We start from the raw sequence: 42222 nt of genomic DNA, 5'->3' as shown, positions 1-42222 counted from the left end.
CGCGAAGATGGTACGCACGCAGCTCCTCCAGCCGCTGGCCGCGAAGTTCGGCATGTCCGTGGAACTGCTCACCATCGCCGACGGCAAGATCACCTCGTACGACGGGGTCCTGTCCACCACCGTCGCCGAGACGCTGGACGGCAAGGAGCTGTGGGCCACCGCGCAGTGCCGCCCGCACCCCACCGACCGTCTGGACGACACCGGTCAGGGCGACGCCTTCGTCGGCCTCGCCTTCTGCGCGATCCGGGCGGTGGTGGACGTGGACATCGAGATCGGCGCGGTGCGGGTGGTGGAGATGGCCGTCGCCCAGGACGTCGGCCACGTGCTCAACCCCCGCCAGCTCGCCGCCCGTATCGAGGCCGGTGTCACCCAGGGCGTCGGCATGGCCCTCATGGAGGACCTGCGCGCGCCGCGCGGGGTCGTCAAACACCCCAGCCTCACGGGCTATCCCCTTCCCACGGCCCTGGACGCGCCCGACATCCGGATCGTCCGGCTCGTCGAGGAGCGCGACGTGGTCGCCCCCTTCGGCGCGAAGGCGGTCAGTGCGGTGCCTGTCGTGACCGCCCCCGCGGCGGTCGCCGCGGCCGTCCGCGCGGCGACCGGCCGCCCGGTCAGCCGCTTGCCCATCCGCCCCCAGGCGGCCGTGGTCAAACCCGCGCCCTGACCCTCCGGGCGGCCCGGGGCAGCCGCGCACGGGGCGCCCCGCAGGGACGCGGGGAACCGCGACCGGCCCCCACCGGGCCGCTGCCCGGGAACGAGCGGAATCCGGCTCGGCGGGTCCCGGCGCGCCGCCGTGTGCGGACCCGTTGCGGGGGAGCGTACGGGGCGCCCCCTCGGCCGCGGCCCGCAGGAAGTGCGGTCAGCGCGGCGGCGCTGCGTCGGCGTCGTCCGGGCCGCCGGGCACCCTGGCCGCGCCGAGCCCCGCCAGGATCGCCTCGACCGTTTCCTCGGGGGACTGGAACGTCGTGTCCAGCCACAGTCCCAGACGCGGCGTCTCGTCCCTGAGGACGTGATCGAGGCCGCCCACCGTCCAGGAGCCGTAACCGCTCTTCGCGCGGGCCGCCTCGCGGCGGGCGACGGCCTCCGGGGAAGGGGCGAGGACGACCAGGTAGAGCGGGCGGGTCCGGATCGCGCCGAGATACGGTTCCAGGTGTTCGCCGAGCACCACGTCCTGCACCACCGCGGTCCAGCCGGCGCCCGCGTACAGGTCCGCCGTCGCCGCCGACACCCGGTAGCGCAGCCGCAGCTGCTCGACGGCCTCCTCGTCGCCGCCGGGCACCAGGTCCCGGCGCCCGGACACCACCATCCGCCGGAACACGTCCCCGCGTACGTGCACCGCGCGCGGCAGTCGTTCCGCGAGCAACTGCGCGACCGTCGACTTCCCCGAGGCCATCACCCCGGTGATCACCACGACGGCACGCTCCAGCGACGTCTCACCCATCGGGTGCCCCCTTCCCGGCCTTCTCCCGGCTCGCCGGATCTCTTCCGGCTCCGCGGTGAACGGTCCCGATCGGAATGAGAGCATTCCAGAATTTCTTTGATCAGGTGTGGCCAATGGGGCGCGTCCTGCCTGGAGGCGCGTCATATGTGGAGGCCGTGACCGGAATCGAACCGGCGTAACTCGCTTTGCAGGCGAGTCCCTCAACCACTCGGGCACACGGCCGTGTCGTACTGCGTGCTTCGACCATGACGGTGCGCGGGGCGGGGGTCAATGGGACGGGGCGCCGTGCAACGGGACTGCCATACGGCGTTCATGAACCGGCGGTCGTAGCACCCGCGGCGGAGCCGGAACCGGTCGCAGGGCAGGGGCTCGGGGACGGTTCGCCTCTTACTCTGGGCGGGTGACTGTGCCGAGGGCTCGCGACGACCAGCGGATATCCGGTGCCGGGGACGAGCCGCCGGAGGGCGTGCTGGGGCGGACGTACCGCGCGCTCACCCTCGGCATCGTGTCCGTCGTGCTGATGATCGCCTTCGAGGCGACCGCGGTCGGTACGGCGATGCCGATCGCCGCGCGGGAGTTGGACGGGCTCGGGCTCTACGCCTTCGCGTTCTCCGGGTACTTCACGACGTCGCTGCTGGCGATGGTGGTCAGCGGCCAGTGGTGCGACCGCGGCGGCCCCCTCGCGCCGCTCGCCGTCGGCATCGGTGTCTTCGCCGCGGGCCTGCTGGCCAGTGGCACCGCCCAGTCGATGGGGCCGTTCGTCCTCGGCCGCGCGATCCAGGGCTTCGGCGGCGGCCTGGTGATCGTCGCCCTCTACGTGGTCGTCGGCCGCGCCTACCCCGAACGCCTCCGCCCCGCCGTCATGGCCGCCTTCGCCGCGTCCTGGGTGCTCCCGTCCCTCCTCGGCCCCCTCGTCGCGGGCACGGTCACCGAACAACTCGGCTGGCGCTGGGTCTTCCTGGCGATCCCCGTCCTCGTCGCCCTGCCCCTCGCGGTGATGCTGCCGCCGCTGCGCCGCATGCGGGGCGCGGGAGAGGAAGACGCGGCTCCCGCGGCTCCCGCCGGTTCGGCGCGGTCACGGAAGGGCGGCGCAGGTGTGCGTACGGCCTCCGGCCCGGGGGCCGGTGCGGCGCCTTGGCGTACGGGCGGGGTGGCCGGGCCGGGCGGGCGCGGGGCGCGGTCACGGAAGGGCGGGGCAGGGGTTTCCGCCGCCGGGGCGCCCGCCATGGACGGGTCCAGGATCTGGCTCGCCGTGGCCGTCGCGGCCGGGGCCGTACTGCTGCAGTACGCCGGGCAGGACCTGCGTCCGCTGTCCGGGGTGCCCGCGGTTCTCGGCGCGGCCCTGCTCGTGCCGTCGGCGCTGCGGCTGCTGCCGCGGGGGACCTTCCGGGCGGGCCGGGGGCTGCCCACGGTCGTGCTGATGCGGGGAATCGCCGCGGGGACGTTCATCGCCGCGGAGAGCTTCATCCCGTTGATGCTGGTCACCCAGCGGGGCCTGTCGGCCACCCTGGCCGGGCTCTCCCTCGCGGGCGGCGGCCTCACCTGGGCGCTGGGCTCCTACGTCCAGGCCCGCCCGCGCCTGGAACCCGTCCGCGAACGCCTCGTCCAGCTCGGCCTGCTGCTGTCCGCCGCCGCGATCGCCGCGGTGCCGCTGGCGCTGGACCACGCGGTGCCCACGTGGACCGTGGCCCTCGCCTGGTGCGTGGGCGGGTTCGGCATGGGGCTGGTGATCTCCACGCTCGGCGTGCTTCTGCTGGGGCTCTCCGCGCCCGAGGACGCGGGCGCGAACTCCGCGGCCCTCCAGGTCTGCGACGCCCTCTCCAACGTCGTCCTGGTCGCCGCCGCCGGCACCGCCTTCACCGCCCTCGGCGGCGGGTCCGTCGCCGCGCCTTCCGCTTCCTCCGCCACGACGACGGGTCACCCCGCCGCGTTCGCCGCCGTCTTCCTCCCCGCCGCGCTCATCGCCCTCGCCGGTGCCGCGCTCTCCACCCGCCTGCGGCCCGCGACCTCCTGAGCCGCAGCGTGCCCCGCCCGCTGCACCCGGGTCACACCGCGTGGTACCGGGCGGTACCATGTGCCCATGCCTGGATTGAATGTGCGGTTCACCGAGGAAGAGCTGGAAGCGCTGCGAGCGCGCGCCGAAGCCGAGGGCACGAGTATGCAGGCGATCGCGCACGAGGCTGTTGTGCGGGCGATCAGTGAGCGGTCGCGGTTGTTCGAGGACGCCGCGGCGCACGTACTCGAGGTGAGCGGCGAACTGAACCGGAGGCTCGCGTGAGCCAGGGGGCGTACTACCTGGTACTGCCCGAGTTGTTGAACCTTGCCATGCGCCTCGGCGCCGACGAGGTACGGGACTACGGCCTGCTGGAGTCGGCGCTCGCCCGCCCCAAAGCGAGCGTGTTCGGGCAGGACGCCTACCCCGACGTCTGGCAGAAGGCGGCGGCCCTCATGGAGTCGCTGGCCCGCAACCACGCGCTCGTGGACGGAAACAAACGGCTTGCATGGTACGCCACATGGGTCTTCCTGCAGGTGAACGGGCACCCTCTGCGCGCCGGGTTCGATGTCGACGAAGCCGAGAGCTTTGTCCTTGCCGTCTGCCAGGGGCACCTGGACGTACCGAAGATCGCCGAGACGCTGCCCCGGTTCGGGACGTGAGCGCGACGCGCCAAGCTCGTTGTGATGCGGGTCGCATCCCCGGGCTGCGGGGACGTGGGTGCGGGAGGTCGTAACAGACGGCCGGTACGCTGAGGCGGTTCGCTGACCGAACGCCGCCGACCCCGTACCGGAGACCGTGACTACCGCATCGCATCACCACCTGTCACCCGCGTTCCCCGGAAGGGCTCCCTGGGGGACGGCGAACAAGCTGCGCGCCTGGCAGCAGGGGGCCATCGACGCCTATGTGGCCGCGCAGCCACGGGACTTCCTCGCGGTGGCCACACCCGGGGCCGGGAAGACGACCTTCGCGTTGACGCTCGCGTCGTACCTGCTGCACAACCACATCGTCCAGCAGATCACCGTGGTCGCCCCGACCGAGCACCTGAAGACCCAGTGGGCGGACGCCGCCGCGCGGATAGGGATCAAGCTCGACCCGGAGTACAGCGCGGGCCCGGTGGGCCGGGAGTACCACGGTGTCGCGGTGACGTACGCGGGCGTCGGCGTACGGCCGATGCTGCACCGCAACCGGTGCGAACAGCGCAAGACGCTGGTGATCCTGGACGAGATCCACCACGCGGGCGACAGCAAGTCGTGGGGCGAGGCGTGCCTGGAGGCGTTCGACCCGGCGACCCGCCGGCTCGCGCTGACCGGGACGCCGTTCCGGTCGGACACCAACCCGATCCCGTTCGTGGCGTACGAGGAGGGCCAGGACGGCATCCGCCGGTCCGCCGCCGACTACACGTACGGATACGGCAACGCACTGGCCGACGGCGTCGTCCGCCCGGTGATCTTCCTCAGCTACAGCGGCACCATGCGCTGGCGCACCCGGGCCGGCGACGAGCTCTCCGCCCGCCTCGGCGAGCCGATGACCAAGGACGCCGTCGGTCAGGCGTGGCGGACCGCGCTCGCGCCGACCGGTGAGTGGATCCCGAACGTGCTGCGCAGCGCGGACCAGCGGCTCACCGAGGTCCGCAAGGGCATCCCGGACGCCGGCGGCCTGGTGATCGCCACCGACCAGGACTCGGCCCGCGCCTACGCCAAGCTGCTCAGGGAACTGACCGGCCGCAAGCCGACCCTCGTGCTGTCCGACGACACCGGGGCCTCCAAGCGCATCGAGGAGTTCAGCACGTCCGACGACCGCTGGATGGTCGCGGTCCGGATGGTCTCCGAGGGCGTGGACGTACCCCGGCTGGCCGTCGGGGTGTACGCGACGACCATCTCCACGCCGCTGTTCTTCGCCCAGGCCGTGGGCCGCTTCGTACGGTCCCGGCGGCGCGGCGAGACCGCCTCGGTCTTCGTGCCGACCATCCCCAGCCTGCTGGAGTTCGCGAACGCGCTGGAACTCGAGCGCGACCACGTACTCGACCGGCCGAGGAAGCAGGGTGAGGAGGACCCGTTCGCCGAGGAGGACAAGCTCCTCGCCGCGGCGGAGAAGGCGGACGACGAGGCCACCGAGGACGACCTGCTGCCGTTCGAGGCTCTGGAGTCCGACGCGGTCTTCGACCGGGTGCTCTACGACGGCGCCGAATTCGGGATGCAGGCGCACCCGGGCAGCGAGGAGGAGCAGGACTACCTCGGCATCCCCGGACTGCTGGAGCCGGACCAGGTGCAGATGCTGCTCCAGCGGCGGCAGGCCCGGCAGATCGCCCACAGCCGGAAGAAACCGGACGAGGAAGCCGACCTGCTGGAGCTGCCCGCCGACCGGCGGCCCGTCGTGACCCACCGTCAACTGCTGGAACTGCGCAAGCAGTTGAACACGCTGGTGGCTGCCTACCATCACCAGAGCGGTAAGCCGCACGGAGTGATCCACAACGAACTGCGCCGGCTCTGCGGCGGTCCGGCGAGCGCCGAGGCGACCGCCGGACAGCTCACCGAGCGCATCAAGAAGGTCCAGGAATGGGCCACGAGAATGCGGTGATCTGCGCCGGATCGCACAGGTTCGCACTCCGAGGAGGGGTCAATCCGATGCCCGGATTGTGGACGACCCCTTCCGCTGAGCGGTACTGGCTCGCTACCGTGCCGGTCACGCACGCGCCGTGGCAGTGCAGCCGCGGAGCGCGGCCGGTATGCCGACTACCGGTGGCCCATCCGCGCGCTGCCGCGGGACCGGCAGGGCGATCCGACACGAGATGCGCCGCCGATTTGACGAGGAAGGGGCGTCGTGACCGCGGAGACGTCTCAAACGCTCGACCGGGGCCTGCGGGTCCTGAAGCTGCTCGCCGACACCGATCACGGGCTGACCGTGACCGAGCTGGCCGCCAAACTCGGGGTGAACCGCACGGTGGTGTACCGCCTGCTGGCCACCTTGGAACAGCATTCGCTGGTCCGCCGGGACCTGGGCGGCCGGGCCAGGGTGGGTCTCGGCGTGCTGGGCCTGGCCCATCAGGTCCATCCGCTGCTGCGTGAGGCGGCGCTGCCCGCGCTGCGCTCGCTCGCCGAGGACATCGGGGCCACCGCCCATCTGACCCTGGTGGACGGCAGCGAGGCGCTGGCCGTCGCGGTGGTCGAGCCGACCTGGACCGACTACCACGTCGCCTACCGCACCGGCTTTCGCCACCCGCTGGACCGCGGCGCGGCCGGCCGGGCGATCCTGGCCGGCCGGGCGATGCAGCCCACCCCCGACGGAACCGCCGGGGGCTGGGGGCGCACCACGGACGACGAGTACGCGGAGAGCGCCGCCGACCGCACGGGCGGCGGGGCCGGTCCCACCGATCCGACCGGGCTCACCGACCCCACGGGTGCCGCCGGTACGGCCGACGCCACGCATCGCACGATGGGCGCGGGCGGCGCCACCGACCGGGCCAGGTACGTCCTCACCCACGGCGAGCTGGAGGGCGGCGCGAGCGGCGCCGCGGCCCCGCTGCTGGGCGTACCGGGCGTCGAGGGCAGCGTCGGCGTGGTCATGCTCTCCGATTCGGTCCCTGAGCGGGTCGGGTTGCGGGTGGTGGAGGCGGCCACGGAGGTCGCGGACGCGCTGCGGTGAGCGGGCACGCCGACCGGGTGCGGGTGAGCGGTGTGCGGCTCGGGTGCGGGTCGACGACGGCGGGCGCGCGGTCGGCTCGGGTGCGCCGTGGCGGGCGAGCCGGACCTGACGGACACCGGGTGGGGACGGGCTCCGCGGTGAAATAGGGTCGGGCGCATGCCTACGCTCTCCCGCCGTTCCACGGTCCTCGCCGTCTGCGCGGCGGTCGTGGCCGCCCTGCTGGCCGTGGCCGCCTTCGCACCGCTGCCGGTGTCGATCGTCCTGCCGGGGCCGACCGCGAACGTCCTCGGCGCGAACAAGGGCACCCAGATCATCACCGTCACCGGCACCCCGGTCCGCAGGACCAGCGGGGAGCTGCGGATGGTCACCATCTCGGCGACCGCGCCGAACGCCTCGGTGCACTTCGTCGACGTGTGGCGCGCCTGGTTCCGGAAGAACCAGGCCGCGATGCCGCGCGACGCGGTCTACCCCAGCGGCGATTCGGTGCAGGAGATCGAGAAGGTCAACCAGCGGGAGATGACCGAGTCGCAGCAGGCCGCCACCGCGGCGGCCCTCCGGCATCTGGGCCTCTCCCCGTCGCGGGTGAAGGTGCGGCTCCAGCTCGCCGACGTGGGCGGCCCGAGCGCCGGCCTGCTGTTCACCCTCGGCATCATCGACAAGGTGGACGGCGACGGCCGCGGCGGGGATCTCACCGGCGGCCGTACCATCGCGGGCACCGGCACGATCGACGCCTCGGGCAAGGTCGGCGTGGTCGGCGGTGTGCCGCTGAAGGAGCAGGCCGCGCGGCGCGACGGCGCCACCGTCTTCCTCGTCCCGCGCGACGAGTGCGCCGCGGCCACCGCCGAACTCCCGGCGGGCCTGAAGCTGATCCCGGTCCGCACGCTGGACGACACCCTGGCGGCCCTCGCCGCCCTGAACGCGGGGCGGAAGACCCCCTCCTGCTGACGGGCCGGCCCGCCGCGTGGCCCGTTACGCGTCCCGCGCCGCCTGGGCCACCAGCGGGATGATCCGCAGCGGGACCGGGTTCTCCATCACGATCGCGGTGGACGCCCGGACGATGCCGCCGAAGGCGACCACGCGGTCGATCACCCGCTGGAGATCGGCGTTGGACCGGGCCACCAGGCGGCACAGCATGTCGCCGTGGCCGGTCGTGGTGTGCAGCTCCAGCACCTCGGGCACACCCGCCAGGTGGGCCCGTACGTCCGCGCCCTGGCCCTGCTTGATCTCCAGCGTCGCGAAGGCGGTCACCGGGTACCCGAGGGCCGCCGGGTCCACCTGGGGGCCGAAGCCGCGGATCACGCCGCCCGCGCGCAGCCGGTCGAGCCGGGCCTGCACGGTGCCGCGGGCCACCCCGAGCCGGCGGGACGCCTCCAGCACCCCGATCCGCGGTTCCTGGTCCAGGAGTGTGATCAGCCGGCCGTCCAGCGCGTCGATCCCCATGCCCACCCGCCTCCCATGGTCATCCTGCACACATTGACTCACCGATCCTGGCTCCAGCTGACCAGACTGTCCAGCGGAACCAGCAACTGTTGCGCACTGTGGACGACAGAGAGACGCTTTTGCCATGACCGAGACCAAGGATGCCTTCCCGGTGAAGGGAATGGACGCCGTCGTCTTCGCGGTGGGCAACGCCAAGCAGGCGGCGCACTACTACTCGACCGCGTTCGGGATGCGCCGCGTCGCGTACCGCGGGCCGGAGAACGGCAGCCGCGAGACCGCCTCCTACGTCCTGGAGTCCGGCGCCGCCCGTTTCGTCCTCACCTCCGTCATCAAGCCGGCCACCGACCACGGCCGCTTCCTCGCCGACCACGTGGCCGCCCACGGCGACGGCGTCGTCGACCTCGCCATCGAGGTCCCGGACGCTTGCGCCGCCTACGCCCACGCCGTCGCGCACGGCGCCACCGGCCTCGCGGAGCCGTACGAACTGAAGGACGCCGACGGCACGGTGGTGCTCGCGGCCATCGCCGCCTACGGCCAGACCCGGCACACCCTGGTCGACCGCTCCGGCTACGGCGGCCCCTACCTGCCCGGCTACGACGCCGTCGCCCCGGTCGTCGAGCCGCCGGCGCGCCGCGTCTTCCAGGCCGTCGACCACTGTGTCGGCAACGTCGAACTCGGCCGCATGAACGAGTGGGTGGGCTTCTACCAGCGCGTCATGGGCTTCACCAACATGAAGGAGTTCGTCGGCGACGACATCGCCACCGAGTACTCCGCCCTGATGTCCAAGGTCGTCGCCGACGGCTCCCGCAAGGTGAAGTTCCCGCTCAACGAGCCCGCGGCCGGCCGGAAGAAGTCCCAGATCGACGAGTACCTGGAGTTCTACGGCGGGCCCGGTGTCCAGCACGTCGCCCTCGCCACGAACGACATCGTCGCCTCGGTACGGGCGATGCGCGCGGCCGGCGTCGAGTTCCTCGACACCCCCGACTCCTACTACGACACCCTCGGCGAGTGGGTCGGCACCACCCGCGTCTTGCTGGAGACCCTGCGCGAACTGAAGATCCTCGCCGACCGCGACGAAGACGGCTACCTGCTCCAGGTCTTCACCAAGCCGGTCGAGGACCGGCCGACCGTCTTCTTCGAGATGATCGAGCGGCACGGGTCGATGGGCTTCGGCAAGGGCAACTTCAAGGCCCTCTTCGAGGCGATCGAGCGCGAACAGGAGCGGCGCGGAAACCTCTAGCGCCCCGTCGGCCGGGGTCGCCCCGGGCACACCCCGACCGACGCGGCACTAGTGCCGCCCGCTCCCGGGTGTCAGGGTGAAGACATGCACGACGACGTGATGCGGGACCTGGCCGCCGGCCTCGGCAGCGGGTCCCTGGTGGCCGACCCCGAGGTCATCGCCTCGTATGCCCGGGACATGGCGAGCTTCTCCGAGGCGGGCGAGGCGGCGGTCGTCGTGGTGCCGCGCACGGTGGAAGAGGTCCAGCACGTGATGCGGACGGCCACCGCCCACCGCGTGCCGGTGGTGCCGCAGGGGGCCCGTACGGGACTGTCCGGCGGGGCCAACGCGGTGGACGGGGCGATCGTGATCTCGCTGGCCGGGATGGACCGCATCCTGGAGATCGACCCGGTGGACCGTATCGCCGTGGTGGAACCCGGCGTGGTCAACGCGGTGCTCTCCCGGGCGGTGGCCGAGCGGGGCCTCTACTACCCGCCCGATCCGTCGAGCTGGGAGCAGTGCACGATCGGCGGGAACATCGGGACCGGCGCGGGCGGCCTGTGCTGTGTGAAGTACGGGGTCACGGCCGAGTACGTGCTCGGCCTCGACGTGGTGCTGGCTGACGGGCGGCTGCTGAGCACCGGGCGCCGTACCGCCAAGGGCGTCGCGGGGTACGACCTGACCCGGCTGTTCGTCGGCTCCGAGGGCACTCTGGGCATCGTGGTGAAGGCCGTGCTCGCGCTCAGACCCGCGCCCCCGCGGCAGCTCGTGCTGGCCGCGGAGTTCGGGTCGGCCGCGGCGGCCTGCGCCGCGGTCTGCTCGATCATGGAGAGCGGGCATGTGCCGTCACTGCTGGAACTGATGGACGGTACGACGGTGCGCGCGGTCAACGCGATGGCCCGGATGGGGCTGCCGGAGAGCACCGAGGCACTGCTGCTGGCCGGTTTCGACAGCGCCGACCCCGCCGCCGACCTGGCCGCGCTGGGCGCGCTGTGCGAGGCGGCCGGGGCCACCGAGGTGGTACCGGCGCAGGACCAGGCCGAGTCCGAACTGCTGCTCCAGGCCCGGCGGTTGTCGCTCACCGCGCTGGAGAAGGTCTCCACCGCCACGATGATCGACGACGTGTGCGTACCGCGCGGCCGGCTCGGCGACATGATCGACGGGGTGGCGGAGATCGCCCGGAAGTACGAGCTGACGATCGGCGTGTGCGCGCACGCGGGCGACGGCAACACGCATCCCGTCGTCTGCTTCGACGCGGACGACCCGGACCTGACGCGGAGGGCCCGCGACTCCTTCGACGAGATCATGGCCCTCGGCCTTGCCCTCGGCGGCACCATCACCGGCGAGCACGGCGTGGGAGTGCTGAAGAAGGAGTGGCTGGCCCGCGAACTGGGTCCGACCGGCATCGAGCTGCAACGCGGGGTGAAGGCGGTCTTCGACCCGCTGGGGCTGCTCAACCCGGGCAAGCTGTTCTGACCCCGGGGCGGTACGGGGGCACGTCCGCGGGGGCGGTCACGCCCCCGCGTCCGGCTGCTCGTCCTTGCGGGGCATCTCCCCGGGCCGCCACATCCGCCGCGGGTCGTGCAGCCACAGCTCCTCCCCGGTGGTGGGGGCGAGCAGCCGGTTGAGCCCGTCGTCCAGGCCGAGTCGCTCGTGCTCGGTGCCGGGCGCGACCGCCCGCAGCGTACGTTCCAGCCAGGCGGCCACCGGTGACGACGGCGCCTCCAGCAGCGCGTCGCCGTCCGGGGAGCTGAGCGCCATGCAGATCACACTGCGGCCGTTGACCTTGGTCGGCCAGATCCGCACGTCGCCGTGACCGCACGGCCGGAACACGCCCTCCACGATCAGCTCGCGGGCGAACGTCCAGTTCACCGGCGCGTCGGAGCCCAGATGAAAGGTGACGTGCACGGCATACGGGTCGTCCGTGCGGTAGGCCAGCCTGGCCGGTACCGGAACACTGCGTTCCGGAGACAGTACGAGCTGCATTTCGAGTTCGCGTTCCACCACGGTCTGCATGAGTCGACGTCCTTCCTTGGCGCGGCGGCCCCTGGGCTGGATGCGCGATCGGGGCCTGCACCTGGAGAGAGCGCGTGCCTCCCCAACCATTACGCGTCTTCCCCCGATTCGTTTCACATTCGCGGAAGCCGGAGCGCACGGTGGCGCACAGGGGTAAAGACGCGCCGTCCGGGTGGTGTACGCCGCGGCGGGCACGCGGGGTCCGCCCGTCTGGTACATGTGGACGTCGCACACCCCGCGGACCGAGCAGATACGGAACCCCCCGAACCATGAGCGCTCCCACTTCTGGCTCCTCCGGTTCGCCCTCCGCGTCGCCGGTCCCGGGCTACTACCCGGACCCGTCGATTCCGAACTACATCCGGTACTGGAACGGTTCGGCGTGGGTTCCGGGTACGAGCCGGCCGGCGCCCGCGGACGGGGAGCCGACGGGAGGGCCTGCGGAGGCGCCTGCGGGAGTGCCGGCCGAAGGTTCACGCCGGCACGTCCCGGCGGTGGACGAGTCGGGGCCGATGTTCCTGGACGAGGACCCGGGAGCCCCGCTGGCCGAGCGGCCCGCCTCCGCCCCGGCTCCGGCCCCCGCGCCCTCGTGGCCCCCCGCGGGGTCCGCCGCCTCCGAGCCGCCGCGGATCTCCTGGGGCGCGGTGCCGCCACATCAGCACTTCGGGCAGGCGCAGCCCGTACCGCCGCAGCCGCAGCCGCAGGCGCAGCCCGTACCGCCCCGACCGCAGCCCCAGCCTGGACCGCAGCCGCAGCCCGGACCCCAGTTCCAGCCCGGACCCCAGCCGCGGCCCGCGCCCTGGGCCGCGCAGGTGCGCGACCTCGCGCGGCAGGGGAGCGCGGAGGCGGCGGAGCCGGTGGTGCAGTGGCGCCCGCCGGTCAGTGACCCGCTCGCCGGCGCGCGGGGGCACGACCGGCCCGGCGGGCTGGTGCGGCGGTTCGCGGCGCGGGTGATCGACACGGTGCTGCTGGCCGCGGTGACCGGCGTCGCGGCCGTACCGCTGGGCACGGCCGCGTACCACCATGCCAAGGACAAGGTGGACGCGGCACGGCAGACCGGACGGACGGTCACGGTGTGGCTGATCGACGGCACGACCGGCGTACAGCTCGGCGTGGTGCTCGCCGTGCTGGTCGTCGCCGGGCTGCTGCTCGAAGTGCTGCCGACCGCCACATGGGGGCGCACGGCGGGCAAGAAGCTCGTCGGGCTGCGAGTGCTGGACATCGAGGGGCAGGTGCCTCCCCGCTTCGGCGCGAGCCTGCGGCGCTGGCTCACCCAGACGGTGCCGGCCGTCCTGGTCGTGGGTGTCGTCGGGGTGGCCTGGTGCCTGTTCGACCGGCCGTGGCGCCAGTGCTGGCACGACAAGGCGGCCCGCACCTTCGTCGCGGGGGTCTGAGCGCGGCGTCCCAGGCGGCGTCGGCGGCCGGGGCGTGCGCGGGCAGCCGGGGGACGGCGTCGCCGCCCTCCGGCCCGGTGGCGCGAGCGGGCGCCGGTCGGCGCTGCGAGCCCGGCGCTGCGGGCTTTGTGCCGCGAGGCCGGCGGCGTGGGTACGGTCTCCTGGGTTTTGTGTCGTGGGCCCGGTGTTCTGGGTTTTGTGGTGCGGGGTTTTGTGTCGTGGGTGGGTTGTTCGGGTCACGGTGTGCTGGGCTTTGTGCCGTGGGCCCGGTGCTGCGGGCATGGCGGACCAGGCCCAGGTATTCCGAGCGCGGCGGGCCCCGGTGGAACGGGCCCCGGGCAGTCCTTCACGCGGCGGGCGGGCGTAGCCCGAATGGGTCTCGCGGCGGGCGGCCGTGCGGCGGGCGGGGTTGACTCGGGTGCATGAGTACCGATCAGCCGAACCACGGATCGCCCGACGATCCGTTCGCCAAGCGCCCCGAGAACGGCGGCGGCTCCGGTGCGTCCGGCGGCTCTCCCTATGACCGGCCGCCGTCCGACCAGCCCCCGGGCCAGCCGCCGCCGGGAAGCCCGTACGGCGGTGGCCCGTACGGCGCCCCGCCACCCGGGGCCGGCGGTCCGCCCGGCCCCGGCGAACCGTACGCCGGCGGTCCCTCGCCGCTGGCCGGCATGCCGCCGCTCGCGGAGGGTGGCAAGCGTGTCCTCGCCCGGGTCATCGACATCGTCATCGTGCTGATCCCGGCCGCGCTGCTGGACTGGGCGGTGGTCGGCCTCGACAGCGACAACTGGGGCAGCGGCCGGTCGGCGGCCGGCGGCGCCTTCACCGCGGTCCTGGGCTTCGTCTACGAGTGGTCCCTGAGCAAGTCCGCCGGGCAGACCGTCGGCAAGCGTGTGATGAAGCTGCGGGCCGCGATGCTCGCCGACGGCAGTGTGCCCACCTCGTCGGACGCCGCGGTGCGCGCCCTCGTGCTGTGGCTGCCCGCCTTCTGCTGCAGCTGCTTCTGGTTCGTGATCATCGGTCTCACCGTGCTGTTCGACAAGCCGTACAAGCAGGGCCTGCACGACAAGGCCGCCAAGACGGTCGTGGTCCGGGCCGACTGACCGCCCGGGCCGAGCGCGGTGGCGCCCGGACCGTCCGGCCGAGCGCGTCGGCGGGCCCCCGACCATCCGCGCCGGCGTCCGTGCCGGGTGGTTCCACCCCGTCAAAGCCCCGCGGCCGCCCTGTACTCCGCGCTGTACCAACCCTCGAATGGCTGATTTACTCAACAGCCATGACCGTTGAGCAGCAGTCCGGCATGGCACCCCTCGCCACCTTCGGCCAGCGCTTCCTGGCCCGGGTGCTCGACACGGTGATCCTGCTCGTCCTCGACGTCGTGATGAGCTTCCTCGTCCTCGGCGGCGACATGGACCACCCGCGCGACACGCCGTACGGCAAACAGGTGCTCGTCGGCATACTGACGTTCCTTCTGTACTTCGCCTACGAGGGCGGGATGACGGCCGCCCGCGGCCAGACGCTGGGCAAGACGGCGCTGCGGATACGCGCGGCGCGGCTGGCGGACGGCGCGGTGCCCGGCAGGGCGGGCTGGGGGCGCGCCGCGGTCTACGTGCTGCCCGGCCTGCTGACCGCGATCCTGATCGGCCCGCTGTTCTGGCTGCTCAACTCGGCGTGGTGCCTGTGGGACAAGCCCTACCGGCAGTGCCTGCACGACAAGGCGGCCAGGACCGTGGTCGTGGCCGCCGTCTGACACCCGTTCGGAGACCGGGCACCGGTCTCAGCTCCGCAGCGAGTGCTCGCTCTCCCGGGAGCGCGGCGCCGGGACGGACGCGGGCACCGGCGAGGGCACGCCCGCGGCGGTCGGTGCGGCGGCCGACCGCCGGCCGCGGAGCGGGACGGCGACCGCGACGAGCAGACCCAGGACGAGCCCGGTGGCCGCGATCACGACGACTCCCGCGCCGGAACGGGCACCGGACAGCAGCAGCATCGCGAGGGTGGACAGCACGACAGTCGCGGAACCGCAGGCGATCGGCGTGAGCGTAGGACGTGGCATGGAGGATCCGTCCTCGGGTACGTCGGTGCGGGGGTACACCGGCGGATGGCTCAAGTGGTGACGGGCGACTCTACGGTTCGGCATGCCCGTGCCCGGTTCCCGGTAAGCACCGCCTTACCCACGGTGAGGTGCACGCGGGGGGCGCACGGGGGTCGCACGGGTGACCGACTTCTCGACGCCGTCTCAGGAAGCGGCCGGAAGCGGATCGGAGGCCGCCCTGCCGGTCCGTCGGCACCTGCTCCGTCCGCTGAGCGGAGCCCGGGTGCCGGAAAACGGCACAACCTAATGGTGTGCCATGCCCAAGTCAAGGTCTGTTTTTTCAGGCGCCGCTCCGATGCAATGGCCTTTCCCAACGGGAGGTCAAAGAACGTGAAAAGACAGCGGATGACGATCCGCCCCGCCACCGTGGCCCTCGCGATAGCCGTGCTGGGCGCGCCCGCGGTCATCGCCACGGGGGCTCACGCGGTGGCGCCGCCCGCGGACGGCGCAGTGACGGCCCACGATCCGGCGGCACGTCAGGCGCACAACCTGCCGGGCCCATTCAGCGAGCAGCAGGCGGCCGAGCGCTCGGCCGCCATCCAGCAGGTCGTCTCGGGCGAGGCCACCCTCCAGCGGCGCGGCGCGTCCAAGGTGGTCCAACTCGGCTCCGGCAAGGGCGAGCAGAGCAAGTACGTGGAGCTCGGCCGGGAGAAGACCGACAAGATCTTCACCATCCTCGCCGAGTTCGGCGACACCGTGGACTCCACCACCATGTACGACCCGGACGGCCCCGGCGGCCCGAAGCCGCCGGTCGTGAAGTTCGGCGGTCAGCCCGGCCCGGCGCACAACACCATCGCCGCCCCGGACCGCACGGTGGACAACAGCACCGCCTGGCAGGCCGACTACAACCAGGCGCACTTCCAGGACCTGTACTTCTCGCACGAGGCCGGGAACGAATCGCTGGCCAAGTACTACGAGAAGCAGTCCTCGGGCCGGTACTCGGTGGACGGCGAGGTCTCCGCCTGGGTCAAGGTCCCCTACAACGAGGCCCGTTACGGCGGCAACTACTGCGGCGCCAGCACCTGCGCCAGCGTCTGGGACCTGATCCGCGACGCCACCACCGCCTACGTCGCCGACCAGAAGGCGCAGGGCCGCACCGGCGAGCAGATCAAGGCGGACCTGGCCGCGTACGACCAGTGGGACCGCTACGACTTCGACGGCGACGGCGACTTCAACGAGCCCGACGGGTACATCGACCACTTCCAGATCGTGCACGCCGGTGAGGACGAGTCCGCGGGCGGCGGCGCGCAGGGCACCGACGCGCTGTGGGCGCACCGCTGGTACGCGTACGGCAACAACGTCGGCAGGACCGGCCCGGCCGACAACAGGGCCGGCGGCACGCAGATCGGCGACACCGGCCTCTGGATCGGCGACTACACCCTCCAGCCGGAGAACGGCGGCCTGGGCGTCTTCGCCCACGAGTACGGCCACGACCTGGGCCTGCCCGACGAGTACGACACCACCTACACCGGCGAGTCCAGCGTGGGCTTCTGGTCGCTGATGTCGTCCGGTTCCTGGCTCGGCCGCGGCCAGGACGCCATCGGCGACCTGCCCGGCGACATGAACGCCTGGGACAAGCTCCAGCTGGGCTGGCTCGACTACGCCACCGCCAAGGCCGCGACCCGGTCCACCACCACGCTGGGCGTCGCCGAGTACAACACCGCGAACAAGCAGGCGCTGGTCGTCCAGCTCCCGGACAAGGCGGTCACCACCACCATCACCACGCCCGCCGAGGGCGCCAGGCAGTGGTGGAGCGGCATGGGCGACAACCTCGCCAACACGCTGACCCGTTCCGTCGACCTCACCGGCGCCACCTCGGCCGCCCTGAGCCTCAAGGGCTGGTGGGACATCGAGGAGGGCTACGACTACCTCTACACCGAGGTCTCCACCGACGGCGGCGCCAACTGGACCGCGCTGGACGGCACCGCGAACGGCGCGTCCATCCCGCGCGACGGCGGTGACACCCCCGCGCTGGACGGTACCTCCGGCGGCTACCAGGACCTGGCCTTCCCGCTGGACGCCTACGCGGGCCGGCAGATCCAGCTCCGCTTCCGCTACCTGACCGACGGCGGCGTGGCGCAGCAGGGCTTCGCGGCCGACGCGATCACCGTCACCGCCGACGGCGCGACCGTGCTGGCCGACGGCGCCGAGGCCGACGACAACGGCTGGACGGCGAAGGGCTTCTCGCGGATCGGGGCGTCGTTCACCAACGAGTACCCGCAGTTCTACATCGCCGAGAACCGGCAGTACGTGTCGTACGACACCACGCTGAAGACCGGCCCGTACAACTTCGGCTTCGGCCCCGCCAAGCCGGACTGGGTCGAGCACTTCCCGTACCAGAACGGCCTGCTGATCTGGCTGTGGGACACCTCGCAGCCCGACAACAACGTGGGCGTCCACCCCGGCGAGGGCCAGATCCTCCCGGTGGACTCGCACGCCAAGCCGCTGAAGTGGTCGGACGGCCGGATCATGCGCAACCGGATCCAGGCGTACGACTCGCCGTTCAGCCGGTACGGCACCGACGGGTTCAAGCTGCACTCCGGCGGGGCCACCACCAAGATCCCGGCCGCGGGCGGCCGGTCGATCTTCGACGACCACGACGGCGTGTACTGGTACGACACCAACCCGACCGGCGGCGTGCGGGTGCCGGACACCAACACGAAGATCAGCATCATCAGCGAGGCTCGGGACGGAAGCACGATGACCGTGCAGGTCGGGCCCTCGGTGAAGTGACCGCGGCGAGCCCGGGAAGATCCGGGTGACCTGCGTCGACGCGACGTTCGGCCGTCGCCCTCTGGTGGGCGGCGGCCGAACGGCTGAAGATGTGACCATGGCGGTCGGCGGATTCACCAAGCTACCGAGCGGTACGGTCGTCGTCGCGCTCGCCCTGCCGCATCCGGCCGGCCCCGGGCGGACCGTACGGGTGGTCGTACACGCCCTGACCCGGCAGCGTGCCCTGACCCGGCTGAGCAACCTGGGCTTCCGCGGCGTGCGGCTCAGCGGCAACGCCGAGCCGCCCACCCCGGACGAGATCACCGCGGTGCTGCACCACCCGGACGGTCTGATCTGGCGGGACTATCACGCCCGCGGCTCCGACCCCTGGCACCCGATCTCGGCGCTCAACCGGTTCATCCGCTGAGATCGACCGGTCCGTCCGCCGACGGGGCGAGAGGGCCGGAGCCCCGGGCCGGCCCGGTGTCAGGCCCTGACCACCGGCTTCCCGGCCAGCTCCACGCCCCCCTCCCGCAGCTCCGCCAGCGCCCGCTCGGTCGAGTCCGGCGCCACCCCCGCGGTCAGGTCGAGCAGCACCCGGGTGGTGAAGCCCTCGCGGGCCGCGTCCAGCGCCGTGGCGCGTACGCAGTGGTCGGTGGCGATGCCCACCACGTCCACCTCGCCGACCCGGCGGTCCCGCAGCCACTGGGCGAGGCCGACGCCGTTCTCGTCGGCGCCCTCGAAACCGCTGTACGCGGCGGCGTACGCCCCCTTGCTGAAGACCGCCTCCACCGCTCCGGAGGCGACCGCGGGCGCGAAGTTCGGATGGAAGCCGCCGCCCTCGGTGCCAGCCACGCAGTGCACGGGCCAGGAGGCGGCGTAGTCCGGGTCCGGCGAGAAGTGCGTGCCGGGGTCTATGTGGTGGTCGCGGGTGGCCACCACGTGCCGGTACGCGCCCGACCCGGCGGCCTGGCCGATCAGATCGGTGATCGCGGCGGCCACGTCGGCCCCGCCGGACACCGGGAGGCTGCCGCCCTCGCAGAAGTCGTTCTGCACGTCGACGACGATCAGTGCGCGGTGCATGAGAATGCCTTTCGGGAGAGTGGGTACCGAGGGTGGGCTGTGGGCGCGACGCCCCCGAAGGGGCCGCGCAAGAGGCCGGTCACAGCATCTCCGTGGGGATGACGGGTTCGCCGCGGGACAACTGGGTCGCGGACAGCGGCAGCTCGGCGCGGGCCTTGACGTGCCGGGCCCGGGCCGCGTCCAGTGGCTCCCTCCCGATGGTCTCGCCACCGCGCACCAACGGCACCAGCAACTGCCGGCCGGCCAGTTCCGGCGGGATCGGCCCGCTGCCGATCACCTCCGCCTCGGCGACCCCGTTCCGGTCCAGCCGCCGCGCCGCCCACTTGCGCCCGCCGACGCTCGTCTTGCCGCCCAGCGACTTCTTCGCCACCGGCGTCAGCGGCGCGTCGGCCGCGTCCGACCCGGCCCGGGCGACCAGTTTGTAGACCATCGAGCAGGTGGGGTGACCGCTGCCGGTGACCAGCGAGGTGCCCACCCCGTAGGCGTCGACCGGGGCGGCGGCCATCGACGCGATGGCGTACTCGTCCAGGTCCGAGGTGATCACGATCCTGGTGTTCTTCGCGCCGAGGTCGTCCAACTGCTGCCGCACCCGGTGCGCGAGCAGCAGCAGATCGCCGGAGTCGATGCGGACCGCGCCCAGTTCCGGCCCGGCCACCTCCACGGCGGTGCGGACCGCGGTGGCGAGATCGTAGGTGTCCACCAGCAGCGTGGTGCCGCGGCCGAGCGAGTGCACCTGGGCGGTGAAGGCGTCCCGCTCGGTGTCGTGCAGCAGGGTGAAGGCGTGTGCGCTGGTGCCGATGGTGGGCAGGCCGTAGCGGAAGCCGGCGGCCAGGTTGGACGAGGCGCTGAAGCCGCAGATGTACGCGGCGCGGGCCGCGGCGACCGCGGCCAGTTCGTGGGTGCGGCGGGCGCCCATCTCCATCAGCGGCCGGCCGCCCGCCGCGACCGCCATCCGGGAGGCCGCGGCGGCGATCGCCGAGTCGTGGTTGAGGATGGACAGCACCACCGTCTCCAGCAGCACGGCCTCCGCGAAGGTGCCCTCGACCCGCAGGATCGGCGAGCCGGGGAAGTACACCTCGCCCTCCGGGTAGCCCCAGACGTCGCCGGTGAAGCGGTAGCCGGCCAGCCACTCCAGGGTGGGACCGTCCACCACGCCCTCGCGCTCCAGGAAGTCCAGCACCGGCGGGTCGAAGCGGAAGTTCTCCACCGCGTCCAGCACCCGCCCGGTGCCGCCCACCACCCCGTAGCGGCGGCCCTCGGGGAGCCGGCGGGTGAACGTCTCGAAGACCGAGCGGCGGTGGGCGGCGCCGCTGCGCAACGCCGCCTGGAGCATGGTCAGCTCGTACCGGTCGGTGAACAGGGCGGTGGACGGCACGTCCACCGGCAGTCCCAGGTCTGCTGTGTTCATGGCGATTATGCTACCCCCAATCTCGTCAGTTTGACGATTTCGCGGTGTGATCATACGACCTAGCGCGCGCCGCCCCGCGTGCCACACGCCCATTTGTGCGAGGCACCACAACAGCGGCAGCATGGGACCTGTGAGTGTCGCCCCCGTCGAGATCGAACGCACCGAGTCGAGCGAAGCGCCTTTTGCGGTCCCCGAACCGGACGTTCCGTGGGTGACGCTCGTGCACAACGACCCGGTCAACCTCATGAGCTATGTGACGTACGTGTTCCAGACCTACTTCGGCTACTCCAAGAGCAAGGCCACCAAACTGATGAAGGACGTCCATTACAAGGGACGTGCCGTGGTCTCCAGCGGCAGCCGCGAGGAGATGGAGCGCGACGTGCAGGCCATGCACGGATACGGCCTGTGGGCGACCCTCTCGCAGGACCGCTGATGGGCCGCCGCGCCCGCGCCGGCTACTTCGAGCCGGTCCCCGGCGGTGGCGCCGCCATCGCGCTGGACACGGTCGAGATCTCCATCCTGCGCAGCCTCGCCGTGCAGCTCCTGGAACTCGTCGGCCCCGGCGAGCAGCCCGCCGGCGCCGACGACGACCCGCTGGCCGGGCTCTTCACGGAAGGCCCCAGCAAGCCGCCCGACGACCCCGCGCTGGCCCGGCTCTTCCCCGACGCCTACGAGGAGTCCGAGGAGGCCGCCGAGTTCCGCCGCTTCACCGAGAACGACCTGCGGGCCCGCAAGCGCGAGGACGCCCTGGCCATGGTCCGGGTGCTGGACTCCGGCGGCCCCGTGCTCAAGCTGGCCCCCGGTGAGGCCCGGCAGTGGCTCGGCGGCCTCAACGACCTCCGGCTGACCATCGGCACCCGCCTTGAGGTCACCGAGGACGAGAACGACGAGCTGTACCACCTGGATGACAGCGACCCGCGCAAGCCGCTGGTGATGGCGTACCTGTGGCTCGGCGGGCTCCAGGAGTCGCTGGTCGAGGCGTTGACGGGCTGAGGCCGCGCACGGGCGGGCCGAGGTCGCGCTGCCGCGCTCCTTCGCCGGCCCGTTCGTCCGCCCGGGTGAACGTGCGGCGGGCCGCCCCCGTGCCCGTGGTACGAATCCGGTCATGGCGGACGTGACGGATGAGTCGTACGGGGCTGACACCACCGGCGGGGCGGGCGGCGCCCCTGGCGGCGGCACCGACGAGGGCTACGCCCGCGGCCTCGGCAGCCGGCAGATCCAGATGATCGCCATCGGCGGCGCCATCGGCACCGGGCTCTTCCTCGGCGCGGGCCGCGCGATCCACCAGGCGGGCCCCAGCCTGATCCTGATGTACGCGCTGGCCGGCGCCGTCGTCTTCGCCATCATGCGGGCGCTCGGCGAACTGCTCACCTACCGCCCGGTGTCCGGCTCCTTCGCCGACTACGCCCGCGAGTTCCTCGGCCCCTTCGCGGGCTTCGCCACCGGCTGGACGTACTGGCTGATGTGGGTCGTCACCGGCATGGCGGAGGTCACCGCGGCCGCCGCGTATGTCGCCTACTGGTGGCCGTCCGTCCCGCGCTGGAGCGCGGCGCTCGGCTTCCTGGTCGTGCTCTTCGCCGCCAACCTGATCTCGGTGCGGCTCTTCGGCGAGGTCGAGTTCTGGCTGTCGATGATCAAGGTCACCGCCATCCTCGGCATGATCCTGATCGGCCTCGGCGTGCTCACCCTGGGCCTGTCCGCGGCGGGCGACACCGCCTCCGTCACCCACCTGTGGCGCGACGGCGGCGTCTTCCCGAACGGCGTCGGCCGCTCGCTGCTGACCCTGCAGATCGTGATGTTCGCCTACGTCGCCGTGGAACTCGTCGGCGTCACCGCGGGCGAGGCCGAGAACCCCCGGGAGACCCTGCCCAAGGCCATCAACACCCTGCCCTGGCGGATCGTCCTGTTCTACGTGGGCGCCCTCGCGGTCATCCTGTGCGTCGTCCCGTGGACCGAATTCCGGCCCGGCGTCAGCCCGTTCGTGGCCGCCTTCGCCCGGATCGGCATCCCGTTCGGTGCGGGCATCGTCAACTTCGTGGTGCTGTCGGCCGCCCTGTCCTCCTGCAACTCCGGCATGTACTCCACCGGCCGCATGCTGCGCGACCTGGCCGCCAACGGGCAGGGCCCGCGGGTCTTCACCCGCCTCACCGGGCGTCGCACCCCGGCGGTCGGCACGCTCGCCTCGGCCGCCGTCATGTGCGTCGGGGTGTGGCTCAACTACGTGGACCCGGACGGCGCGTTCACCTACATCACCGCCTTCGCCACCGTCGCGGGCGTGTGGACCTGGGGCGTGATCCTCGCCTGCCACATCCGCTACCGGGCCGCCGTACGCGCCGGGCGGGCCGCGACCGCCTGGTTCACCGCGCCCGGCGGTGCGGCGGCCAGTTGGGGCGCGCTGGCCTTCCTGGGCCTGGTCGTCGCCCTGATCGGCGCCGACCCGGACACCCGCGTCTCGCTGTACGGCGCCCCCGTGTGGTGCGCGGCCCTCGCCGCGGGCTACCGCGCCCTCAAGCGGCGCGACCCGGCGGCCTTCGTCCGGCGCCCCCACCTGCCGCCGGACACCGGGCCCGGGGCCGGCGTCGCCACCGCGCCCGGGACCCTGCCCGAATCCGCCGCACCCTGAGCGCCGGGCCCCTGTTACTTTTCCCGCATGCTCATCATCACCCAGGACCTGTACGACGCGATCGTCGCCCACGCCCGCGCCGACCACCCCGACGAGGCGTGCGGGATCGTGGCGGGCCCGGAAGGCAGCGACCGCCCCGAGCGGTTCGTGCCGATGCTGAACGCGGCCCGCTCGCCCACCTTCTACGAGTTCGACTCCACCGACCTGCTGGCGCTCTACCGCGACCTGGACGACCGCGACGAGGAGCCGGTGATCGTCTACCACTCGCACACCGCGACCGAGGCGTATCCCTCCCGGACGGACATCGGCTACGCCAACGAGCCCGGCGCCCACTACGTGCTGGTCTCCACCGCGGAGGAGTTCCAGTTCCGCTCGTTCCGCATCGTGGACGGCCAGGTCACCGAAGAAGAGGTGAAAGTGGTCGCCTCCTACGCCTGACGTCCCGGATCGTGGGATCACCGTCTCGGAGCGGGGAGGGGAATCGATACGATGCACCCATGGTTCTCCTCGACGTGAGTGACAAGACGCCGGGCACGCTGCTCGTGGCGCGGCTGCACGTCGACCTGTGCCGCCGTACCAGCGCGGCCTGTCCGGGCGTCTGACCGCCCACCGCGCCACCGAGCGCACGCCGCGCACGTACGCGCGCGTACAGGCACTGCCCGCACCCCCGCCCCCGCCTTCGTATCCACTCACAGGAGTGCAGCCATGGCCATCGAGGTCCGCATCCCGACCATCCTCCGCACCTACACCGACGGCCAGAAGGCCGTGGTGGGCTCGGGTACCACGCTCGACGAGCTGCTCACGGACCTCGACTCCCGGCACGCGGGTCTCCGCGACCGCGTCGTGGACGCCGGTGAACTGCGCCGCTTCGTCAACGTCTACCTCAACGACGAGGACGTCCGCTTCCTCGCCGGCATCTCCACCGAGGTCGCCGACGGCGACAGCGTGACCATCCTGCCCGCGGTCGCCGGCGGCTCCGGGCTGACCGCGGTCGTGCACCTCATGCGCCAGGCCGGCGGCGGTCGCTGATGCGCTACGACAGCCCGCTGGCGGCGGTCGGCAACACCCCGCTGGTACGCCTGCCGCGCCTGTCGCCGTCGGACGAGGTGAGCGTCTGGGCCAAGCTGGAGGACCGCAACCCCACCGGCTCGGTCAAGGACCGCCCGGCCCTGCACATGATCGAGCGGGCCGAGGCGGACGGTGTGCTCACCCCCGGCTGCACCATCCTGGAGCCCACCTCCGGCAACACCGGCATCTCCCTGGCGATGGCCGCCCGGCTCAAGGGCTACCGCATCGTCTGCGTGATGCCCGAGAACACCTCGTCCGAGCGCCGCGAACTGCTCGCCATGTGGGGTGCGGAGATCATCTCCTCGCCCGCGGCAGGCGGCTCCAACACCGCCGTCCGGGTCGCCAAGGAACTCGCCGCCGAGCACCCCGACTGGGTCATGCTCTACCAGTACGGCAACCCCGCCAACCCCGGCGCCCACTACGCCACCACCGGCCCCGAGATCCTCGCCGACCTCCCCACCATCACCCATTTCGTGGCCGGACTGGGCACCACCGGCACCCTCATGGGCGTCGGCCGCTACCTGCGCGAGAAGGTCCCCGGCGTCTCCATCGTCGCCGCCGAGCCCCGCTACGACGACGTCGTCTACGGCCTGCGCAACCTCGACGAGGGCTTCGTCCCCGAGCTGTACGACTCCTCCGTGCTCACCACCCGCTTCTCCGTCGGGTCCGAGGACGCGGTCCGCCGCACCCGCCAACTCCTCACCGAGGAGGGCATCTTCGCCGGCGTCTCCACCGGCGCCGCGCTGCACGCCGCGCTCGGCGTGGCCCGCAGGGCCGTCCGCGCGGGCGAGAGCGCCGACATCGTCTTCGTCGTCGCCGACGGCGGCTGGAAGTACCTGTCCACCGGGATCTACACCGCCGAGTCCACCGAGGCCGCGGTGGCCGACCTGCACGGTCAGCTCTGGGCCTGACCGCACCCTGGGTGAGCGACCACCCCCGGACTGGTGATTCCGCCCACAACGGAGCGCTGCAGAGGAGCTTCGGCCCGTCCGCGCGCTTACGCTTCCAGGACAGGCGGGCGGTCCCGCCACCCCCCACCCCGTCACGCATGGGGTGTCGCGGCGCGCCCACGGAGGTGTTTCCCGAAATGTTGCTCACCGTCGTCGGCTGCTCGGGCTCGTTCCCGTCCGCGGACTCGGCTTGCTCAAGCTACCTCGTAGAGGCCGACGGCTTCCGGCTGCTGATCGACATGGGCAACGGTGCCCTCGGCGAGCTGCAGCGCCACTGCGGACTGTACGACCTGGACGCCGTACTCCTGAGCCACCTGCACGCCGACCACTGCATCGACATGTGCGGCTACTTCGTGGCCCGTTACTACCGCCACGACGGCGGCCCCGCCGCCGCCATCCCGGTCTACGGCCCGGCCGGCACCGAGCGCCGGCTGAACATCGCCTACGGGGACGTCCCGGACGAGAAGTGCATGAGCGAGGTGTTCGACTTCCGCACCCTGCAGCCGGGGTCGTTCCGGCTCGGCCCGTTCGCCATCACCACCGACCTGGTCAGCCACCCGGTCGAGGCGTACGGATTCCGGGTCGAGTACGGAGGCCGCACGCTCGCCTACTCCGGCGACACCGGCCCGTGCGACGCCCTGCTCGGGCTCGCCGCGGACGCCGACCTCTTCCTGTGCGAGGCGTCCTTCACGCACGGCAAGGAGGACATCCCCGAGCTGCACCTCAACGGCCGCCAGGCCGGCCAGGCCGCGACCCGCGCGGGCGCCGCCCGTCTGGTGCTCACCCACATCCCCCCGTGGACCAACCCGGCGGTCAACCTCCGGGACGCGCAGGCCGCCTTCTCCGGACCGGTCGAACTGGCGAAGGCGGGCTCGACCTACGAGCTGTGAGCCGCCCCTGACGTGCGCGCCCCGGCCCCCCCGACGGCCTGTGAAGTCACGCCAACCGTGGGTTACCGTGACAGAACGGACCCACGGGAGGGTCAGGGACACCAGGAGACACAGATGGCCACCAAGGCTGAGAAGATCGTCGCCGGTCTCGGCGGACTCGACAACATCGAAGAGGTCGAGGGCTGCGTCACCCGGCTCCGCACCGAGGTCAGGGACCCCGGCCTGGTCGACGAGGTCGCGCTCAAGGCCGCCGGCGCGCACGGCGTGGTCAAGATGGGGAACGCGATCCAGGTGGTCATCGGCACGGACGCGGATCCGATCGCGGCGGACATCGAGGACATGATGTGAGCGCCCGCCCGGCGGGGGCATGACCCCCGCCGGGGCGGGGAACCGCGGTCCGCGGCGGCGCGGTCACCCGGATAGGCTCAACGCATGTCACGATTCGACGGCCGCACCCCCGACCAGCTCCGTCCCATCAGCATCGAGCGCAGGTGGAGCAAGCACGCCGAAGGGTCCGTCCTGGTCTCCTTCGGCGACACCCGTGTGCTGTGCACCGCGAGCGCCACGCAGGGCGTGCCGCGGTGGCGGAAGGGCAGCGGGGAGGGGTGGGTGACCGCGGAGTACTCGATGCTGCCGCGGGCGACGCACACCCGTGGCGACCGGGAGGCGGTCCGCGGCCGGATCGGGGGCCGCACACACGAGATCTCCCGGCTCATCGGCCGTTCGCTGCGGGCCGTGATCGACTACAAGGCGCTCGGCGAGAACACCGTCGTCCTGGACTGCGACGTGCTCCAGGCCGACGGAGGCACCCGTACCGCCGCGATCACCGGCGCGTACGTCGCCCTCGCCGACGCCGTCGACTGGATGCGCTCCAACCATCTCATCCGCGCCAAGGCCCAGCCGCTCACCGGCACGGTCGCCGCGGTCAGCGTGGGGATCATCGACGGCGTACCGCTGCTCGACCTCGCCTACGAGGAGGACGTCAAGGCCGAGACCGACATGAACGTCGTCTGCACGGGCGACGGCCGTTTCGTCGAGGTCCAGGGCACCGCGGAGGGCCAGCCCTTCGACCGCGGGGAACTCGACGCGCTGCTCACCCTCGCGGTGACCGGCTGCGCCGAACTGACCGCGGCCCAGAAGGCGGCGCTGGGCGGCTGAGCCGGACCGGGCGGTGCCGGGTGGCCGGGGGAGGCGGTCGCAGGGCCGTAGATAATCGCTCCATGACCCGCCGCCTCGTACTCGCCACCCGCAACGCCCACAAGGTCACCGAACTCCGGTCGATCCTCGACGACGCCGGTCTCGACGTGGAACTCGTCGGGGCCGACGCCTATCCGGAGATACCGGACGTGAAGGAGACCGGTGTCACCTTCGCGGAGAACGCCGTGCTCAAGGCGCGGGCGCTCGCGGAGGCCACCGGGCTGCCGGCGGTCGCGGACGATTCGGGGCTGTGCGTGGACGTGCTGGGGGGCGCACCCGGGATCTTCTCCGCCCGCTGGGCCGGCCGGCACGGCGACGACGCGGCCAACCTCGCCCTGCTCCTCGCCCAGCTCGCCGACATCGACCCCCCGCACCGCGCCGCCCACTTCGCCTGCGCCGCCGCCCTGGCCCTGCCCGACGGCACCACCCGCGTCGCCGAGGGCCGCCTGCCCGGCACCCTCCGCCACACCCCCGCCGGCACCGGCGGCTTCGGCTACGACCCCGTCCTGCAGCCCGAGGGCGACACCCGGACCTGCGCCGAACTCACCCCCGCCGAGAAGAACGCCATCAGCCACCGCGGCAAGGCCTTCCGCGCCCTCGTCCCCCGGATCCACGAACTCCTGCCCTGACCGGAGCCGGTCGGTGAGCGAAAGGCCCGCTCCAGAAGGAGGCGGGCCTTTGACAACGAGGCGAGATCGTGCGGCGGAAGGGATTCGAACCCTCAAGCCCGGTCAAGGGCCACAGATCCTAAGTCTGCTGCGTCGCCATTGCGCCACCGCCGCTGGTCGCAGGTCATCGTACCGGTGCGGACGTCCACGCATCATCCGGCTTTCCCGGCCGTCCTTCCACGACGGCACCACGTGTCGGTCAGCGCGTGGCCGTTCGGGCACAGGTACCGGAGGTTCGTCATCCGTTTCTCGCGCCGGTCGCCACCGATGTGATCGATCTGGAGTGCGATCGGGTGGCCCAGCCGTTCGCCCGTATCGCCGCACGAGGCACAAGCGGCCGTCGTTCCGCACGTCCAGTTCTCGGGCGACCCCTCGGACGCTCGCGGCGCGGCTCGCCGCGGTCGCCAGTTCCTCCGGCGTGAACGGCGACTCGATGTGCTCGCGGTTCATGCCGGGGAAGTGAGCGGTGTCGATGCCCGCCACCGCGGTGCGGCGGGCCAAGTGCGACATGGTTCCGGTGGCCGGCGTCGCCCGAGGGCGGAGGAGGCCGTCAGACGCCGAGGTCGCGGAGGAGTTTGGCGACGTGGCCGGTGGCCTTGACGTTGTAGAAGGCGTGGGCGACCCTGCCGGACTCGTCGACGACGACGGTGGAGCGGATCACGCCGGTGACCGTCCTGCCGTACATGGTCTTCTCGCCGAAGGCGGCGTAGGCGGTGAGGACGGACTTGTCCGGGTCGGAGACGAGGGTGACCTTCAGGGACTCCTTGTCGCGGAACGTGGCGAGCTTCCCCGGGGCGTCGGGGGAGACGCCGATGACGTCGTAGCCGGCGGTGGCGAGGACATCGAGGTTGTCGGTGAAGTCGCAGGCCTGCTTGGTGCAGCCGGGGGTGAGGGCGGCCGGGTAGAAGTAGACGATGACCTTGCGACCGCGGTGGTCGGCGAGCGCGACGGGCCGGCCGTCGGCGTCCGGGAGGGTGAAGTCGGGGGCGGTGTCGCCGGGGGCAAGACGCTCGGGCATGGGGAACTCCTGTGGAAACGGGGGGTGCCGACGAGGCGCGGGCCGCGTCGTACTGACAGACTGTGCGAACGCTACCGAACCAGGCGATGGAGGCAGTGCGGTGTCGGAAGGCAGGACGCCCGCTCAGATCGAGGCGGACATTGCCCGCAGACGGCAGGACCTCGCGGAGACGCTCGACGAGCTCGCCGTGCGGGTGCATCCCGTGACGATCGCGCGGGACACCAGGGCGAAGGCCGTCTCGGCCCTCGACCGTACGGTCGGGCAGGCGTACGTCGCGGCGAACCGTGCGGTGACCAAGGCCCGCGCCCAGTTTGTCACCGAGGAGGGCAAGCCGCGCCCGGAGCGCATCGTGCCGGTCGCGGTGGCCGCGGTGGTGCTGCTCGGTGTGGCAGCCGCTCTCTCGGCGCGGCGGCGCCAACGGTAACGTCGTGGCCGTGAGTCCCAACAGTGAGCACGACAAGCTGCCCATCCGTATGCTGCACGACCGCGTCCTGGTACGGCAGGAGAGCGGTGAGGGCGAACGCCGCAGTGGCGGCGGCATCCTGATCCCGGCGACCGCGGCCGTCGGGAGGCGGCTGGCCTGGGCCGAGGTGGTCGCGGTGGGCCAGAACGTGCGGACCGTGGAGGTCGGCGACCGCGTGCTGTACGACCCGGAGGACCGCGCCGAGGTCGAGGTGCGGGGCGTGGCGTACGTCCTGATGCGCGAACGCGATCTGCACGCGGTCGCCGCCGAACGGCTCCAGGGCACCGACGACTCCACCGGGCTGTATCTGTAGTCGGGCCCGGTCCGCCAGCAGGCCTTCGAGGGCGTCCCGGGGTACGGGAGCACCCCCCGGCGGCCTGCCCCGGTCACTGCGGCGCCCCCGTATCGACCCCGCTGCCGCCCGTCGTCCCACCGGTCGGCGGCGGGGTCCGGGTCGGCGGCGGCGTGGTCGGCGTGGGGCCCGGCTCGGTGGTCGTCGCCGGTGGCCGGGTCGTCGGGGTGGTCGGCGGCGGTGTCGTGGCCGGGGTGGTCGGTGTCGGTGCCGTGGCCGGGACGGTCGGCGGGGTGGTGCTGGGCGTCGGCTCGGTCGTCGGGGTGTCCGTCGGATCCGGGGAGGCCGGCTCCGCCGTGCTCACCCCGCTCTGCGGCTCCAGGTCGAAGTCCTGCTGCGCCACGCCCCGCAGCGCGTCGGCCGTGTACTGCGCCCACACGTCACCGGGCGGCCCGCCGCCGTTGACCCGGGGCAGGCCCAGCGCACCGTACAGGCTCTCCTGGTGGCCGTTGTCCGGGTTGAGCCCCAGCACCGCGACGACCGTGGCGAGCTTCGGGGTGTAGCCGGCGAACCACGCCGCCTTGTCCCCTTCCGCCGTACCGGTCTTCGCCGCCGACGGCCACCCCGAGTTCTGCGCCGCGACCGCCGTCGCGCCGGGGCTCTCCACCACGCTGCGCAGCACCGCCGTCGTGGTGTCCGCGGCCTGCCGCGGCACCGACTGGACCGGGTCCCGCGAGGGCAGCCCGAGGGTGTCGCCGCCCTTGCTGACCTTCAGCACCAGCGAGTACGGGACCTCCCTGCCGTGGTTGGCGAGCGTGGCGTACACCCGCGCCAGGTCCAGCGGGCTGGCGCCGAACGCGCCGAGCGCCATCGCCGGGGTCCGCGGCACCTCCACGTCGTCCGGCAGGCCCAGGTCGCGCGCGGTGTCGATCACCTCGCGGGTTCCCACGTCCTGCGCCATCTGCGCGAAGACCGAGTTGACCGACTTGTCCATCGCCTCGGTGACGGTGACCGGCCCGTAGGAACGCCCGTCCTCGTTCTCCGGTGCGTAGCCGACGGGCCCGTCCGGGCCCCGCACGGGCCGTTCGCTGTCGCCGTCGTAGACGGTGCCCGGGGTGATGGTCTCGCCGTCCAGCGTCCGCGCGTCGTGCTGCACGGCGGAGGCGAGGATCACCGGCTTGAAGGTGGAGCCGGGCTGGTAGGTGGCGTTGGTGGCGCTGCTCACGTACTGCTTGGTGTAGTCGATGCCGCCGTAGAGCGCGACGACGTCGCCGGTCGCCGGGTCGATGGAGACGCCGCCGGCCCGTACGTAGGAGTCGGCCCTGGTCGTGCCGAGGCGGCGCCACACGTTGTCGCGTGCGGCCTTGACGAGGGCGTCCTCCTTGGGCTTCTGGATGGTGGTGACGATGCGGTAGCCGCCGCTGCGGAGGGCGTCGGCGTCCACGATGCGGTGATCGGTGAGGTAGCGGTTGACGGCCTCGATGAGGTAGCCCCGCTGCCCGGCCTTGCTGGCGGTCGGCTTGGGCTTGCGGACGGAGGGGAAGGCGGTGGCGCCGCGTTCGGACGCGGTGAGCCAGCCCTCCTTGACCATGCCGTCCAGGACGTAGTTCCAGCGGCGCTCGGCGACGGCGGTGTTCTCCGGGTGCGCCGCGAGGTCGTACTCGCTGGGCGCGTTGAGCAGCGTCGCCAGGTACGCGCCCTCGGCGGTGGTCAGGGTGGCCGCGTCCTTGCCGAAGTACGCCTGCGAGGCGGCCTGGATGCCGTAGGCGTTGCGGCCGTAGTAGCTGGTGTTGAGGTAGCCCTCCAGGATCTGGTCCTTGCTCTCGTTGCGGTCCAGCTTGATCGCGATGAAGAACTCCTTGATCTTCCGGCTCGCGGTCCGGTTCTGGTCGAGGTAGTAGTTCTTCACGTACTGCTGGGTGATGGTCGAACCGGACTGGCGGCCCTTGCCGGTGGCGGTGTTCCAGGCGGCGCGCACCATCGCCTTCGGACTGACCGCGGACTCGTGGTAGAAATCGCGGTCCTCCGCGGACAGCACCGCGTACTGCGCGGTCCTGGCCACCTCGCTGAGCGGTACGTTCTGCCGGTTGACGGCGCCGTCGCGGGTGATCTCGGTCCTGCCGTCGGCGTACAGGTAGACGTTGTTCTGGGCGACCGCGGCGGCGTTCGGGTCGGGGATGGACACCAGGGTGTAGCCGACGAAGAAGCCGCCGATCACGACGAGCAGTACGGTCAGTACCGAGCCGGTCGCCATCCTCCAGGTGGGCAGCAGCCGGCGCCAGCCGGTACGGCGCGGGCGCGCGGCACCGTTCCCGCCACCGCCCGCCGTCGGATTCGGCTCACCCACTTGGCCCTCCAGCCGTACAGTCGCGTCATCCACTGTCGCATCATCCGACCGCCCGGTACCCGCGGCGCGCATCCGTGGCAGGGCTGTGACAGGCCGGACGGCGCACGCCCGCACCCGAACGAGTGGAAAACCAGTGGTGGGTCCGAGCCCGGTCGCACTAGGCTCGGCCGCTTGTGTGCCGGGCGGACGTGAGGGGGTCACAGCGATGAGGGCGTTTCCCGGGAGCTTCCGCGGCGGTCTCCCCGGCGGCTCCGGCGGAGGTTCCGGCAGCCGTTTCCCCGGCGGTTTCTACGGAGCCGTCGTCGTCCGCGGCTTCCGGCGCTACGCGACGTACCGCACGGCGACCGCCGCCGGCGTCCTCACCAACACGGTCTTCGGCCTGATCGTCTCCTACAGCTACATCGCGCTGTGGGACCAGCGCCCGCACCTCGGCGGCTACACCGAGCCGCAGGCGCTCACGTACGTCTGGACCGGCCAGGCGCTGCTGATGGTGATGGCGCTGATGGGCGGCGGCTTCGAGGACGAACTGATGGAACGGATCAGGTCCGGCGACATCGCCGTGGACCTGTACCGGCCCGCCGACCTCCAGGGCTGGTGGCTGGCCGCGGACCTCGGGCGGGCCGGTTTCCACCTGCTCGGGCGCGGCGTGGCGCCCCTGGTGTGCGGCGCACTGGTCTTCCGACTCGCCCTGCCGGCGGACGCGTTGACCTGGCTGCTCTTCGTGGTCTCGGTCGCGCTCGGCGTCGTGGTGAGCTTCGCGATCCGCTTTCTGGTCGCGCTGAGCGCGTTCTGGCTGCTGGACGGCGCCGGGGTCAGCCAGGTCGCCTTCCTCGCCGGGCTGTTCTTCTCCGGGATGCTGCTGCCGCTGACCGTCTTCCCCGGCTGGCTGGGCGAGACGGCCCGCGCGCTGCCGTGGGCGGCGCTGCTCCAGGTGCCCGCGGATCTGCTGCTCGAACGGCACCGGGGGACCGGTGCGGCGGTTGCGCTGGCCTCCCAGGCCGGGTGGGCGCTGGCGCTGCTGGGCGCGGGCCGGCTGCTCCAGGCGGTCGCGAGCCGGCGATTGGTGGTGCAGGGTGGCTGAGACCTGGTTCCGTACCACCGAGACGGTACGCGCGTACCGGTTGATCGTCGCCATGTGGGTGCGGTCCACGATGGTGTACCGCACCTCCTTCTTCCTCACCGCGCTCGGCAACCTCACCGGGAGCGCGCTGGACTTCGTCACGATCGTGCTGATGTTCTCGCACGTCACCGTGCTGGGCGGCTTCACCCTCCCCGAGGTGGCGTTCCTCTACGGGACCACGAGCACCGCCTTCGGGATCGCCGATCTGGTGCTGGGCTCCATGGACCGGCTCGGGCGCCGGATCCGCGACGGCACCCTGGACACGCTCCTGCTGCGGCCGGTCCCGGTGCTCGCCCAGGTGGCCGCGGACCGGTTCGCGCTGCGCCGCCTCGGCCGGATCACCCAGGGCGCGCTGGTGCTGGCCTGGGCGCTGGTCCGGGTGGATGTGGCGTGGACACCGGTGAAGGTGCTGATGGTGCCGATGATGCTGGTGTGCGGCGCGGCCATCTTCTCGGCGGTGTTCGTCGCGGGCGGTGCCTTCCAGTTCTGGGCCAGCGACGCCTCCGAGGTGCAGAACTCGCTGACGTACGGCGGCCAGACGATGCTCCAGTACCCGCCCGGCGTCTTCGCCCGCGAACTCGTCCGCGGTGTCACCTTCGTGGTGCCGCTCGCCTTCGTGAACTGGCTGCCCGCCCTGCACGTGCTGGGCCGGCCCGACCCCCTCGGCCTGCCCAGCTGGGTGGACTTCGCCTCCCCGCCGGTCGCCTTCGCGTGCTGCGCGCTGGCGGGCGCGGCCTGGCGCGCGGGCCTCCGTTCGTACCGCAGCACCGGGAGTTGAGGAGCCATGGCCGAGCCGATCATCGAACTCGACGGCGTGCAGAAGGTCTTCGAGGTACGCCGCAAGGCCGGTGCGCTGCGCCGCGAACGCCGGCAGGTGCGGGCCGTGGACGGCATCTCCTTCACCGTGCCGCGCGGCGAGATCGTCGGCTACATCGGGCCCAACGGCGCCGGCAAGTCCACCACGATCAAGATGCTCACCGGCATCCTCAACCCCAGCGCGGGCCGCATCCGGATCTGCGGCCTGGACCCGACCCGGGAGCGCACCCGGCTGGCCCGGCGGATCGGCGTGGTTTTCGGCCAGCGCACCACCTTGTGGTGGGACCTTCCGCTGCGCGACTCGTACCAGCTGGTGCGCCGCATGTACCGCATCGAGGACGCCCGGTACGCCCGCAACCTCGCTGCCTGCGTCGACCTCCTCGACCTCGGCCCGCTGCTGGACGTGCCCGTGCGCCAGCTCTCGCTCGGCCAGCGGATGCGCGGCGACATCGCGGCGGCGCTGCTGCACGACCCCGAGGTGCTGTACCTGGACGAGCCGACCATCGGCCTCGACGTGATCAGCAAGTCCCGCGTCCGCGAGTTCCTGCGCGCGGTGAACGCCGAACGCGGCACCACCGTGCTGCTCACCACGCACGACCTCACCGACATCGAGACGCTGTGCCGCCGCGTCATGGTCATCGACCACGGCCGCCTGATGTACGACGGCGACCTGGCCGGCCTGCACGCGGTGGGCGAGAGCGAACGCACGCTGGTCGCCGACTTCGCGTACGAACTGCCGCCGGTCGACGTCCCCGGCGCCCGCTGGGTCCGGACCGAGGGTCCCCGCCAGTGGTTCGCCTTCCCGTCCTCGGCGAGCGCCGCCCCGCTGGTCTCGGCGCTGGCCGCCCGCCATCCCCTGGTCGACCTCTCCATCCGCGAACCGGCCATCGAGGACGTGATCGCGCGGATGTACGGGGAGGGCGCGGCGACGGAGCCGGTGTGAACGCCGGGTACGTGCCAGGCGTCGGCTCGACGGCCTGCGACAGGAATCCGGAGCACCGGCCGCCGGGCCGGGGGCCGTCCTCGCTGCGGTGCCCGGCCCGGTCGTCGGCGCGGGGAGCACCGTCCCCCTCCTGGCGTTCGCCGTGGGCGGGGCGTGGGTCTTCCTCGGTTTCCGGGCGCTGTCCGCCCCCGCAGCCCTGAGCGGGAGGGAGAAGCCGCCTCGAACGGACGCACGTCCGCCTCGTAGGAACGCACGCCGCCTCGTACGACGGACGCCGCCTCGTGAACGCCTCAGTGCGGCGACATCAGCGCCGCCTGGACGCGGTCGACCGCGGCGAGGCGGGTGGAGGCGTGGGCGGACAGGCGGACCGACGCGGTGCGGACCGAAGGGGTGACGTCGTGGGCGTGGAGGGCCTTCGCGACGGCCGCGGGGTCGGTGCCGGGAAGCTGGAAGGAGACGATGCCGGCCCGCTGGGCGGGGGAGGTGGGGGACAGTATCTCGCCGCCGCAGCTGCGGATCGTGTCGATGAGCTGGTCCACCCGGGTGGCGACGTGCGCCTCGACGGCGCGGACGGTGACCCGTTCGACCAGGTCGAGCGCGGCTGCCAGGGCCGCGGCCGTGACCGGGCTGAGATTGGTGACGCTCCACCGCTGGGCGCCGGCCGCCGGCGGGTGCTCGCGGTCGTCGAAGAGGGCGACGTCCTCGACGCCGGTCCAGCCGGTGAGGACCGGTTCCAGGCGTTCCAGGGCCTGGTCGGACAGGGTGGCGAACCCGGTGGACCAGCCGGCCCGCAGCCACTTCTGACCGCCGGTGACCACGACGTCGGCCGCCTGCCAGGGCAGTTCGGCCACCCCGAACGCCTGGATCGCGTCCACGATCAGCAGCCGCCCGGCCCCGATCACCTCCCGGAGCCCGGCGAGATCGGCCCGCGCGCCGGTGCGGAAGTCCACCGCGCTGACCGCGACGGCGACGACTTCGGGGGTCAGCGCGGCGCGTACGACATCGGCGGTGATCCGGCCGCGCGCGTCCGGGGTCAGCCAGCGGGGGACGGCTCGGCCGAGGGCGGCGCTGCGGCGCCACGGGTAGTGGTTGGCGGGGAAGTCCCCGGCGGGGACCAGGACGGTGCCGGACGGTATGCCGAACGCGGCGTGGAAGAGGCCGGTGGAGGCGTTCGGCAGCAGGACGGTGTGCGCGGCGTCGGTGCCGGCGAGCCGCGCCGCGGTCTGCCTGGCCCGCTGCTCGGCCCCCATCAGGTCGTTGACGGTGTCCTGGTCGGCCCGTGCGGACCGGCCCAGCGCCTCGGCGGTCGCGGCCAGCACGTCGCGGGAGGGCGGGCCGTACCGGGCGAAGTCGAGGTACCCCTCGGGCTCCTCGAAGTGCTCGGCGTAGCCGGGCAGCCCCCCGGTCGTGTGCGGCGCTGTCATGACGCTCCTCGGTGCGGGCAGACGGTTCCTGACGACGCGCTCCCCGGCGTCCCCCGGCGACACCGGGAGGCGCCGGGAACTCCTCGTACGTTCCCAGACTGGCAGTGGCGGTGAGAATACGCGGGTGGAGCGGATGGACGCGGGGCGAACGAACGATCCGGGGTACCGGGTGAATCCGGCGGGCCCGGCGGCGAACGCGGCGAACGCGGCGAACGCGGGGCACCCGGTGCGCCCGCTGAGTCCCGGGCCCGGGGGCGGGCCGGTTCCCGGGCCTCCCAGCGCGGACCCCGACGCCGAGCGGCGGCGCGGGGTGCGGCGGATGAAGCTGATCGCCACCGGGTTCCTGCTCGCCGCGACCGTGATCTACGCGCTCGCGACGTGGGCGGACGCGCGCGGTGCGGGCGGCTGGCCGGGATACGTGGCGGCGGCCGCCGAAGCGGGCATGGTCGGCGCACTGGCCGACTGGTTCGCGGTGACCGCGCTGTTCCGCCGCCCCCTCGGGCTGCCCATCCCGCACACCGCGATCATTCCGACGAAGAAGGACGTGCTGGGCACCAGCCTGGGCGAGTTCGTCGGCGAGAACTTCCTCTCCTCCGACGTCGTACGCGCCCGGCTGCGCGCCGTCGGCATCGGCCCCCGCCTCGGCCACTGGCTGACCGACCCGGCCAACGCCGACAAGGTCACCGAGCAGGCCGCGGCGGCGCTGCGCGGCCTGCTCACCGTGCTGCGCGACTCCGACGTCCGGGCGGTGGTCAGCGAGGCGATCACCCGCCGCGCGGACGCGCAGGAGATCGGCCCCGGGCTCGGCAAGATGCTGGAGCGCGTCGTCGCGGACGGCGGCCACCGCCGGACGGTGGACCTGGTGTGCGTACGCGCCCACGACTGGCTGGTGCTGCACGGGGACTCCGTGATGACCGCGGTGCAGGGCGGCGCCCCGGGCTGGACGCCGCGGTTCGTGGACCGCAAGGTCGGCGAGCGGGTCTACAAGGAGCTGCTGCGGTTCGTCACCGAGATGCGGGACGCCCCGGGGCACCCGGCGCGCGGTGCGGTGGACCGCTTCCTCGCCGACTTCGCGGTGGAGCTCCAGTCCGACCCCGACACCCGGGCGCGGGTCGAGCGGCTGAAGAAGGACCTCCTCGCCCGGGGCGAGGTGCAGGACCTCATCGAGTCGGCGTGGGGCTCGGTACGGGCGATGATGGTCGCCGCGGCCGAGGACGAACGCAGCGAACTGCGCCTGCGGACCCGTGCCTCACTCCTCGCCCTCGGCGCCCGCCTGGCCACCGACGCCCGCCTCCAGGCCAAGGTCGACACCTGGCTGGAAGACGCGGCGACCTACCTCGTCGCCACCTATCGCGACGAGATCACCTCGCTCATCACGGAAACCGTCGCCTCCTGGGACGCGGACCACACCTCCCGCAAGATCGAGGCGCACGTGGGCCGCGACCTCCAGTTCATCCGCATCAACGGAACGGTGGTCGGCGCCCTGGCGGGCCTCCTGATCCACGTGATCTCCCGGATGGCCGGGGCGTAGGGCGGAGGGCTGACGCCCGGGCGATCAGGTCGGACCCGGCGGGTTCGGGCGCCGCGGTCCGCCCCGGCCGCGTTCACTCCCGGTCCGGATGTCCTCGCTCACAGTTCGACCGTACGTCCGGTACGGGCCGACAGCCGCGCCGCCTCGATGACCTCCAGCGCGGCGGCGGCCTCCAGCGCGGTGACCGGCGGCGGGGTGCCCTCGCGCAGCGCGGTCTCGACGGCGGCGTAGAAGGCGGGGTAGTCGCCGGGCAGCGACGGTACCGGCCGGGCGTTCTCATCGGTGCCGGCGGTGCCCCACGCGGACTCCGGTTCCGCGCCCCACGCCCTGCCCTCGCCGGGCCGCAGTCCGTCGCGCAGGGCGCCCTCCTGCGGGTCGAGGCCGTAGGTGACGTAGCCGCCGGTGCTGCCCAGTACCCGGAAGCGCGGCCCGAGGCGGGCGGTGGTGGCGCTCATCCACAGGTGGGAGCGCACGCCGCCGGCATGGGTCAGGGCGATGAACGTGTCGTCGTCGGCCGCCGCGCCGGGCCGCCGTACGTCCGCCTCCGCGTACACCAGCCGGGCCGGGCCGAACAGGGTGAGCGCCTGGTCGACGAGGTGGCTGCCGAGGTCGTAGAGCAGCCCGCCGATCTCCGCCGGGTCGCCGGACTCGCGCCAGCCGCCCTTGGGCTGCGGGCGCCACCGCTCGAACCGGGACTCGAAGCGCTGCACCTCGCCCAGCGCGCGCCGCTCCAGCAGGTCCTGGAGGGTGCGGAAGTCACTGTCCCAGCGGCGGTTCTGGAAGACGGTGAGGAGCAGGTCGCGCTGTTCGGCGAGCGCGGCCAGCCCGCGGGCCTCGGCCGCGGTCGCGGCCAGCGGTTTGTCCACGACGACCGGCAGCCCGGCCTCCAGCGCGGCGGTCGCCAGCGCCACGTGGGTGCGGTTGGGCGAGGCGAGGACGATCAGGTCGAGTCCGCCGGCCCGCGGCCACAGCTCGTCGGCGGTGTCGGCGAAGGTCACGCCCGGGTGCTCGGCGAGCGCCTGGGCGCGGCGCTCCTTGCTGCCGGTGACGATCGTGTCCAGGGCCAGGCCCGGGGTCGCGGCGATCATCGGGGCGTGGAAGAAGGAGCCGGCCGTGCCGTAGCCGACCAGGGCGACGCGGAACGGAGCGGTGCCGGGTGAGCGCATACGGCCACTTTGGCAACGCTGTTGCCGAAGTGCAAGCACGCGCCACAATGGCCGGGTGAACCCGTCCACCGCCGGCGCCAACCTGCCCGCCGTCCGCAGCCACAACGCCGCACTCGTCCTCGGACTGCTGCGCGCCGCGACGGTCGCCGGGGACGGGACGCCCGCGGCCGGCGGGACCACCGCGGCCGTCGGGAGGGGCGGCGGCCTCAGCCGGCTGGAGCTGGCCGAACGCACCGGGCTCACCCCGCAGGCGGTCAGCAAGATCACCGCGCGGCTCCGGGCGGAGGGCCTGGTCGAGGAGGCGGGCCGCCGTGCCTCGACCGGCGGGAAACCGCGTACGGAACTGCGGCTCGCGGCCCGCGCCCGTTACGCGGTCGGCGTCCACCTCGACGGCGAACGCCTCACCGCCGTCCTCACCGACCTCGCGGGCCGTACCGTCGCCGACCACGAAGCCCCGCTGGACCTCGACGTCCCGGTCGGGCGGGGCGTCGCGGCGATCGCGGCGGACGTACGGTCCACAGCGGCGCTCGCCCCCGGCCCGGTCCTCGGCGTCGGCATCGGCATACGCGGCCCCCTCGACCACACCACCGGTACCCTCCACGCCGTCACCGGCTACCCGCACTGGGCCGGATACCCCCTGCGTACCGCGCTCGCCCACCGCCTCGGCGTGCCGGTCACGGTCGACAAGAACACCAACGCCGCGGCGCTGGCGGTCCTGGCGCAGGCCGTCCCGGTGCCGGCGGCGCCCCGCTCCTTCGCGTACCTGCACCTCGGGACCGGGCTCGGCGCCGCGCTCGTACTGGACGGGGCGCTGTACCGCGGCGGGCGGACCGGCGCCGGGGAGTTCGGGCATCAGGTCGTGCGATTGGACGGGCCGCCCTGCAAGTGCGGCAACCGGGGCTGCCTGGAGGCCCTGTGCCTGGACGCGGTGCACCGCGGCGACCCGCGCACCGCGGCCCGGCTGCTCGGAGTGGGCGCCGCCAACCTCGTCGCGCTCCTCGACGTCGACCACATCGTGCTCGGCGGACGTACCGTCCTCACCGCCCCGGCCCTCTTCCGCGACGAGGTCGCCGCCGTCCTCGCCGAGCGCGGCCGACCGGTGCCGGTCACCGGCGCCGGCCCGCGCGCCGTGGCCGAGGGTGCCGCCCTCCTCGCCCTCACCCCTCTCTTCACTCACGGTGCCCTCACCTGACCCCGCCGCCGCACGCCGGGCCGTTCGCCCGCCGTCCGACCGGTGAGAACCCCGGGGCGCGGCGTACCTCCCCCGGCTACGCTGGGCACCCACTGCGCGCCGAGGACAGGAGAACGGATCCGTGTCGACCCGCAAGCCGATCGAATCGTGGCTCACCGACATGGACGGGGTGCTGATCCACGAAGGCACGCCCATCCCCGGAGCGGACGCCTTCCTCAAGGGACTCAGGGAGTCCGGCAAGCCCTTCCTCGTGCTGACCAACAACTCCATATACACCCCCCGCGACCTGCACGCCCGGCTGTCCCGGATGGGCCTGCTGGTACCGGTGGAGAACATCTGGACCTCCGCGCTGGCCACCGCGAAGTTCCTGGACGACCAGCGGCCCGGCGGCACCGCGTACGTCATCGGCGAGGCCGGGCTGACCACCGCGCTGCACGACATCGGCTACGTGCTGACCGACCACGAACCGGACTACGTCGTGCTCGGCGAGACCCGCACGTACAGTTTCGAGGCCCTCACCAAGGCGATCCGGCTGATCAACGGCGGCTCGCGGTTCATCTGCACCAACCCCGACGAGACCGGCCCCTCCATGGAGGGCGTGCTGCCCGCGACCGGTTCGGTGGCCGCGCTGATCACCAAGGCGACCGGCAAGGAGCCGTACTTCGTCGGCAAGCCCAACCCGCTGATGATGCGCGCCGGGCTGAACGCGATCGGCGCGCACTCCGAGTCCAGCGCGATGATCGGTGACCGGATGGACACCGACGTGCTGGCCGGGCTGGAGTCCGGCATGGAGACGTTCCTGGTGCTCACCGGGCTGACCACGGCCGCAGACATCGACCGCTACCCGTTCCGGCCGTCGCGGGTGGTCGATTCCATCGCCGATCTGGTGGCGGAGATCTGACCTCCGGGGACCGGGCGCCGGGGGGTCACTCCGGGTAGGAGGCACATCACTCCGCTGGAGCAGCCCCGGATGCGGGCCCGCCCGGCAGCCGGAATCTTCGTAAGCACCGGGTGCGAGTCCCCGCCCCCGGTCGAGCGGAGGTTGCCATGTTCGGTCTGAGACTGCCCGCCCTCGCCGCCGCCGGCGCGGTCGCCGTACTCGCCGTGGGCGGGATGTCCGCCGGGCCGGCCGTCGCCGACGACGGGGACACCGGGACGAGCAGTGCGGTGGCCTCCGGCGGTACCGCGGGGACGGCGGGCGCGACCGCGGGTGCGGACCTGCCCTCCGACGTGGCCGCGGACGTGACCGCCGGCACGGACATCGGTACGGACGCCGGTACGGAGATCGGGACCGACGTCGGTGCGGACACCGGGACGGACCTCGCCGGCGCCGGTCTGCCCGCCGCCGGACCGGCGCCCGAGGCGGGCGCGGCGGACCCGGCGGCACCGGCCGACCCGGCCGCCACCGCCACCACCGAGTCGTCCGGCGCGTCCGCCTGGACCATGGACGTAGCGCCGCAGACCGTCGCCCCCGGCGGCCAGGTGACCCTGCACCTGCAGGCCTCCTGCACCGCCGGGCACAAGGCGAAGGCGAGCGCCGAGGTGTTCGTGAGCGCTGTCACCCTCGCCCCGGCCAGTGACGGCAAGAGCCTGGAGGGCAACGCCTTCATCAAATCCGACGCGGCCGAGGGCTCGTACACGGTCTCCGTGGAGTGCGAGGGCGAGACCAGTTCCGCCACGGCGACCGTCACCGTGGTCAGCGGCGTCACCGGCGGCGTCACGCCCACTGTGCCGGTGACGCCGCCGGTCACCCCGGCGAAGCCGGTCAAGCCGGTGCCGGCCGGTGGCGGCGGTACCGCGCAGCTCGCGGCCGGGCCGGCCGTCGCCGGGTCGAGCACCGGACCGCTGCTGGTCACCGGCGGGTTCGCGGCGGCGGGGCTGATCGGTCTGGTCGTCCACCGGCGCCGCACCGCCCACCGCGGCTGACCGGATGATCGGCGGCGACGAGGAGGACACGGGGCCGCGGCCCGACGGCAGGACGTGGACGACGGTCGCGGTCGGGGTGCTGCTCCTCGCCGCGTGGCTGCTGGGACCCGGCGGGTCCGGCGGTGGCGGCAGCCGCGCCGCGGCCGGGGCGGCT

At 72.9% G+C, this 42222-nt stretch carries 44 protein-coding genes and 2 tRNA genes; 34 read left to right on the top strand and 12 right to left on the bottom strand.

Features of this window, described 5'->3' with window-relative positions:
* Nucleotides 1-664 (top strand): molybdopterin cofactor-binding domain-containing protein (locus VIW71_RS00405; RefSeq protein ID WP_331619721.1); only part of this gene is annotated, 664 nt, incomplete at its 5' end.
* 195 nt (nt 665-859) lie between these two features.
* Here VIW71_RS00405 and VIW71_RS00400 read toward each other — a convergent pair.
* Together VIW71_RS00400 and VIW71_RS00395 are read right to left on the bottom strand one after the other, a co-directional pair.
* Nucleotides 860-1441 (bottom strand): AAA family ATPase, encoded by a 582-nt coding sequence (locus VIW71_RS00400; RefSeq protein ID WP_331619720.1) that lies wholly within the window; start codon nt 1439-1441, stop codon nt 860-862.
* Between the two features lie 147 nt (nt 1442-1588).
* Nucleotides 1589-1663 (bottom strand) — tRNA-Cys (locus tag VIW71_RS00395).
* Nucleotides 1664-1841: 178 nt separating this feature from the next.
* Between VIW71_RS00395 and VIW71_RS00390 the strand changes: the two genes are divergently transcribed.
* The 6 genes from VIW71_RS00390 (at nt 1842) to VIW71_RS00365 (ending at nt 8024) form a co-directional block, all read left to right on the top strand.
* Nucleotides 1842-3455 (top strand): MFS transporter, encoded by a 1614-nt coding sequence (locus VIW71_RS00390; protein WP_414720613.1) that lies wholly within the window; start codon nt 1842-1844, stop codon nt 3453-3455.
* A gap of 66 nt (nt 3456-3521) precedes the next feature.
* A complete protein-coding gene (locus VIW71_RS00385; RefSeq protein ID WP_331619719.1) occupies nt 3522-3719 on the top strand; it encodes a hypothetical protein in 198 nt (65 codons plus the stop codon).
* Between the two features lie 47 nt (nt 3720-3766).
* Entirely contained in the window at nt 3767-4096 is a 330-nt protein-coding gene (locus VIW71_RS00380) for a type II toxin-antitoxin system death-on-curing family toxin (RefSeq protein ID WP_331619726.1), read from the top strand.
* A gap of 136 nt (nt 4097-4232) precedes the next feature.
* The gene (locus VIW71_RS00375) at nt 4233-6014 is read left to right on the top strand and encodes a DEAD/DEAH box helicase (protein ID WP_331619718.1); all 1782 of its coding nucleotides are present in this window, start codon (nt 4233-4235) and stop codon (nt 6012-6014) included.
* A gap of 243 nt (nt 6015-6257) precedes the next feature.
* On the top strand, nt 6258-7079 hold the full coding sequence (locus VIW71_RS00370) for an IclR family transcriptional regulator (RefSeq protein ID WP_331619717.1): 822 nt from the start codon (nt 6258-6260) through the stop codon (nt 7077-7079).
* Nucleotides 7080-7235: 156 nt separating this feature from the next.
* On the top strand, nt 7236-8024 hold the full coding sequence (locus VIW71_RS00365) for a S16 family serine protease (protein WP_331619716.1): 789 nt from the start codon (nt 7236-7238) through the stop codon (nt 8022-8024).
* Between the two features lie 24 nt (nt 8025-8048).
* Here the strand turns inward: VIW71_RS00365 and VIW71_RS00360 are convergent, their stop codons facing one another.
* Nucleotides 8049-8519 carry an Lrp/AsnC family transcriptional regulator gene (locus VIW71_RS00360; protein ID WP_331619715.1) on the bottom strand — a complete coding sequence of 157 codons (471 nt, stop codon included), beginning with the start codon at nt 8517-8519 and terminating at the stop codon, nt 8049-8051.
* 124 nt (nt 8520-8643) lie between these two features.
* Between VIW71_RS00360 and hppD the strand changes: the two genes are divergently transcribed.
* Nucleotides 8644-9759: a 4-hydroxyphenylpyruvate dioxygenase gene (gene hppD, locus VIW71_RS00355; RefSeq protein ID WP_331619713.1), complete on the top strand. Its 1116-nt coding sequence runs from the start codon at nt 8644-8646 to the stop codon at nt 9757-9759.
* Between the two features lie 84 nt (nt 9760-9843).
* Nucleotides 9844-11214 (top strand): FAD-binding oxidoreductase, encoded by a 1371-nt coding sequence (locus VIW71_RS00350; protein WP_331619712.1) that lies wholly within the window; start codon nt 9844-9846, stop codon nt 11212-11214.
* Nucleotides 11215-11250: 36 nt separating this feature from the next.
* Here VIW71_RS00350 and VIW71_RS00345 read toward each other — a convergent pair whose 3' ends face one another.
* Nucleotides 11251-11754 (bottom strand): SsgA family sporulation/cell division regulator, encoded by a 504-nt coding sequence (locus tag VIW71_RS00345; protein WP_331619711.1) that lies wholly within the window; start codon nt 11752-11754, stop codon nt 11251-11253.
* Nucleotides 11755-12023: 269 nt separating this feature from the next.
* Between VIW71_RS00345 and VIW71_RS00340 the strand changes: the two genes are divergently transcribed.
* The 3 genes from VIW71_RS00340 (at nt 12024) to VIW71_RS00330 (ending at nt 14889) form a co-directional block, all read left to right on the top strand.
* A complete protein-coding gene (locus VIW71_RS00340) occupies nt 12024-13145 on the top strand; it encodes an RDD family protein (protein WP_331619710.1) in 1122 nt (373 codons plus the stop codon).
* A gap of 422 nt (nt 13146-13567) precedes the next feature.
* A complete protein-coding gene (locus tag VIW71_RS00335) occupies nt 13568-14245 on the top strand; it encodes an RDD family protein (RefSeq protein ID WP_331619709.1) in 678 nt (225 codons plus the stop codon).
* 170 nt (nt 14246-14415) lie between these two features.
* On the top strand, nt 14416-14889 hold the full coding sequence (locus VIW71_RS00330; protein WP_331619708.1) for an RDD family protein: 474 nt from the start codon (nt 14416-14418) through the stop codon (nt 14887-14889).
* Between the two features lie 27 nt (nt 14890-14916).
* Here the strand turns inward: VIW71_RS00330 and VIW71_RS00325 are convergent, their stop codons facing one another.
* Nucleotides 14917-15192 carry a hypothetical protein gene (locus tag VIW71_RS00325; RefSeq protein WP_331619707.1) on the bottom strand — a complete coding sequence of 92 codons (276 nt, stop codon included), beginning with the start codon at nt 15190-15192 and terminating at the stop codon, nt 14917-14919.
* Nucleotides 15193-15561: 369 nt separating this feature from the next.
* Between VIW71_RS00325 and VIW71_RS00320 the strand changes: the two genes are divergently transcribed.
* The gene (locus VIW71_RS00320) at nt 15562-17964 is read left to right on the top strand and encodes an immune inhibitor A domain-containing protein (protein ID WP_414720612.1); all 2403 of its coding nucleotides are present in this window, start codon (nt 15562-15564) and stop codon (nt 17962-17964) included.
* 97 nt (nt 17965-18061) lie between these two features.
* Nucleotides 18062-18370, top strand: a complete 309-nt coding sequence (locus VIW71_RS00315; protein WP_331619704.1) for a hypothetical protein — start codon at nt 18062-18064, stop codon at nt 18368-18370.
* A gap of 59 nt (nt 18371-18429) precedes the next feature.
* Here the strand turns inward: VIW71_RS00315 and VIW71_RS00310 are convergent, their stop codons facing one another.
* Both VIW71_RS00310 and VIW71_RS00305 read right to left on the bottom strand, forming a co-directional pair.
* Nucleotides 18430-19026 carry an isochorismatase family protein gene (locus VIW71_RS00310; RefSeq protein WP_331619703.1) on the bottom strand — a complete coding sequence of 199 codons (597 nt, stop codon included), beginning with the start codon at nt 19024-19026 and terminating at the stop codon, nt 18430-18432.
* Nucleotides 19027-19105: 79 nt separating this feature from the next.
* Nucleotides 19106-20434, bottom strand: a complete 1329-nt coding sequence (locus tag VIW71_RS00305; protein ID WP_331619701.1) for a nicotinate phosphoribosyltransferase — start codon at nt 20432-20434, stop codon at nt 19106-19108.
* Between the two features lie 121 nt (nt 20435-20555).
* Between VIW71_RS00305 and clpS the strand changes: the two genes are divergently transcribed.
* The 11 genes from clpS to rdgB all read left to right on the top strand — a co-directional run bounded on the left by clpS (nt 20556) and on the right by rdgB (nt 27791).
* Entirely contained in the window at nt 20556-20867 is a 312-nt protein-coding gene (gene clpS / locus VIW71_RS00300) for an ATP-dependent Clp protease adapter ClpS (RefSeq protein WP_331619700.1), read from the top strand.
* Nucleotides 20867-21427, top strand: a complete 561-nt coding sequence (locus VIW71_RS00295) for a DUF2017 domain-containing protein (RefSeq protein ID WP_331619725.1) — start codon at nt 20867-20869, stop codon at nt 21425-21427. Before clpS ends, VIW71_RS00295 begins: the two co-directional genes overlap by 1 nt.
* Nucleotides 21428-21539: 112 nt before the next feature.
* A complete protein-coding gene (locus VIW71_RS00290) occupies nt 21540-23057 on the top strand; it encodes an amino acid permease (protein ID WP_331619698.1) in 1518 nt (505 codons plus the stop codon).
* A 27-nt stretch (nt 23058-23084) separates the two neighbouring features.
* Nucleotides 23085-23495 carry a M67 family metallopeptidase gene (locus VIW71_RS00285; RefSeq protein ID WP_331619697.1) on the top strand — a complete coding sequence of 137 codons (411 nt, stop codon included), beginning with the start codon at nt 23085-23087 and terminating at the stop codon, nt 23493-23495.
* A 59-nt stretch (nt 23496-23554) separates the two neighbouring features.
* On the top strand, nt 23555-23659 hold the full coding sequence (locus tag VIW71_RS00280; RefSeq protein WP_331619696.1) for a putative leader peptide: 105 nt from the start codon (nt 23555-23557) through the stop codon (nt 23657-23659).
* A gap of 103 nt (nt 23660-23762) precedes the next feature.
* Entirely contained in the window at nt 23763-24086 is a 324-nt protein-coding gene (locus VIW71_RS00275; protein WP_331619695.1) for a MoaD/ThiS family protein, read from the top strand.
* Nucleotides 24086-25036, top strand: coding sequence for a PLP-dependent cysteine synthase family protein (locus VIW71_RS00270; protein WP_331619694.1), 951 nt, complete (start codon nt 24086-24088; stop codon nt 25034-25036). Before VIW71_RS00275 ends, VIW71_RS00270 begins: the two co-directional genes overlap by 1 nt.
* Before the next feature lie 176 nt (nt 25037-25212).
* The gene (locus VIW71_RS00265; protein ID WP_331619693.1) at nt 25213-25965 is read left to right on the top strand and encodes an MBL fold metallo-hydrolase; all 753 of its coding nucleotides are present in this window, start codon (nt 25213-25215) and stop codon (nt 25963-25965) included.
* 114 nt (nt 25966-26079) lie between these two features.
* Nucleotides 26080-26313: a PTS glucose/sucrose transporter subunit IIB gene (locus VIW71_RS00260; protein WP_331619692.1), complete on the top strand. Its 234-nt coding sequence runs from the start codon at nt 26080-26082 to the stop codon at nt 26311-26313.
* A gap of 84 nt (nt 26314-26397) precedes the next feature.
* On the top strand, nt 26398-27123 hold the full coding sequence (gene rph / locus VIW71_RS00255) for a ribonuclease PH (protein WP_331619691.1): 726 nt from the start codon (nt 26398-26400) through the stop codon (nt 27121-27123).
* Between the two features lie 62 nt (nt 27124-27185).
* Nucleotides 27186-27791: an RdgB/HAM1 family non-canonical purine NTP pyrophosphatase gene (gene rdgB, locus VIW71_RS00250; RefSeq protein ID WP_331619690.1), complete on the top strand. Its 606-nt coding sequence runs from the start codon at nt 27186-27188 to the stop codon at nt 27789-27791.
* A 69-nt stretch (nt 27792-27860) separates the two neighbouring features.
* Here the strand turns inward: rdgB and VIW71_RS00245 are convergent.
* Together VIW71_RS00245 and bcp are read right to left on the bottom strand one after the other, a co-directional pair.
* Nucleotides 27861-27944, bottom strand: a tRNA-Leu gene (locus VIW71_RS00245).
* A gap of 436 nt (nt 27945-28380) precedes the next feature.
* A complete protein-coding gene (bcp, locus tag VIW71_RS00240) occupies nt 28381-28848 on the bottom strand; it encodes a thioredoxin-dependent thiol peroxidase (protein WP_331619689.1) in 468 nt (155 codons plus the stop codon).
* Between the two features lie 100 nt (nt 28849-28948).
* Here bcp and VIW71_RS00235 point away from each other — a divergent pair, with 100 nt between their 5' ends.
* Together VIW71_RS00235 and VIW71_RS00230 are read left to right on the top strand one after the other, a co-directional pair.
* The gene (locus tag VIW71_RS00235) at nt 28949-29272 is read left to right on the top strand and encodes a DUF3618 domain-containing protein (protein ID WP_331619688.1); all 324 of its coding nucleotides are present in this window, start codon (nt 28949-28951) and stop codon (nt 29270-29272) included.
* 49 nt (nt 29273-29321) lie between these two features.
* Nucleotides 29322-29624: a GroES family chaperonin gene (locus VIW71_RS00230; RefSeq protein ID WP_331619724.1), complete on the top strand. Its 303-nt coding sequence runs from the start codon at nt 29322-29324 to the stop codon at nt 29622-29624.
* A gap of 73 nt (nt 29625-29697) precedes the next feature.
* Here VIW71_RS00230 and VIW71_RS00225 read toward each other — a convergent pair whose 3' ends face one another.
* Entirely contained in the window at nt 29698-31983 is a 2286-nt protein-coding gene (locus VIW71_RS00225) for a transglycosylase domain-containing protein (protein ID WP_414720611.1), read from the bottom strand.
* Between the two features lie 172 nt (nt 31984-32155).
* Here VIW71_RS00225 and VIW71_RS00220 point away from each other — a divergent pair, with 172 nt between their 5' ends.
* The 3 genes from VIW71_RS00220 to VIW71_RS00210 are packed head-to-tail and all read left to right on the top strand — an operon-like array spanning nt 32156 to nt 34829.
* Nucleotides 32156-33031 (top strand): ABC transporter permease, encoded by an 876-nt coding sequence (locus VIW71_RS00220; protein ID WP_331619687.1) that lies wholly within the window; start codon nt 32156-32158, stop codon nt 33029-33031.
* A gap of 52 nt (nt 33032-33083) precedes the next feature.
* Nucleotides 33084-33848 (top strand): ABC transporter permease, encoded by a 765-nt coding sequence (locus VIW71_RS00215; RefSeq protein ID WP_331619722.1) that lies wholly within the window; start codon nt 33084-33086, stop codon nt 33846-33848.
* A gap of 6 nt (nt 33849-33854) precedes the next feature.
* Nucleotides 33855-34829, top strand: coding sequence for an ABC transporter ATP-binding protein (locus tag VIW71_RS00210; protein ID WP_331619685.1), 975 nt, complete (start codon nt 33855-33857; stop codon nt 34827-34829).
* A 290-nt stretch (nt 34830-35119) separates the two neighbouring features.
* On the opposite strand, the gene VIW71_RS00205 is transcribed toward VIW71_RS00210, so the two are convergent.
* Complete coding sequence (locus VIW71_RS00205; protein ID WP_331619684.1) at nt 35120-36253, bottom strand: aminotransferase class V-fold PLP-dependent enzyme; 1134 nt, start codon at nt 36251-36253, stop codon at nt 35120-35122.
* A gap of 133 nt (nt 36254-36386) precedes the next feature.
* Between VIW71_RS00205 and VIW71_RS00200 the strand changes: the two genes are divergently transcribed.
* A complete protein-coding gene (locus VIW71_RS00200) occupies nt 36387-37784 on the top strand; it encodes a DUF445 domain-containing protein (RefSeq protein ID WP_331619683.1) in 1398 nt (465 codons plus the stop codon).
* A gap of 98 nt (nt 37785-37882) precedes the next feature.
* Here the strand turns inward: VIW71_RS00200 and VIW71_RS00195 are convergent, their stop codons facing one another.
* The gene (locus VIW71_RS00195) at nt 37883-38950 is read right to left on the bottom strand and encodes a Gfo/Idh/MocA family oxidoreductase (protein ID WP_331619681.1); all 1068 of its coding nucleotides are present in this window, start codon (nt 38948-38950) and stop codon (nt 37883-37885) included.
* 55 nt (nt 38951-39005) lie between these two features.
* Between VIW71_RS00195 and VIW71_RS00190 the strand changes: the two genes are divergently transcribed.
* From VIW71_RS00190 to VIW71_RS00180, 3 genes are all read left to right on the top strand, one after another.
* A complete protein-coding gene (locus VIW71_RS00190; RefSeq protein ID WP_331619680.1) occupies nt 39006-40142 on the top strand; it encodes an ROK family transcriptional regulator in 1137 nt (378 codons plus the stop codon).
* Between the two features lie 121 nt (nt 40143-40263).
* Nucleotides 40264-41043, top strand: a complete 780-nt coding sequence (locus tag VIW71_RS00185) for an HAD-IIA family hydrolase (protein ID WP_331619679.1) — start codon at nt 40264-40266, stop codon at nt 41041-41043.
* 146 nt (nt 41044-41189) lie between these two features.
* A complete protein-coding gene (locus VIW71_RS00180) occupies nt 41190-42068 on the top strand; it encodes a hypothetical protein (RefSeq protein WP_331619678.1) in 879 nt (292 codons plus the stop codon).
* The last annotated feature ends 154 nt before the right edge of the window (nt 42069-42222 follow it).

The organism is Streptomyces sp. (genome assembly GCF_036524955.1).
Classification (GTDB): Bacteria; Actinomycetota; Actinomycetes; order Streptomycetales; family Streptomycetaceae; genus Actinacidiphila.
Note: the sequence above shows the minus strand (reverse complement) of the source record. Positions and strands in the feature narration are given on the sequence as shown.

What these genes read in the sequence shown, in the direction of transcription:
- VIW71_RS00380 (WP_331619726.1), top strand. Translation starts at nt 3,767, where the DNA reads ATGCGCCTCGGCGCCGACGAGGTACGGGACTACGGCCTGCTGGAGTCG.
- VIW71_RS00335 (WP_331619709.1), top strand. Translation starts at nt 13,568, where the DNA reads ATGAGTACCGATCAGCCGAACCACGGATCGCCCGACGATCCGTTCGCC.
- VIW71_RS00180 (WP_331619678.1), top strand. Translation starts at nt 41,190, where the DNA reads ATGTTCGGTCTGAGACTGCCCGCCCTCGCCGCCGCCGGCGCGGTCGCC.
- VIW71_RS00305 (WP_331619701.1), bottom strand. Translation starts at nt 20,434, where the DNA reads ATGAACACAGCAGACCTGGGACTGCCGGTGGACGTGCCGTCCACCGCC.
- VIW71_RS00365 (WP_331619716.1), top strand. Translation starts at nt 7,236, where the DNA reads ATGCCTACGCTCTCCCGCCGTTCCACGGTCCTCGCCGTCTGCGCGGCG.
- rdgB (WP_331619690.1), top strand. Translation starts at nt 27,186, where the DNA reads ATGACCCGCCGCCTCGTACTCGCCACCCGCAACGCCCACAAGGTCACC.
- VIW71_RS00270 (WP_331619694.1), top strand. Translation starts at nt 24,086, where the DNA reads ATGCGCTACGACAGCCCGCTGGCGGCGGTCGGCAACACCCCGCTGGTA.
- VIW71_RS00360 (WP_331619715.1), bottom strand. Translation starts at nt 8,519, where the DNA reads ATGGGGATCGACGCGCTGGACGGCCGGCTGATCACACTCCTGGACCAG.
- VIW71_RS00290 (WP_331619698.1), top strand. Translation starts at nt 21,540, where the DNA reads ATGGCGGACGTGACGGATGAGTCGTACGGGGCTGACACCACCGGCGGG.
- VIW71_RS00350 (WP_331619712.1), top strand. Translation starts at nt 9,844, where the DNA reads ATGCACGACGACGTGATGCGGGACCTGGCCGCCGGCCTCGGCAGCGGG.
- VIW71_RS00260 (WP_331619692.1), top strand. Translation starts at nt 26,080, where the DNA reads ATGGCCACCAAGGCTGAGAAGATCGTCGCCGGTCTCGGCGGACTCGAC.
- VIW71_RS00385 (WP_331619719.1), top strand. Translation starts at nt 3,522, where the DNA reads ATGCCTGGATTGAATGTGCGGTTCACCGAGGAAGAGCTGGAAGCGCTG.
- VIW71_RS00265 (WP_331619693.1), top strand. Translation starts at nt 25,213, where the DNA reads ATGTTGCTCACCGTCGTCGGCTGCTCGGGCTCGTTCCCGTCCGCGGAC.
- VIW71_RS00280 (WP_331619696.1), top strand. Translation starts at nt 23,555, where the DNA reads ATGGTTCTCCTCGACGTGAGTGACAAGACGCCGGGCACGCTGCTCGTG.
- VIW71_RS00200 (WP_331619683.1), top strand. Translation starts at nt 36,387, where the DNA reads ATGGACGCGGGGCGAACGAACGATCCGGGGTACCGGGTGAATCCGGCG.
- VIW71_RS00340 (WP_331619710.1), top strand. Translation starts at nt 12,024, where the DNA reads ATGAGCGCTCCCACTTCTGGCTCCTCCGGTTCGCCCTCCGCGTCGCCG.
- VIW71_RS00230 (WP_331619724.1), top strand. Translation starts at nt 29,322, where the DNA reads ATGCTGCACGACCGCGTCCTGGTACGGCAGGAGAGCGGTGAGGGCGAA.
- VIW71_RS00315 (WP_331619704.1), top strand. Translation starts at nt 18,062, where the DNA reads ATGGCGGTCGGCGGATTCACCAAGCTACCGAGCGGTACGGTCGTCGTC.
- bcp (WP_331619689.1), bottom strand. Translation starts at nt 28,848, where the DNA reads ATGCCCGAGCGTCTTGCCCCCGGCGACACCGCCCCCGACTTCACCCTC.
- VIW71_RS00345 (WP_331619711.1), bottom strand. Translation starts at nt 11,754, where the DNA reads ATGCAGACCGTGGTGGAACGCGAACTCGAAATGCAGCTCGTACTGTCT.
- VIW71_RS00400 (WP_331619720.1), bottom strand. Translation starts at nt 1,441, where the DNA reads ATGGGTGAGACGTCGCTGGAGCGTGCCGTCGTGGTGATCACCGGGGTG.
- VIW71_RS00210 (WP_331619685.1), top strand. Translation starts at nt 33,855, where the DNA reads ATGGCCGAGCCGATCATCGAACTCGACGGCGTGCAGAAGGTCTTCGAG.
- VIW71_RS00215 (WP_331619722.1), top strand. Translation starts at nt 33,084, where the DNA reads ATGTGGGTGCGGTCCACGATGGTGTACCGCACCTCCTTCTTCCTCACC.
- rph (WP_331619691.1), top strand. Translation starts at nt 26,398, where the DNA reads ATGTCACGATTCGACGGCCGCACCCCCGACCAGCTCCGTCCCATCAGC.
- VIW71_RS00285 (WP_331619697.1), top strand. Translation starts at nt 23,085, where the DNA reads ATGCTCATCATCACCCAGGACCTGTACGACGCGATCGTCGCCCACGCC.
- VIW71_RS00330 (WP_331619708.1), top strand. Translation starts at nt 14,416, where the DNA reads ATGACCGTTGAGCAGCAGTCCGGCATGGCACCCCTCGCCACCTTCGGC.
- VIW71_RS00195 (WP_331619681.1), bottom strand. Translation starts at nt 38,950, where the DNA reads ATGCGCTCACCCGGCACCGCTCCGTTCCGCGTCGCCCTGGTCGGCTAC.
- clpS (WP_331619700.1), top strand. Translation starts at nt 20,556, where the DNA reads ATGGGACCTGTGAGTGTCGCCCCCGTCGAGATCGAACGCACCGAGTCG.
- VIW71_RS00275 (WP_331619695.1), top strand. Translation starts at nt 23,763, where the DNA reads ATGGCCATCGAGGTCCGCATCCCGACCATCCTCCGCACCTACACCGAC.
- hppD (WP_331619713.1), top strand. Translation starts at nt 8,644, where the DNA reads ATGACCGAGACCAAGGATGCCTTCCCGGTGAAGGGAATGGACGCCGTC.
- VIW71_RS00295 (WP_331619725.1), top strand. Translation starts at nt 20,867, where the DNA reads ATGGGCCGCCGCGCCCGCGCCGGCTACTTCGAGCCGGTCCCCGGCGGT.
- VIW71_RS00220 (WP_331619687.1), top strand. Translation starts at nt 32,156, where the DNA reads ATGAGGGCGTTTCCCGGGAGCTTCCGCGGCGGTCTCCCCGGCGGCTCC.
- VIW71_RS00310 (WP_331619703.1), bottom strand. Translation starts at nt 19,026, where the DNA reads ATGCACCGCGCACTGATCGTCGTCGACGTGCAGAACGACTTCTGCGAG.
- VIW71_RS00205 (WP_331619684.1), bottom strand. Translation starts at nt 36,253, where the DNA reads ATGACAGCGCCGCACACGACCGGGGGGCTGCCCGGCTACGCCGAGCAC.
- VIW71_RS00325 (WP_331619707.1), bottom strand. Translation starts at nt 15,192, where the DNA reads ATGCCACGTCCTACGCTCACGCCGATCGCCTGCGGTTCCGCGACTGTC.